Consider the following 54557-nt stretch of genomic DNA (forward strand, 5'->3'; position numbering starts at 1 on the left):
GGCCTCTGCCGAATGGCAGAGGCCCTTTTGTTCACCGCTGGGGCAGGTATTCGGCGGGGTCTACCACCACACCGTCCACCGCAGTCTCCAGATGGAGGTGGGAGCCCATGTTGCTCTCCGCGATGGCTGTGGCACCGACGGTGGCAATCGCGGTACCTGTTTCCACCGTATCTCCCTCCGCAACCAGGACCTGGTCTAGGTTACAGTAGGTTGAGGTCAGGTCGTTCCCATGGTCAATGACCACGGACGTACCCATCAGGCCATCTTCAAAGACCTGGACCACAGTGCCGTCGCCCATGGCTAGCACCTGGGTGCCCGCCTGGACAGAGAGATCCAACCCCCCATGGGTACGCCAGTCCCCAAGTGTGGGGTCCAGCAGCAGCGTCTCCACACTGAACTCCCGTAAGATCTCTCCCTTTACAGGCCAGGTGAAAACGGTGGCGGTAGGCTTGTCCTCTTGGGGCGTGGTTTCGGCGGGCTGCTTGACCGGCTCTGGGTCATCCGGCTGGGTCACCGGTTCCGGATTGCCGGTGGGCTGGTCATCCGGCTTTGATGAGACCGGCGGGGTAATGGTGCCCGCGGGATCGGGCCCGTTGGCCTCGGAGTCAGGCAGGACCACGGTGGGGTTCCCGGTCACCGGCGAGGTCCCACCCATATCACCGGCGATGGAGTTGAGGAGATAATAGCCCGAGATTCCTATGGTGGCGACGCACAGGAACAGGACTATGTAAAAGCCCTTTCCCAGCATGAAGTCGCCCAGACGTTGTATCAGGTTTCGATTCTTCACAAAATGCACCTCCGAAGCCTATTGTGGACAGCGGAAGGAGTGGTTATACATGGCAGGCAAAAATTTTCTGGCCGGGCCGGCCATGGACGAATCCCTCTTTTTATGGTATACTGCTTAAAAATCGACTACAGTTCTCGGGAGGTCCAGATGTATCAAGAACTAACACTGTCTAATGGAGCCCGGATTCTACTAGAGCGGGTGGCCGGCGCACGGTCGGCGGCCCTGGGCTTTTTTGTCGGCGCTGGCTCCCGACACGAATCGGCCGTGGAGAATGGGGCCGCCCACTTCATTGAGCATATGCTGTTCAAAGGGACAGCCCGCCGGTCCGCTGCCCAGCTGGCCCGAGACATGGACGCCATTGGCGGTCAGGTCAACGCCTATACCACCAAGGAGCACACCTGCTTCTACGCCCGGAGCCTTGACCGTCACCTAGACCAGGCCCTGGATATTTTGAGCGACATGCTCTTTCACTCCAGATTCGCCCAGAAAGATGTGGAGATGGAGCGGAGCGTCATCCTAGAGGAGATTGGAATGTATGAGGACGCCCCGGACGACCTGGTATCCGAGCGGCTGGCCGCCGCCGTGTACAAGGGATCCCCCCTGGCCCGTCCCATCCTAGGCACCCAATCCACCCTGGCCCCCATGACCGGAGCGTGGCTAGACCAGTGGCGGCGGGAGCACTACCGACCAGGAGTTCTGGTTTCCGCCTTGGCAGGCAGCTTTACGGACAGCCAAGTGGACAAGCTGAAGGACTGCCTGTCCGCTCTGGAGCCGGGGGTCGCTCCTGTCCAGAAGCCAGCCGCCTACCGCCCGGCGGTCACCGCCCGGAAGAAGGCCATTGAGCAAAACCACCTGATTCTGGCCTTTCCCTCCCCGACCTATCTGGACCCCAGGCGGCGGCAGCTCCAGCTGCTCAACGCCCTGCTGGGGGGAGGGTGCTCCTCGCGCCTGTTTCAAGAGGTCCGGGAGAAGCGCGGCCTGTGCTATACCGTCTACTCCTATGTGGCCGACCACCAGGATACAGGGCTTCTTGGCATCTATACCGCCGTTGGAAAAGAGCAGGAGCGCCAGGCCCTGGACACGGTCCGGGACGTAGTGGAGCGGCTGCTCCAGGAGGGGCCGTCCCAGGAGGAGCTTGACCGGGCCCGTGAGCAGGCCAAGGCCAATCTCCTGATGGGCGCTGAGTCTATTCAGGCCCGGATGAGCCACCTGGGGGCCTCCGCCCTCCTGTACGGCAGGGTGCAGGAGACCGAGGAGATCATCTCCCTCTATGACAGCGCCACCCGGGCGCAGTTGAGGGATCTGGCCCGTGAGATCTTCCACTGGGACCTGGCCTCCCTGTCCGCTTTAGGACGGGTGGAGGCCGGGGACCAGTACCGCCGCTGGCTGGAGGGGTGATTTTTCTCCCGCTTTTTGGAAAAGGGGCTTTTTCTCGCCCGGTCCATGTGTTATGATAGAAAAAAAGAACGTGCCTGGAGGAGAAGTCCATGCCCTATGCCATCCTTGCGGCTGTCCTGGTGGCCCTGGATCAGCTGGTGAAATATCTGGTCCTGCAAAACATTGAGCTGGGGGCCCATGTGCCCTTTATTCCCCATCTGCTGGAACTGACCTATGTAAAAAATACTGGGGCGGCCTTTTCTATTTTTTCCGAGCACACCTGGCTGCTCGCCCTGGTGTCCCTGGTCATGTCCGTGCTGCTGGCCCTGGCTATCTGGAAGAATTTTTTTCATCATCCACTGGGAAAGGTCATCCTGACCCTGCTGCTGGCCGGGGCGGTGGGCAACCTTATCGACCGGGTCTTCAGGGGCTTCGTGGTGGATATGTTCAACGTGCTGTTCATGAATTTTGCCGTCTTTAATGTGGCGGACATCTGTGTGGTGGTGGGGGGCATTGCCGCCGCCCTCTACTATCTCTTTCTGGCGGATAAATTGGAGCCCCATCCGGGCAGGGAGACTGACGATGATCCCGCTTGATCTGACGGCCGACCGGGAGGGGGAGCGGTTGGACGCCTTTTTGGCCCGCTCTGTCCCCGACCTGACCCGCTCCGCCGCCCAGCGGCTGCTGGAGCGGGGGGCGGTCACCCTCCGGGGCCGGGCCGCCAAAAAAAATGACAAGACCAGGCTTGGGGACACCCTCACAGTCTGCCTGCCCGAGCCACAGCCCGTGGACCTGGTCCCCCAGGACATCCCTTTGGATGTGATCTATGAGGATGACGATGTGATTGTGGTCAACAAGCCGGTGGGGCTGGTGGTCCATCCGGCACCCGGACACCCAGACGGGACCCTGGTCAACGCCCTGCTGTACCACTGTGGGACCTCTCTCTCTGGAATCAACGGGGAGCTTCGCCCCGGCATCGTCCACCGCATTGACCGGGACACCTCTGGCCTGATCGTCGCCGCTAAAAACGACCGTGCCCATCTGGCCCTGGCCGCCCAGCTCCAGGATCACTCCCTGGCCCGGGTGTACGAGGCGGTGGCGGTGGGAGGCTTTCGGGAAGACTGTGGCACTGTGGACGCTCCCATCGGCCGCCATCCGGTGGACCGGAAAAAGATGGCCGTTGACCGCAAAAACGGCCGGGAGGCGGTGACCCACTGGTCCGTTCTGGCCCGCTATCCTGGCTATACCCATGTGGAGTGCCGGCTGGAAACAGGCCGTACCCACCAGATTCGGGTCCATCTGGCCTCCATCGGCCATCCGCTGCTGGGGGATACGGTGTACGGCAGCAAAAAGCCATGGCCCGGACTGGCCGGCCAATGCCTGCACGCCCGCAGGCTCCGGTTCGTCCACCCTTCCACCGGGGAGCCGCTGGAACTGGAGTGTCCGCTGCCTGATTGGTTCCGGGATGTCTTGGAAAAGCTGGAACATTAAAAGCTCCTGTGCTGGCCTATGGCCGATACAGGAGCTTTTTCATGGGTATCTGGATTTCCATACCAGAATCACAGGAGCGGCGGGCTTTTTCCCTTGCTGAAAGCGGCGGGCAAATATGATTTGCTTGTCAGGGCAAACCGGTTCAGATATACTGAACCCAGAACACAAGAACAGGAGGGGACTTATGAAACAGATCTCTCAAAATATCCGCAGGCTTAGGAAAGAAAAAGGGATGTCCCAGGAACAGCTTGCCCAGGCCCTTCATGTGACGCGGCAGACGGTATCCGCCTGGGAGCGGGGAATAGCCCAACCAAGTCTGGACGTTCTGGGGCAGATCGCCCAATTACTGGGGGTGGAGCCGGAGCGGCTGCTTTACGGCGAGGACAGCGGCCGGGGGCGGGTCTACCGCGGCGTGTCTTTCTGGCCGGTATTGGGCGTGATCCCCATGTTTTATGTTATGGTATTCTGGGTTCTGCCCATCCCCATAAGCCTGGTAGCAGGCACTTTTACTGATACAGCTATTGTGCTGTGCGGTCAGCTCTTTTTAGCCATCGTCATGATGTTCTGCTACTGTGGGTTGAAGGATGAGATCCGAAACCGGGACTACTATGACCAGACAGAGGACCGGGAAAACGACGACCTGGAGTAGTGTGGGGAAGGAAATTGCATCAATACAAACGTGGGGAGCGCCTATCTGGGTGCTCCCCTTTCAACGGCAGTGTTGTCATGTCTTGGTCTCTTCGATGCTGGGCCGCTTTCGCTACGACTTGTAGGGCGGATAGCTCCGCTTTGCGGCTCACAGCGCGCCCCGCCTGTGGGGTGGCAGGTCACTCCATAGCAAACAATAAAGGAACGCTCCGAAGAGCGTTCCTTCCGCTTTGATTAAATCAGGCCAGGGCCGCGGTAATAATTGCCATGGAGTAGACCTCCTGGGCGTTACAGCCGCGGGACAGGTCGTTGATGGGGGCGTTCAGGCCCAGCAGAATGGGGCCGTATGCCTCAAAGGAGCCCAGGCGCTGGGCGATCTTATAGCCGATGTTGCCGGCATTGATGTCGGGGAAAATAAAGGTGTTGGCATAGCCGGCCACTTTGGAGCCCTTGCATTTGGTCTGGGCCACACGGGGGGACACGGCAGCATCAAACTGCAGCTCGCCCTCGATAGGCACGTTGGGCATAGCCAGCTTGGCCTTCTCGGCGGCGTTGCGCATCTTGTCTACATCCTCGCCCTTGCCGGAGCCAAAGGTGGAGTAGGACAGGAAGGCCACCTTGGGGTCGATGCCAAAGATCTTGGCGCAGTCCACAGTTTCAGAGGCAATCTCCACCAGCTCGTCCTCAGTGGGCTTGATGTTGATGGCGCAATCAGCCATGGCAAGCACATCGTTTTCGCCGGTGGCGGAAGGACGGACCAGGATGAAGCAGGAGGACACGATGGAATTGCCGGGCTTGGTCTTGACCAGCTGCAGGGCGGGACGGACGGTGTCGGCAGTGGAGTAGGTAGCGCCACCCAGCAGGGCGTCGGCCTCCCCCATAGCCACCAGCATAGTGCCAAAGTAGTTGCCCTTCTTCAACATAGCGCGGCACTCATCGGCGGTCATCTTGCCCTTGCGCAGCTCCACCATGCGGGCCACCATGGCCTCCATGTTCTCATAGTTCTCAGGGTCTACGATGATGGCACCCCGGATATTGAAGCCGGCGTCCTCGGCGGCAGCCAGAATCTCAGCCTCGTTGCCGATGAGAATGGGGGTCAGGAAGGTCCCGGAGAGCAGACGGGCAGATGCCTCCAGGATACGGGGATCGGTCCCCTCAGTGAATACAATCTTGCGAGGATGGGCCTTCAGGATCTCAATGAGCTTTCTAAACATAACGACTTCCTCCAAATCAAAAATCAGGCGCGGAAAAGCGCCAATTCCTGGTCCCTATGGTAGCATTTTCGGACCCGAAATGCAAGGGGCTTTCGCCTGTTTTTCCCGTGTATCCTGTGAAAAATCTTTGTTCGGCGGGAACAAAATTTTTCAGTTTTGCTCTTTACGACAAGTATAGGTTTCAGGTATACTATACCAAGTGTATTGTCGCTCCCCTGGAGCGCGTTGAGGTGAGAGATATGAATGAAGAATTTTCCCGCACCCTCTCCCTGCTGCGGCAGGAGAAAGGGGTGAGCCAGCGCACCGCCGCCACAGCCCTGGGCATCTCCCAGGCCCTGCTCAGTCACTATGAAAACGGTATTCGGGAGCCTGGCCTGCCCTTTGTGGTCCGGGCCTGTGACTATTACGGCGTGTCCGCTGATTTTCTCCTGGGGCGCACCCTTAGCCGGGACGGCACCACCATTGCCCCCGAGGAGCTGTACGACCTGAGCGACGAGAAGGACAACTCTCTGCGCGGGGGCGTCCTGGCCCTCCTGTCTAAAAAGCTGCTGGTCAACTCCATCGGCGTACTGTTCGACCTGTTGGCCAAGACGGGCAGCCGGGAGGCCATCCGCGCCTGCGCCAACTATCTGTCCGGGGCGGTCTATAAAATGTACCGCCGGCTGTATCAGGCCAATCCAGCCAACAACCCGGACTTTTTTTCCGTATCCCCCCACCTGTTTGAAGGCGGGCTGGCCGACGCGGACATGAGCTGCTCCGAGTCGGAGTTTTCTGCTGCCCTGGCGGCCCAGGTCAAAGAGAAGGCCCCCCTGCCTGAGCTGTCCAATGATATTTTGGCCCGTGATTACCCGGTGCTGTATCAATCCCTGCTCCAAATCGTCCATAACACCGGAGAGCGGGTCAATGGGCTGTTGGAAGGCCGGAAGAGCAAGTGAGGCGGGCGCGTTTTTCCCACTTGCTCATTTTCCCCTCCACCTCTCAAGCTTCAACCGCTCGCCCTCTCCATATCAGATCCATCTGCTCACAAGGGGGGCTCCACTCCGTAAGCGATAAATCGCTGACAGATGTGCAGTCGTTTGGCTTTGATTTGGTTTGATTTCCTACCGGAGGTTTATGCTTATGACCGATCAATCTAAAATCCGCAACTTTTCTATCATAGCCCACATTGACCACGGCAAATCGACGCTGTCTGACCGGCTCATCGAGCTGTGCGGAGCGGTAGAGCAGCGGCAGATGGAGTCCCAGCTGCTGGACAACATGGACTTGGAAAAGGAGCGTGGCATCACCATCAAGGCCCGGGCTGTCCGGCTGGACTACCGGGCGGAGGACGGGAACACTTACGCCCTCAACCTGATCGACACCCCTGGGCATGTGGACTTCAACTATGAGGTGTCCCGCTCTCTGGCCGCCTGCGAGGGGGCGGTGCTTATTGTAGACGCTTCCCAGGGCATCGAGGCCCAGACCCTGGCCAATACTTATCTGGCTATGGAGCATGATCTGGAGATCCTGCCTGTAATCAACAAGATCGACCTGCCCGCCGCCGACCCTAAGCGGGTGAAGGAGGAGATCGAGAACATCCTGGCTCTCCCCGCCGAGGACGCTCCAGAGATTTCCGCCAAGCAGGGAATCAATATTTCCGCCGTGTTGGAGGACATTGTTCAAAATATTCCCGCTCCCCAAGGAAATCCCTCAGCCCCGCTGAAGGCCCTGATCTTCGACAGCCAATATGACCCCTATGTGGGAGTGGTGGTCTATTTCCGGGTAATGGAGGGAACACTGAAAAAGGGGATGCAGGTCAGGATGATGGCCTCCGGAGCCTCCTATCAGGTGCTGGACTGCGGCTATCTGCGCCCCCTAGGCATGGATTCCTGCCAAGAGCTGACCGCCGGCGAGGTGGGCTGGTTCACCGCCTCCATTAAAAATGTGAAGGATACCCGCGTCGGCGATACCATCACAGGGGCGGAGGTCCCGGCGGCGGCCCCTCTGCCCGGCTACCGGCCCGCCCAGCCTATGGTCTACTGCGGCATATATACCGAGGACGGCTCCAAATACCCCGACCTGCGGGACGCCCTGGAAAAGCTCCAGCTCAACGACGCCTCCCTGTCCTTTGAACCGGAGTCCTCTATTGCCCTGGGCTTCGGCTTCCGCTGTGGATTTTTGGGAATGCTCCACATGGAGATCATACAGGAGCGGCTGGAGCGGGAGTTCGATCTGGACCTGGTAACCACCCTGCCCTCCGTTATCTATGAGGTAACAAAGACCGACGGCACAGTGGTCCGTGTGGACAACCCCCACAACTACCCCGACCCCGGCTCCATCAGTGAGGCGCGGGAGCCCTACGCCAAGGTATCCATCATCTCGCCCCCGGACTATGTGGGTAATATTATGCCTATGTGCCAGGACCGTAGAGGTGTTTTTAAGGACATGCAGTATCTGGACACCAATCTGGTGGAACTGCACTACTCCATGCCTATCGGGGAGATCATCTATGATTTCTTCGATGCGCTAAAGGCACGCACCAAGGGGTACGCCTCCCTGGACTATGAGCTAGAGGGCTATGAGAAGAGTGATTTGGTGAAGGTGGATCTGCTCCTCAATGGGGACCAGGTGGACACCCTGTCCTTTATTGTCCACCGGGAGAAGGCCTATGGCCGGGCCAGGCGCATCTGCGAGAAGCTAAAGGAGAATATCCCACGCCAGCTCTTTGAGGTGCCCGTTCAGGCGGCCATCGGCGGCAAGATCATCGCCAGGGAGACGGTGAAGGCCATGCGGAAGGACGTGCTGGCCAAGTGCTACGGCGGTGACATCACCCGAAAGAAAAAGCTGCTGGAGAAGCAGAAGGAAGGCAAAAAGAAAATGCGTACTCTGGGCACCGTCCAACTGCCCACTGAGGCATTTATGGCAGTCCTCAAGCTGGACGAGGAGTAAACGGGCATTTTCGTCTGCCTTCCTGGGCCCCCATCTTTGATGGGGCGGCGCTGTGCGCCGTAAATTCGCGGCGAAGCGGAAAATTGCGTTTATTCCCACCCAAGCATTGAAATCACCCTCAGGGCCCCCGGCAAACCGGGCCGATTCCGCCAAAACAGTGGTGAGGCCGGGCGGTACATGATTTTTTCATGTACCGCCCGTTTTTTTCTATCCTCGTTCTGATGACAACCTCTTGGAACTTCGGATCATGGAGGACAGCTCCTCCAGCTTCCTGGCCTTGGCATAAAAGGTACCGATGGGCATTTCACAGGCACAGGCTGCTTGGGGGAGGGTTATGCTCTTTTCCCGCCACGCCTTATGGATCAGGTAGAAATTATCCGGCAAAGCCTGGGACGGCCGGCCAAACCGCACTCCTCTGGCCTTGGCGGCGGCAATGCCCTCGGCCTGTCTCTTGCGGATATTTTCCCGCTCGTTCTGCGCGACAAAGGACAGGATCTGAAGCACCAGGTCGGCGATAAAGGTACCCATCAGGTCTTTGCCCCGTCGGGTGTCCAGAAGAGGCATATCCAGCACCACAATGTCCACTCCCTTTTCTTTGGTCAGCACCCGCCACTGCTCCAGCACTTCGGAGTAATTGCGGCCCAGGCGGTCGATGCTTAGGATATACAGCAGGTCCCCTGCCCGTAACCGTCTGAGCATCCGCTTATAAGCTGGCCGCTCAAAGTTTTTGCCGGACAGCTTATCCATATATTGACTGTCTGATGGTACCCCGGCAGCCAGCAGGGCCAACCGCTGCCGGTCCTCGTTCTGGTCCGTGCTGGACACACGAATATAGCCATAGATCAATTTGCTTTCCCCCTTCGTTTTCTACCATCATAAGGCAACGTGAGGAGAAAGCGCAGCCTAGATCAAGAGACCAGTCAAAAAAATCAGGAACTCATAGCCCCTCTCATCCTCTAATGGAAAGTGAACACCGAATCTTCAGGAATAGCGGCTCGAAAAATCAGGCACAACTAAAAGCCAGAGGGCTTTTAGGCCTGAGAAAGGAGAACAATCATGACTACAGATCCCAGAAAGGCGGCCATCATTGGCTGCGGTGCGGTGGGTGCCTCCATCGCCTTCCGATTTTTGCAGCAGGGCCTGTTTTCCAAGCTGGTGCTGGTAGATGTGAACCGGGCCAAGGCGGAGGGCGAGGCCATGGACCTGAGTGACGGCCTGCCTTACGGTTCCACCATGGAAATATCGGCCGGGGACTATGACGATCTGGCTGACTGTTTTCTTGTCGTTATCACCGCCGGGGCAAACCAGAAGCCCGGTGAGACCCGGCTGGACCTGATCGGCAAAAATACCGCCATCCTCAAAAGTATTCTCACTGAAATTAACGCCCGCGGCTTTCAGGGTATCCTGCTGATCGTTTCCAATCCGGTAGATGTACTGACCTATGCGGCCTGGAAGCTGTCCGGCTGTCCCAGAGGCCGGGTCATCGGCTCGGGTACCGTGCTGGACACCGCACGGCTGAAGCAGCTGCTGGGCGAGGAGCTGGCGGTGGACAGCCGAAATATTCACGCCTTTATCATTGGGGAACACGGGGACAGCGAGCTGGCGGTTTGGAGCGGGGCCAATGTGTCGGGCATCGATCTGGACCAGTTTTGTCAGCTTCGGGGCGGAGTGGACAACTGCCACCTGGACCAGTTGTACCGACGGGTGCGGGACAGCGCCTATGAGATCATCCGACGAAAAGGGGCTACCTACTACGGCATCGCCATGGCAGTAGGCCGCATCGCCCAGTGCCTGGTGCGGGACGAACACTCTGTTCTCCCGGTGTCCGTGGTGCTGGAGGGACAGTACGGCTTGGAGGGCCTGGCCCTCAGCATCCCTTCTGTCGTGGGGCGGAACGGCCTGGAGGAAGTGCTGGAAATCCCGCTGAACGGGGAGGAGCGTCAGGCGCTGGAGGACTCCGCCCGCCAGATGAAGGAGGCCATCGAGTCTTTGGACCTGTAACGGTAACAGGCATAAAAAAGCCCGCCGTCCCATAAGTTGTCCCAAAGGACAAGGAGGGGCGCGGGATGAGGATACAGCGGGCACGGGCAAAAATATGGCTGGGGCGGTCTCTGCGGCAGGTGGTGGCGGCCGCTCTCTTGAGCGTGGGCGTACTGTTCTGTCTGCCCGGAATTCTAATCCGGGGAGATCCCTTATATCAAGGATCCGAGGTGGTTGAATCACTTCCTCCGTCCGGGGACGCAGCCTCCGGTGGAGTACAGGCCGCCTCCCGGGACCGCGGGAGAGCTGTACGGCTGCAGATGGACGACGGAACGATCCGGGAGCTGTCTATGGCTGACTACCTGTGGGGGGTAGTGGCAGCTGAAATGCCGGCCTCCTTTGAACTAGAGGCCCTGAAAGCCCAAGCCTGCGCCGCGCGAACCTATACGGTAGTCAGGCAGAACTCCGGCTCTGACAAGCACCCAGGAGCGAATATCTGTGAAGACAGCACCTGCTGTCAGGCCTATATCGAGCGGGAGGCGGCCCTGGCCCGCTGGGGACTAAATGCCCAGGAGTATGAGGAAAAGATTTCCCAGGCGGTGGAGGGGACCGACGGGCTGGGTATTCTCTATGAGGGGCAGCCCATTCAGGCACTGTTCTTCTCCTCCGCCGCCGGCCGGACCGTGGACGCTGTGGCGGTGTGGGGCAACAGCGTGGACTATCTGAAAAGCGTGGACAGCCCAGAGGGGGATGAGGTCCCCAATTACCACAGCCAGGTCGTTCTCTCCTCTCAGCAGGTCCAAGAGGCGGCTTTGGCCGCCTACCCCGGAGCGGATCTGTCCGGGGAGCCCTCCAGTTGGTTCGGTCCGGCCGTCCGGGACGAGGGCGGCACCGTCACCTCCATCCCCTTTGGCGGCCTTACCCTCACCGGCGGCCAGGTCCGGTCCATGCTGTCCCTCCGGTCCGCCGCCTTTACCGTGACCTGGGACGGGGAAAATTTTACCTTCGACGTTACTGGCTACGGCCACGGGGTAGGCATGAGCCAGTATGGAGCCAACGCCATGGCCAAAGAGGGGAAAAATTTTACAGACATCCTGACCTGGTACTATACCGGCACCCAGGTAGACGATCTCTGGTGAGAAAGGCACAGCCCTCCCGGCCTGCCGGGAGGGCTGTGCCATCTCTCATGTAACGTCAAAACGCACGCCAAAATTTTAGCTGTTTTTATATTCTAGAGCTTATTTACATATCGAACAAATTTCAGTAATATAAAGCCAGTAATACATCTACAATGCCGGGTTAAATCCCAATATATTCCGGGCACTTATTTCACATTTGCTACCCAGAACAGCGAACTAGCTGGGGAAGCCTGCCACGCTATCTATTCGCCAAAGAAACCGGGGGACCCACCTCAAGACTGATACGACCGCTGCCGGCAGCGAGGGAGTGACTGGGGATGGATTCTATGAAATATGAGATCGCTGGCTTGGCGGTCATGACAGCAGCCGCATTTCTTTACGGCCCGGAGGTGGGAAGTTTTGTATTCTCCCTCTCAATCTTGATAGAAGGCATCGTCTGTTTAATCAAATTTCGGCGGAATCGCTGGCTCGCCCTGATGCTGCTCGTCATGGTGGTTTTGGGCAGCGTGTTCACCGTCCGGGAATTTGTTGGACTCTTATCCGAGTAATTGAAAAACTAGAACCTCCGGTGTTGCCAGGGGAGCAGTTCAAGATGGATACGGCCGCTGATGTCACAGGCGCTTGGGCATAGGCCGCACCAAAATACCAGCGCACCATTGGAGGACTGATAAAAATGGGGTCTGATTGGAACATAGATAAATATATTTTGATAACAGCCTTGTGTTCCTCCCTGATCGCCCTCTTATTTACAGATGTCACCTATGCTATCTGTATTTATTGTATTGGCGGCTTTCTTTATGGGGTCATTGGGTGTATCTGTACAATAAAAAAGAAGCATTATGTTCGGGCCCTGGTTTATCTCCCCCTTATCATTTTATCCTTTGTCGCTCTGCTTCGGGAGTTATCACCAGCCCTAAAAAAATAGAGGGAACCCCCAGCTTACGCCATGGAACCCATTTAAGGCGGATACGACTGCTGATGTCAGGAGGGCTCGGACATGGACCGTAAAAAGTACCGTTACCGCTACCGCGTCACTGTTCTCGTAATCATGATAGCAGCCGGGATTTTTTCCAGTATGAAGGCAGTAAGCCTCATATTCTACACATCACTTTTGATTGAATGTTTCGGCGCTTTGATCGTAGATCGGCCGAAGGGCTGGATCGTGCCGGTACTGCTCGTAGCGGGGATCTTGGACGGTATTTTGGTGGTCAAAAAGCTCCTTGAGCTCATGTCTTAACTAAGCAGGCCCCCCGGCTTATGCCGGGGGGCCTGAATTTTGATGCGGAGCAGTATTTAGTTGGAAGCAGTATCCAAATCGGTATCCCCGCCCCAGATCATATTCTTCCGCAGCTCGGCACCCACGGTTTCCATCTGGTGTTTGGCCAGATTGGCCCGCATGGAGTTGAAGAAGGTGCGGCCGTTCTTGTTCTCGGCGATCCACTTACCAGCAAAGGTGCCGTCCTGGATGTCCTTCAGAACTGCCTTCATGTTCTTCTTGGTCTCCTCATAGGGCAGGACACGGGGACCGGACACATACTCGCCATACTCTGCGGTGTCGGAGATAGAGTAGTTCATGGCCGCCACGCCGCCCTTGTTGATCAGGTCGATGATAAGCTTCATCTCGTGGATGCACTCAAAATAGGCGTTCTCGGGCTCGTAGCCGGCCTCGACAAGAGTTTCAAAGCCCAGCTTCATCAGCTCCACCACGCCGCCGCACAGAATGGCCTGCTCACCGAACAGGTCGGTCTCAGTCTCATCGTGGAAGGTGGTTTCCATCACGCCGCCCCGGGCGCCGCCGATGCCGGCGGCATAGGCCAGTCCCAGCTTATAGGCGTCGCCGGTGGCGTTCTGCTCTACGGCGATCAGGCAGGGCACGCCCTTGCCGTTGACATAGGTGGAGCGGACGGTGTGACCGGGGCCCTTGGGGGCGATCATAACCACGTCTACGTCGGCGGGGGGAACGATCTGCTGATAGCGGATATTGAAGCCGTGGGCAAACATCAGCATATTGCCGGAGGACAGGTTGGGGGCGATGGACTTTTTATAGACCTCGGCCTGGACCTCGTCATTGATCAGGATCATGACGATATCGCCCCACTGGGCGGCCTCCTCCACTGTCTTGACCTGCAGGCCGGCCTTCTCAGCGTTGGCCCAGTTCTTGGAGCCCTGGCGCAGGCCGACGCAGACATCACAGCCGGAGTCCTTCAGATTCATGGCGTGGGCGTGGCCCTGGGAACCGTATCCGATAATGGCAATCTTTTTCCCGTCCAGATAGCTCAGATCACAGTCCTTCTCATAGTACATTTTTGCCATAGTTGTATTCCTCCTTCAGTTTGTTGTCATCATATATAGTGCTACGCCCTCTTTCGATGGCGAGAGTACCCGTCTTTGCGATCTCCAGAATGCCGAAGTCGGCCAGCAGGTCTGTGAGTGCCCTGGTCTTGGACCGGTCACCGAAGATAGCTACCGTCAGGGTGTCCCGGCCCACATCGATGATGTTGGCCCGGAAGATGTTGGCCATTTGAATGACCTCATCCCTGGAATTGCGGTCCGTGGCCCGGACTTTGATGAGAGAAAATTCCCTCTGGATAGAGGTGGCCTCGTCCAAGATCTTTACCGCCAGCACAGGGATAAGCTTACGGCACTGGTCGGCAATCTGGTTTATCATCAGCTCGTCCGCCAGAATGCTGATCGCCAGGCGGGCGGTGTTGGGTCGGTCGGTTCCGCCGGTGACAATGGACTCGATGTTATACCCCTTACGGGCAAACAACCGGGCCACCTGGCTCAATACGCCGGGGATGTCCTGGACCAGGATGGCCAGGGTATACAGCTTTTTTTCTGGATCAAATTCCCGTTTCATATCCCCCTAGCCCCCTTATTTCAGTAAGAAGTCAGTGATATGGGCGCCGCCGGCTACCATGGGCCGGACCATCTCATCCATATCCAGGCGGCAGTCGATGACACAGCCGCAGCCAGCGGTCAGCGCTTCCTGGAAGGCCGCCTCCATCTCCGCCATACTGGTTACCCGGAAGCCCTTCAGGCCATAGGCCTCGGCCAACTTGACAAAGTCCGGGCCTCGGTCCAAGGTGGTCTCCGAGTACCGCTGATGGTAGATCAGATTCTGCCACTGGCGAACCATACCCAGGGTGCCGTTATTGAACACTACTGTAATGATAGGCAGGTGGTAATGTTCTACCGTAGCCAGCTCATGGCAGTTCATGCGGAAGCAGCCGTCTCCGGTGGTATGGACCACCACCTTGTCCGGGTTGCCCAGCTTGGCCCCGATGGCCGCTCCCAGGCCGAACCCCATGGTCCCGAAACCGCCGCTGGTCAGCAGCTGCCCAGGATAGTCAAAATGGAAGTGCTGAATGGACCACATCTGATGCTGGCCCACATCGGTGGCCACGATGGTATCCTGGGGCGCCAGACGCCGGATGGTCTCCAGCACCTGCTTGGGGGTAAGCTTATCTCCCGTTTCCGCCACCGAGGGGACCCGCAGAGGCAGGACCTGCTCCTTCCATTCCGGATGGCTGTACTGGGGCAGCTTGGCGTTGAGCATCTCCAACACCCGCCGGGCTGAACCGATGATGTGGTGGTCCGTGAGGACATTTTTGTCAATCTCAGACCGGTCAATGTCAATCTGGACGACCTTGGCCTGGCTGGCAAAGGTCTCCGGCTGGAGCGCCACCCGGTCTGAGAAGCGGCAGCCCACGGCGATGAGCAGGTCACACTCATTGCACGCCACATTGGATGCCTGAGAGCCGTGCATCCCAATCATCCCTGTCGTCAGCGGATGTCCGCCCGGGAAGCCGCCGCCCCCCATAACAGTGATGGCCACCGGAGCGTCCAGCTTCTCGGCAAACTCCCGGAACTGCCGGTGGGCTCGGCCCCGGACCACACCGCCGCCGCAGATGAGCAGCGGCCGCCTGGACTGGGCAATCATCTCCACCAGGGTTTCAATGTCCCCTTTGTTGGGCTCCGGAGCCTTCAGCTCGTGGCTGGTGGCCAGGGACTGGATGGAGCTGCAGGAGCGGTTCCTGCTCCAAGGGACAAACTCATAGTCGATCTCCACACTGGGAAACGTAACATTTTTCAGGAAATCGATGAGCACCGGGCCGGGCCGGCCGGTGGCCGCCACGGCAAATGCCTGACGCATCACGTCCGGGATGGTCTGGGCGTCCCGGACCAGATAGGTGGCTTTGGTAATAGGCATAGCGATGCCGGTAATGTCCACCTCCTGAAAGGCGTCCTTCCCCAGCGTCTGCTCCGTCACATTGCAGGTGATGAACACAATGGGAGAAGAGTCCATATAGGCGGTGGCAATCCCGGTGACCAGATTTGTGGCGCCAGGGCCGCTGGTAGCGAAACAGACCCCCACTTTCCCGGTGGAACGGGCATAGCCGTCGGCGGCGTGAGCAGCCCCCTGCTCATGGGCGGTCAAGATATGGTGGATCCTATCCTGATAGTTATACAGCTCATCATAGAGATTCAGGATCGTTCCACCTGGATATCCGAAAACAGTGTCCACCTCCTGCTCCAGCAGACACTCCATGATGGCCTGAGTGGCGCGTACTTTCAAAACGGCTGACCCCCTTTGGGTGAGATAGAAGTGTGATGTTACGCTGCGCTTTGCGCATGCGGTCTGGGCGCTCTCGCTGCGGCTCTGGACACAAACGGCCGGACTTCGCCTGCCCTGGTTTGTATTCGCCGCTCCGCTCCAAGCTCCGCGCTCAAATTTTCCCTCCGCCCTTCTGCACGGCGATGACGCCGGTACGGGCAACCTCCAAAATGGAGAAGGGCCGCATCATGGCCTGGAAGGTATCCAGACGATCCGGCGTGTCGGACAGTTCCAGAGTCATAGAGGTAGGAGAGATATCATCCACCTTAGCCCCGTAGATGGAACAGATGGTCATAATATCCTGCCGGGTTTTATTGTTGGCGTTTACCTTTAAGATCATCAGCTCCCGGCCAATCAAGTTGGTCTCCTCCAAAGTGCGGACCTTGATGACCTCGATGAGTTTGTTGAGCTGCTTTTCCACCTGCTCCACCACGCTGTTGCCGCTATCCACGATGATTGTGATACGGGAGATGGTAGGGTCGTCGGTGACACCCACGGCCAGGGATTCGATGTTGAAGGCTCGGCGGGCAAACAACCCAGTAATACGGTTTAGAGCGCCCGCCTGGTTCTCCACCAGCACGGAGATTGTCTGTTTCATCTGGTCCCCCTCCTTTAATCGTTGGTGCCCACGTCGGGGTGGACTTCACAGAGCATCAGGCAGGCGCCTTTGGTGGACAGAAAGCGCTCGATGGCCTCGTCCAGTTCTTCCTCCTCGCGGACCATAATGCTGGGGATCCCGTAAGCGGCGGCAATGGCGGCAAAGTCCGGGGAACCGTCCAAATCCACCCCAAAGGGGCCATGATAAGGAACTGATTTCTGGATCTGGTGGACCAAACCCAGGGTATGGTTCTGAAACACAAGAATCTTGATATCCAAATCAGCACACCGTATGGCGGCCAGTTCGTTCATGGCCATCTGGAAAGAGCCGTCTCCACAGACAACGACGGTCTGCCTGCCCGGCTTCGCCACCTTGACGCCAATCGCGGCGGGGAGGGCGTAGCCCATGGTCCCCAAGCCGCCGCTAGTCAGCAGTCGGCCGTGCTTTTGGGGAAAATACTTACAGGTAAAGATCTGATTCTGGCCTACATCCACGCACACCACGGCGTCCTCATCCAGCTTGGCCCCCAGCCTACGGATGGCAGTACCAGGGAACACAGAACCGGGGCGCTTAGGAAAGACCCGGCTCAACTCGGCCTTCCGGTAGTCCCGAAGCATGGCCAGCCAGTCGGCAGAATCGGTGCTGGAAACACCCATATCCAGGATCTGGCGAAGGATGACCTTCACGTTTCCTACCAGGGGGACGGCGGCCTGCATATTTTTCCCGATCTCCGCCGGATCCACGTCGATATGAATGGTGGCCATCCTGCGCTGTATCTCGTCGGGGGAGATGATGGCCCGGTCGGCAGCCCGAGTGCCCACCATGATGAGCAGGTCGGACTTTGCCAGGGCTTTGTTGGCGCAGTGGTTGCCGTGGGCTCCAATCATGCCCAGGTTGAGTGGGTGGTCCGTGGGCATCAGGCCAATGCCCATCATGGTCTTGACAACCGGGATATTGGCGGTCTCCGCCAGCTCCAGCAGCTCCTCCTGTGCGTCGGCCAGCCACACACCGCCGCCAGCGCAAATCAGAGGCTGGCGGGCCTTGGCGATGGTTTCCACTACACGCTTAATTTGGAGGTCATTTCCTTTGACGCTGGGCTTGTACCCCCGGATATTGACCTCCTCGGGCCAGTCAAACTTCTTTAACGTCTGCTCCTGGACATCGATAGGAATATCAATGAGGACCGGGCCCGGACGACCAGTGGAGGCGATATGGAAGGCCTCTCGGACCACCCGGGGAATGTCGTTGGCGTTTTTCACCAGATAGCTGTGCTTGGAGAAGGGCGCCACGGCACCGGTGATATCCACCTCCTGGAAGATATCTCGGCCCAGAAGATGGCTGGGCACCTGTCCGGTGATAGCCACCATGGGGATAGAATCCATGTAGGCTGTAGCGATACCAGTAATCAGGTTGGTGGCCCCGGGACCGGAGGTGACCATGCATACTCCTACCTTGCCGCTGACCCTGGCATAGCCGGAAGCCATATGGCCGGCGTTCTGCTCCGTCCGCACCAGGGTATAGCCGATCTCCGGATGTTCCTTTAGGGCGTCTACCACCGGGCAGATGGTGGCTCCGGCGTAGCCAAAAATATGGTCTACCTGCTCACGCAGCAGGCTTTCAATCAACGCGTGCGCTCCATTCATGGAACTTCACCTCCATTGGTGTGCTTTGGATCAAAAAAACAAAAACGGCTTCGTCCTATCCATACAGATAGGACGAAGCCGGATGCTCCGTGGTACCACCTAAATTCATAACCTTTGACTGGTTATGCGCTCATTTCCCCAATAACGGTGGGAGAACCGTTCCAACCTACTATGGCACGCCGCCAGTTCAGAAGGACTGCTCACGGGCGAGCTTCGGGGGAGGTCCTTCACGAGCGCTTACACCGACCGCGCCCTCTCTTCGCATCCAGACAAGCCTACTGTCCCGTTCATCGCGTTTATGATGATTGTTCACAATCATACTCTATTCTGTCAGATTTGTCAATTCCCTTTCCCCGGAAATTTCTCCGTTTTTTATTGCTTGACCATGTCTACCAAATGTCTACCAAAAAAAGCGGGAAAGCGCTGGGAAACAGGGCTTTCCCGCTTTTCCATTTTTTGGGTGTCTACCAGATGTCTACCAAGGGCACTTTTTCTTTGAAAAAGCCCCCTTTTTTATTTGCTCTTAGCGGGTTTTCCTCACCTTTTTTGCTTTGCAAGGGGCGTTATACAGGGCTGATGCCCTAAAAAGTCCTCAAAGCCTCGAAAAAATGGGGATTTTGTCAGAAAAGTCCCCGAAAAAATTTAAGGAGGAATCCCGAATGAGAAACCTGAAACGGGCTCTTAGCCTGGCTCTGGCTTCCGTCATGGTCATGGGCCTGATGGTAGTCGGCACCGGCGCGAGCTACGTCGATGTGTCTTCCGAGCAGAATCAGGAAGCCATCGAAGTTCTCCAGGCCGTCGGTGTTATGACCGGCGACGAGAACGGCAACTTCAACCCCGACGCCAAGGTCACCCGTAACGAGATGGCCGTCATCATGTCCAATATGCTGGACTACAAGGTGTCCAACTATGCCGGCACCGCTCCCTTTACCGATGTGCCCGCCTGGGCCGAGCCCTATGTGGCTGCCTGCTGGACCCACGGCATTATTTCCGGCTATGATACCAAGACCTTCGGCGGCAGCGACTCCGTCACCGCCGCTCAGGCCGCTCTGATGATGCTGAAGGCCCTGGGCTACTTCCAGTATCAGTCTGACTTCGGCGACAGCTGGGAGCTGTCCACCATCCGTAAGGCCAACCAGATCGACCTTTACAGCGATGTTAAGGCCGCTGCTCTGGAGGCTATGACCCGTAACGATGTGGCTCAGCTGGCTCTGAACACCCTGGAAGCCACTGTGGTCGATGCCTCCGGCGAGCCCAACAAGGTCATCACCCCCGACGGCACCACCGTTCTGGTCGGCGCGGTTGAGTACTTCGAGCTGGAGAAGTCCGGCAACCAGTACACCACCATCTTCGAGGGCAACAACGACAACGGCAAGTACACCGTCCAGCTGGGCGAGGAGCTGTACGACGGCAATCTGGAGAAGCGCGACAGCACCGACGAGTTCAATCGTCCTGCTTCCGTGTGGAGCTACCAGAGCCGCGAGATCGGCAAGTACGCCGACGCCGCCAAGTACACCTACACTGCCGCTGTGTCTAACAAGACTCTGGCCAACGACATTGGCAAGACCGCTCTGGACAACTACAGCTGGTCCGTTTCCGTGGACGGCAACTATCAGACCGCTGCCAAGCCCGACAAGAATGCCTCCGGCGACTGGTATCAGACCGGCAAGGGCGTTCTGACCCAGGTCTTTGTGGACAACAAGACCGAGTCCGTGGACGTGGTTCTGGTCAACTCCTACGTGGCCGAGATCACTAAGGTGGTCGAGGACGACGGCGAGTACACCCTGACCCTGAAGCCCTACGCTCCCAATGGCGGCAGCAACCCCGCCGCCGGTGACCGCACCTTCGAGACCGACGTTGTCGGCTTTGAGAAGGAGGACATCGTGGTCTACACCGCCGCTCAGAGCGAGATCCAGTCTGTTGCTAAGGCCGAGATCGTCAGCGGCGACGTGACCTCCGTCAAGATCGGCAAGAACGCCAGCCTGGACGGCACTCAGTACGACTACTCCAAGATGATCGCCAAGAATCTGGACGACAACACCGCCACCGATCCCTCTCTGAACGATGGCTATGAGTTCTATCTGGATACCTATGGCTACATGATCGCCTTCAAGGGCGTGGAAACCATCGACGACTATCTGTTCGTCACCAAGGCTCTGCCCAGCGTGACTGGCGTAGACGCCAAGGTCGTGCTGGCTGACGGCACTGAGAAGACCATTGCTGTCGACGAGGTCGAGGGCAACGGTGCCTCCGCCAAGGCCGAGGACGCTGTGATCGGCACTTACGGTGCTGACGGCGCTGTTGCTACTAACAACATCTACTCCTACACCGAGGACGACGGTGTCTATACTCTGACCGCTCTGAAGAGCGGCACCGGCGACGGCCAGTATAAAGCTATCCTGACCCTGGGCACCTCCAATAACGAGTACAACGACACCACCCCCGCAAACTCCAAGGTGTATTACACCATCGAGCGGGACATCGCCAAGATGGTCGGTAAGGCCGCCGTCGGCAGCACCGCTCCCGCCGACGTCCGTCTGACCACCGACACTGTGTTCGTGGACGTGAAGGACAACGTGATCTACAACGGCTACACCGAGGTTGTGGACTATGAGCACGCCAACGCCGCTGTGGTCTTTGACAAGAACGGCAAGGCTGAGATCATCTTTGTCACCAACTGCTCCGTCAGCGGTGTGGACGCCGACTACTTCTTTGTGAAGGACGGCAAGCCCGTCATCACCAAGGACGGCTCCACCAAGTACTACACCTATGACGCCTTCATCGACGGCGAGGCCGTGAAGGTCACCACTAAGGGTATGCTGTCCGAGGCTGACGCCAGCGGCGTGCTGCCCAAGAACTCCCTGTACAAGATCACCAAGCAGAACGCCGACAACGAGGTCACCGCTGTTGACCTGGTCGCCACCTGGGACGAGACCAGCATCTTCACCAGCAACTACGCCACCCTGGCCGACGGCTACACTCTGGGCCTGCACAACGCCTCCAGCGACTTGGCTGATGGTCAGACCAACGACACCTTCCGCTATGACGACGAGACTGTCTTCGTGGTGATCGAGCCCAAGAACAAGAAGGGCACCGTGGTCGACGCTGACAAGGTCTATCTGGGCACCGACGCCGACATCGAGACCGAGGACGACGTGACCGCCGTCTATGTCATCGATGCCGACGACAAGACCGACGCCACTCCTTACGCCACTCTGGTCTATGTGATCAAGCAGGCTAACATCGGCGGGACCACCACCCCCGAAACTCCCGATTACACCGGCGTGTTTGTGGACATCAGCGATCCCACTGATGTGACCGTCACCTACAACGGCGATGCTGCGCCCGAGCTGGAGACCATTCTGGCCGCTGTTGAGGCTGAGATCGTAAAGGCCGGCTACACCGTCAATGAGATCACCGAGAGCAGCACTCCTGGCAGTTATGTGTTCAGCGCCACTAAGGGGAAGATTACTCGGAATTATACCTATAATTCCACCGCTGCTCCCAGTCCGGTGTATGCTATCGGCAAGGTAGAGCTGACCAACAACAACTTTGGTAAGTCCTCCAAAGTTGTGGAATTCACCGAGTATGTTGCGAGCAGTGGAACCGTAACCATCGTTCTGGAAAAGAAGGACGGCTCTGCTTTCACCGACGATTTTAGCGGCACTACCACCACTCTCAGTGGATCTGTTTCTACCGCTCTGAGCAACAGCGACAAGACTCTGACTATCACTGTGTCCAGCGTTTCTATTTCCGGAGATGCTGAAACTGTCACTGTGACTATGGCGAAGTAAATCTGTCTAATAGGCACAGATCTAACTAAGGATACCCCCGGACTTCGGTCCGGGGGTGTTCTTTCCCCTTTATTTTATCCCAAAGAGCCGGAAAGAGGACCCGGACTTGATGGCGCTGCCCGGTCCGGAGCTGGTGCTGGAGGAGTACAGGTTGATGGCTTTCAGCTGTCCCAGTCCCAGCGCGGAACAGTGCCCGCCGCTCCGCTCGTACAGGTCCATGCTGATCGACAGGCCCTCCATCCCATAGCACAGCGCCCCGTTTGACTCCCAGAGGTCCAGAAAGCGTGTCGTCCAGCCGCTGCTGATCCCCAGGGAATACTCGGCATACCGGGTGGTGTTAGAGGACACGGTGTTTAGGGAGGAGTAGACCTTGTCGCTGATCCCGTTGAAGCGCATCCATATGGAATAACCGTTTGTGGCGGCCACAGCGGCCCGGACCACCAGAAACAGCTTGAGATAGGACCCCATGTCGAGCTGGCTCACATCCAGAGCCACCTTCTCCGTGTTCTGTGTCAGCGTCCTGTCCAGCAGCAATTCCAAGCGGTTGGCGGCCTGGACTGACTGGAGCGCTCCGCTCAGGGCGGTCAACTGCTCCACAGTTGCCGCTCCCTCCAGACCCGCCGAGAGCGCCGACAGCGCCCCGTCTATCTTCTGATTGTCCTCATTGAACTCTGTGCGGAGCACCGCATCCTCCGCCTCCCATTGGTTGAGCTGGTAATGCTGCGTCTTATTCGTTGACATAATGGTTCTTCCTTTAATGAGTAAGGTTAAGAGTGTGGCTTTTGCGGGGTACGCCTTTTTTACACACTTTGACAGGATTGTCTAAAGGGGGCCTGTAAACACGGCGCACCTAGTTGTCACGCCCTACACATAGGTCCCCCTCTGTCTAACACAAAAAACCGCCCCGGAGTAGGACGGTTTCATACATTTTTTGGAAATTATAAGCGAACTTTATTCCTTTTCAAAAAAGCTCCCCTGTCCAAGACAGGGGAGCTTTTTATTAGGCCGGTTCAGCCCACTTCAGCGGGGACAGGGGGCTCGGCCTCCTTCTTTTTCCGGCGGAAGGTATGGCTCAAGTCGTCGATGACTGAGTAATACACTGGAGTAAATACCAGGGTTATCACCGTAGATATGACCATGCCTGAGATCATCGTGACGCCCATATCGGTCATCATCTCGTTGGTCTCCCCAATACCAAGGGCCATGGGGATCATGGCAATCACCGTAGTCAGGGTGGTCATCAGAATGGGCCGGACGCGCAGAGGGCAGGCGTGGAGGATGGCCTCCTCCCGGCTTTCTCCCTTGGAGCGGCGGATCTTGATGTACTCCACGAGGATGATAGAGGAGTTGACCACCGTACCGGCCAGCATAATAATAGACACCAGCGCCAGGATGGACAGGTCCCGCCCAGTGAGGGGCAGGGCGAACAGAGCGCCAGTAAAGGCCACCGGGAGGATCAGCATGACCATGACCGGCATGGCAAAGGACTCGAACTGGACCGCCAGCACAAAGTAGACCAGCAGCAACGCAACCACCAGAGCAAAGCCCAAGTCAGCAAAGCTTTCCATCATATCCTCATAGGAGCCGGCGGTCTGGGCCTCATAGCCCTGGGGCATGGCATACCCGTCCAGGATCTCATTGATGGCGGCGGTCATCGCTGTCGTATCGCCGCTGATGGTATCACCGGTGATGGTGACCTGTCTGGTCTGGTTGCTGCGTGTGATGCTCTGGGGCGCCTGCTCCACAGTCACCTCCGCTACCGAGGACAGGGGGATGGTCCCCCCGTAGCTGGAAGGAACCGGCATGGACTTCAGGGCATCCAGACTGGCGGAGGCGGCCCCGTCGCCCTTGACCACTACATCATACTCCTTGTTGTCAATGGTAACTGTTGTGGCGGTGACGCCGGTTAGCTCCGACCGGACCGCGGAGCCAATAGACGCGGCGGTCAGGCCATATTGGGCGGCCGCCTCCCTCCGAATGGATACCTTGACCTGATCCACAGCCTCGGACAGAGAACTCTCCACATCCACGGCGTCAGGCAGGGCGGCAATTTGGTCCTTCAGATCGTTCGCGATCATCTCCAGCGTATCATAGTCATCGCCAGAGACCTCTACGTTGATATCGTTGCCGCTCATCATAGTCATGGAGCTGGAGGCGCTGACCGTGATCTCGCAGCCCGCGATATCCTGCAGGGCCAGACGCAGATCGTCCTCAATATCAAAGGCGCTGCGCTCCCGCTCACTCTTTCCCACAAGGTTGACACCCATGGTCACAGAGTTTCCGGAGGACATCATGGAGGAGCCGCCTCCCTGGGCGATGTAATACATATCTTCCATCTCCGGGACCTCCCGCTCCACAATGGCGGCGACACGATCGGAGATAGCGGTGGCCTCCTCCACAGAGGAGCCGATAGGCATTCCAATACTGATGGAAACGCTGTTCTGATCCATTTCCGGGATCATGACCATCTTGGTGTTGGCCAGGGTGAGAACAAATATTGCCACCAGACCAAGGGAGGCCAGCATCCCCATCTTCAGATGGCGGACAAAATAGCCCAGAAGGCCCATATAGCCGTGATAGATCCGCTGGAACAGGCGGGTGGAGAAGGTAGCCCCACCGCTCCTCTTCAGGGCCCGGGCGGCCTGCTTCTCCCTGCGGCGGCGGACCTTCTCCTCATCCAGGGTAAAGTAGCACAGAAGGGGCACCAGTGTGAGAGAGATAATCAAAGAAGCCGCGATCAGCGACGCAATGGTCAGACAGAAGTCGCGGAACATATCCCCCGCCATACCTTCCACCAGCCCCAAGGGGACGAACACGGCCAGAGTGGTGAGGGTGGAGGCTACCACAGAGGAGGTGACCTCCTGGGTTCCATCGACACAGGCACTCAACCGATCGTGTCCTTCGTCAGAAAAACGGTTGATGTTTTCCAGTACGACGATGGAGTTGTCCACAATCATACCTACGCCCATGGCGATGCCGCCCAGACTCATCATGTTTAAGGTCAGGTCCAGCACGCTCATCAGAACGAACACAGACAGGATGCACACGGGCATGGAGATACAAATAGTTAGGGTAGAGCCTCCCCGGCGCAGGAACAGCAGCACCACGACAGCGGCCAGCAGGACGCCCTGCCAGATGTTGCTGAAGGCAGAGTTCACCGACTGGTCAATGTAATCACTGGCGATATAGGGGACAGAGTAACGAATATTTGGGTTCTCCGCCGCCAGCTCCTGGAGCCGTGTTTCCACAGCCCGCGCCACGGCCATTTCATTTCCTCCCGCCTGCTTGGATACCTGAAGAATAACGCAGGAGGTTCCCCCTACTTTAGCGACCGCGTCCAGGTCCTCCGCCTCCATCCTGACATCGGCCACCTCGGACAGACGGACTGTCCCGCCGGCCGGCAGCGTAATCAGGGTGTTGGCAACATCCTCCAGTGAGGTGTATTTGGCGTCGGTGGACACCGTCAGCTTCTTCGAGCCGCTCTGTAGATCGCCGCCGGGGTACAGCAGGTTCTGTCCTGCCAAGAACTGACTGATATAGCTGTTAGACAGGCCAAAGCCCGCCGCCTTGGCCGGGTCAATCTCCACGGCGATCTGTTGCGCGTTTCCGCCGCCGACGGATACCTGTGCCACTCCGTCGATGCGCTCCAGGGCGGGAGCAATCTCATCCTCCGCCAGAGTCTGGAGCTGGGACAGGTCCTCGCCCATCAGGGCAATCATAGCTGTGGGCATCAGTTCACTGGCGTTGATGTTGATGATCATGGGGTCTGCGGCGTCCTCCGGCAGGGAAACCATGTCAAATTTCTCCCGCAGCTTGGTAGCCGCAATGTCTAGGTCGGTTCCTTCCTCGTAAGTAATTTGAATGGTGCTGACGCTCTCTGACGAAGTGGATTGGATCTCATCCACACCGGAAACCGACATAATAGCGGATTCCAATGGAGCGGTCACCAGATCCTCAATGTCGCTGGGGTTGGCGCCCACATAGGTAGTCATCACCACAGCCATGGGCATTTCCATATTAGGCATCAGAGCCATTTGCAGGCGGGCGCTGAAAAGGACACCGAAGATGACCACCATGATGACCGCCAACAATGTCGCTACTTTATGGCGGATACAGGCTTTTGCAGTATTCATCAGGGCTCAATCCTCCCCGGATACGATCCGCACCGCAGTGCCGTCAGCCAGATAGGACTGGCCCACAGTTACGAGCTGCTGCCCTTCGCTCAGGCCAGAGGTCACCTCGGTTACACCGTTTCCGGTCAGCCCAATCGTCACCTCGGTGTACTTGGCCACGCCATCCTCCACTACAAAGGCATATTGGGTCGAACCGCTGGTCAGGATGGCCTCAGTGGGAACTACCACAGCGTCCGCGGAGGTGTCCGTGTGGAAGGTCACATCGGCGAACATACCAGACAGCAGGCCCTCGATGTCCTCGTCCAAGGCTACAGTGACGGTATATAGCTTGGTCTGCGCATTGGCCGCCTTTTCGATGCCCCGGATGGTCCCCACCGTGGATACGCCCAGGGAACTGATGGTCACGTCGGCTTCATCTCCCTGGCCAAGCTTGGGTACCAGAGCCTCCGACACAGACACCTGGACCTTCATGGTGTCCACTCCCTCCACCACGGCTACCGGCATAGAGGCAGATACATAGCCACCCTCTGTGGCATTTAAAGTAACCACAGTCCCGGCAACGGGGGAAATCACATTTCCACCACTGTCTACATTCTCTAAAACAGTGGCCAGCTGCTCCACATTAGATTTATAGCTCTGCATCCCAGCCTCTAACTGGGAGAGCGTGGAGTTGCGGGTTGCAACGGCGCTCTCCAGCTGGAGTTCAGCCTGATCGATCTCCAGCTGAGAAGCCGCCCCAATCTCCTTCAGCGCCTTCAGGTCGCTGAGGTTTTTCTCATATAAGGCGATCTGGCTGTCAAAGACTGCCTTCTGATCCTGGTAGCTTTGAACAGCGGAACTGTAACTAATATTGGCGGCGTTGTAAGAGGAGAGGGTGCTGGCCATATCCAGTGTGCAGATTTTCTCCCCGGCAGATACGGTATCACCCGCCTCCACATAGACAGCGGTACACTGGGCATTGACAGCCACAAAAATGGACTCTTGTCCGTCAGCGACCACCTTGCCAGACACCTTGTTCTCTGTGGAGATGGTCTGGCGGGATACCTCCTCCACCTGAACCGCCACGCCGGCGGGGACATCTGTCTGGGAGCTGTCCTCCTCCCCAGACTGGCAGGCGGCAAGGGACAAGATCATGGCGGCCGCCAGGACAGTGGAAATCGTACGAGTGTGCTTCATGGTGCTCTCCTTCAATTCAAAATGCCGTAGTCCACGGCCCAGCGGTAATTGTGATAAGCGGTAAACAGGTCGACCTCAGCGCCCTCCACCGTTTCCTGGGCGCTCTTCACCTTGTCCTCTGCCTCCAACAGCCCGTTGTCGGACAAGCTGCCCTGGCTATGCTTCAGTTGGGCCACGGAGTAATTGTCCTGCTCCACCGCCAAGGCGGTCCTGGCGGCGTCCAGTACCTGCTTATAGTCCTTCACTTGGAGGTACAGGGAGCGGAAGCTGTTTTCAAAGCTCTGTAATGTCGCCTGATAAGTATATTGGGCAGATTTCCAGGTGTGCTGGGCGGAAACATACTGATACTTTTTCTCGTTGTAATTGTAATCCTTTCCAGCGTCCTTAAAGTCCTCTTGGGCGTCTTCCAAGGTGCGCTGGGCGGCAAACAGATCGTAGCTGACCTCCTTGGCGGCAGCCAAATCCGCCTCCAGGTCCATTTCCTCCAGCTGTTGGCTGGTGACCTGGGGCAGCCCCTGAAGCTGGATGTTCCCGGTCTGCTCCGCTCCGATCAGCATCTCAAGCTGTGCCTTGTAGTTGGAGATATTCATCTCCAGTGTTTGCTGACCGCTGACCAGGGCCGTGCGGCTGGCCTGTGTCTGACGCAGTGTCTGGGAAGAAATATGGCCCAGCTCATAGCGCAGCTCCATTTCCTGGATAGTGCGGTCCAGGGCAGTCAGCTGGCGGTCCAGGGCGCTGTCATTCAACTCCAAATCCACCAAAGCCACATATAGGGATTCAGCTGCCATTATAATCTGCTCCTGGGCGTTTTCCAGCTGGCGGATGACAGCGGCGTTGTCCTCCTGGATCTTTCCATCTTTCAAATCGTCAAAGGTATCCCGCAGGGAATCGTAGGCGGCATCCATAGAGGAGGCGGCGATAGAGCCCACAGCACCTCCTGTGACAATCATTCCCCACTGGGCCTGGGCAATCTGGTTGATTTGCTTGCGGATATCGTCGGTCATTTTTTCATAATCTATGGCCTCGATGGCCTGGATACTCTCCTCCAAGGCTAACAGATTCAGATTGTTCTCCCGCAGGCGGTGCTCCAAGTTGGTAAAACTGATAGAGCCCACCGGATCAGGTATGTATTCCTCCGCGGGCGGCTGTTCCTCCTGTTCCTCCTCCGCTTCCCCAGCGTCCGCTCCATAGACGGCGCTCTCCATCTCCTCGGCGCCTTCCGTATTTTCCGGGGAAACATCCGGTTCTCCAGAGGTTGGGGCCCCGTCAGTCTGGGTAGCGGTGCTCCCGGAGGACACGGCGTCGTCCTCCACAGCCAGAGCCGCCCCGCCAATCAGGGACAGCCCCAGCGCCGCCGCCAGCAGCAGCGCGATGGTCCTATGTTTCATGTGGTTTCCTCCTCATGTGTCCGGGCTGCGCAGCCATAGCGCAGCAAATCGATTCTTGCTTGCAGGATATCACGTTGTATCTCCCGCTGACTATATTCCTGTAGAGTTTCCACGACAGCACCGCCTAAAATAGCCATGCCCAGGAAAAAGATATGTTCCGCATACTCTCTATTCTGTTGCCGCAGCCCGGTCATATCCGTCTCATCCCATAAAGGTTCTGGCATCAATCCTGGTCGTTCTGTCAAAAAGCTCTGGGTCTCTATCCCCGGATTGAGGCGCAGGACCTGAATAAAACGTGCCAGCACTGGGTCAGCGACTCCTCTTTGTTGAACTAAACGGTCAAACGCCCCAAGAGGAAGGGATAATAAATCACCTTCATGGGTGTGCAAAATATCCCGCAGGCTTTGGATAAAATATTCCCGTACACCTTTTAGTAAGTAACGGATCATGTCCTCCTTATCGGTAAAGTATTGGTAGAAGCTACCCCTTGGAATGTGGGCAGCCGCAATGATACGGTTGATAGATACATCAGTGAATCTGACCCGGGTACATTCCTCCCAGCAGGCGTCCATCAGCCGCAGCCGTTTTTCTTCCGGCAGGCGAAAAAATGTACTGGTTGGCATATGCGTCCTCCCTTATGACGACCTGTCGCTTATGACAGCCTGTCGCATATTATACACACCATCTCCCCCTGTGTCAACTCAAAGACCTGTTACGATTTTGTGAATTTTTTGAGGCCCTATTTGGTAGACATTCCAAATTGTTTCTCTCTTCTATGTCTACCAAATGTCTACCAAAAAAAGCGGGAAAGCGCTGGGAAACAGGGCTTTCCCGCTTTTCCATTTTCTGGGTGTCTACCAGATGTCTACCAAGGGCACTTTTTCTTTGGAAAAGCGCCCTTTTTTATTTGCTCTTAGCGGGTTTTCCTCACCTTTTTTGCTGTGCAAGGGGCGTTATACAGGGCTAAGTGTCCCTAAAAGTCCTCAAAACCTCAAAAATGCGGGGGATTTTCAAGAAATCACCCCGAAAAAATTTAAGGAGGAATCCCGAATGAGAAACCTGAAGCGGGCTCTTAGCCTGGCTCTGGCTTCCGTCATGGTCATGGGCCTGATGGTAGTCGGTTCCGGCGCGAGCTACGTCGATGTGTCTTCCGAAAACAACGTGGAAGCCATCGAAGTTCTCCAGAAAGTCGGTGTCATGACCGGCGACGAGAACGGCAAGTTCAACCCCGACGCCAACGTCACCCGCAACGAGATGGCCGTCATCATGTCCAACATGCTGGACTACAAGGTGTCCAACTACGCTGGCACCGCTCCCTTTACCGACGTGCCTTCCTGGGCTGAACCCTATGTGGCCGCCTGCTACACCCACGGCATCATTTCCGGCTACGACGCCAAGACCTTTGGCGGCAGCGACTCCGTCACCGCCGCCCAGGCCGCTCTGATGATGATGAAGGCCCTGGGCTACTTCCAGTATCAGTCCGATTTCGGCGAGGACTGGCAGATGGCCACCATCCGCGAGGCCAACAAGATCGACCTGTACAAGGACGTGAACGCCACCGCTGTGGCCCCCATGACCCGCAACGATGTTGCCCAGCTGGCTCTGAACACCCTGAAGTCCTATCAGGTTGAGGCTGACAACGACACCATCAATGTCAATGGCAACGGCGTGTCCGTCAGCGGCGGCAGCGTCAAGTACTATCAGCTGGTCAGCAATGACAAGATGTACAAGGCCATTGACGACCGCACCGGCCTGAGCATGTCCAACGTTTCCGGCTACACCAAGGAGCTGGGCGAGGACCTGTATGACGGCGACCTGGAGTGCAAGGACGAGACCGACGATTTCGGCCGCCCCGCCACCACCTGGAGCTACAAGAGCTCTACCATCGGCACCTACTCCGACTCTGCCGACCAGACCTGGACTGGCAAGGTCAGCGAGAAGGACCTGTACACTGCCGCTGGTTCCGCCGCCTATGACAACTACAAGTGGACTGTGTACCGCAACGGCGAGATCGTTGAGGACATGGACCGCGTAAACGGCAAGGACGTTCTGGACTATGGCAAGACCAGCAGCGAGCGTTGGCAGGAGACTGGCAACGGCGTGCTGACCGAGCTGTATGTGGACTCCACTGAGGAAGATGTCGTTGTGACCATCATCGACACCTTCGTGGCTGAGGTCACCAAGGTGGAGGACAATGGCGACGACTACACCGTGACCATTTCCTACAAGAGCGATAAGCCCTCCAAGGCCGAGAACGAGTTTGACACCGATCAGAAGTTCTCCAAGGAGGACATCGTGGTCCTGACCATCGGCGGAACTGAGATTCAGTCCATGGCCAAGGCCGAGATCGTTGAGGGCACCGTCAGCTCCGTCAAGGACAACGACTATGTGAAGCTGGACGGCACCACCTACAACTACAACCGCGCTTACTGCACCACCGTGATCAATTCCGCTAAGGGCCTGGTCAACCTGGACGACGGTGACAACTTCACCAACCCTGACGTTGACAACGAGGTCGTTCTGTACCTGGATACCTACGGCAACGCCGTGGCCATCGAGGGCGCTGAGGACTCCGTGGACGACTACCTGTTCGTCACTGGCGTTGACTCCGCCTATGGCGACGTGTCCGCCAAGGTCGTCTTCGCTGACGGCACCGAGGAGAAGATCGACATCGACGAAATCGACGGTGTGGATGCTTACTGGAAGGGCACCGGTGACAAGCGCGTCCCCACTGAAGGCCACATCTACAAGTGGAACCAGAGCGGCAGCGAGTACGACCTGGAATCCGCCTCTTATGCTAACTTCGAGCAGATCCTGTTTGATGCCTCCAATGGTAAGGGCAAGGTGGAGCGCGACAACGCCTCCGTGTATCGTGGCAGCGACCGTATCGGCACCGCTGACAGCGACACCGTGTTCATCAACACCGACGACGACAAGGTGTGGACTGGCTATAAGAACGTCTCCAGCCAGGAGGACATCGTGGGCGCCGCTGTGAAGGATGACGGCGTGATCACCATCCTGTTCATGTCCAGCTCCAGCGGCTCCTCCGCCGAGGACGACGACTTCGTCTTCATCAGCGGCACTGATCCTGAGGTCGTCAACGACAACGGCGACAAGCTGTACCAGTACAACAGCGCCTACATCAACGGCGAGAAGGTCGAGGGCGGCTTCATTGTTTCCAGCAGCTCCGCTAAGGACGACATTGTCACCAAGGGCCTGTACCAGGTCACCAAGCGTGACAACGACGATCACGCCACCGAGGTAAAGCTGGTTGTGGACGCCACTGCCGACAAGAAGGGCAACTACGAGAGCGGCGCTCTGAAGGCCTTTGAGTCCTATGCCACCTACGCCAAGAAGGACATCCTGTCCCTGAATGACGGCGATGGCAACCTGACCGCTGGCAGCCAGTCTGACTTCAGCTATAACAACGACACCACCTTCGTGGTCGTGGAGCTGAAGAAGGACAACACCGACGTGGACTCCGTCTATGTGGGCGGTGTCAGCGACATCGAGACCGACGCGGAAGGCCGTACCGGCGTGTTCGTGGTCACCGTTGAGGATGACGGCGACGATACTCCTATGGCCGAGGTCGTTCTGGTCATCGTGCCCGACGAGGACACCGTGATTGAGGATGACAACAACAACGGCGATTACAAGGTCGTTTCTCTCTCTGGCAAGAAGATTGAGCTCACCGTTGATAAGAATGGCGAGTTCACTCTGAAGAATGTCAAGGTCCAGAAGGGCGACGAGAACTACGAGAATCTGGGCGACGTCACCCTGTCCGCCAAGATCGAGCTCTACAACAAGGGCTGGGATGAGCTGGAGACTGTGGAAGAGGACTTCACCGCTGAGAAGTCTGTTGTCGCTGACTCCAACGGCATCAAATTCAGCAGCGACCTGCTGTCCTCCGGCGATAAGATCCGTGTCACCCTGACTCTGAGCAACAAGACCATCGGTGATATCGAGTTCTTCACCGGCTCCATGACCGTTCCTGAGGCCTAAGAATTCTATTCTTTAGAACTCTAGAGCGATTGGACACCTAAACTGAAAGCACCCCCGGTATTTCCGGGGGTGCTTTTCCTCTTATCCCAAGGCCAAATAGTGAAATACAGTATTTTTTTCATTCGAGGCATAGTAATCGCCGTTCGAACTTTTGTGTACCACCCGGAAGCCCCCCGCCTCCAAGGTGACCAAAGCGGTCTCTCCAGCGGTTGCCGGATTCCCAGTTACCGCCAGCCCTCCGTAATAGTAAGTAGCCAGATTGGCGCCGCTGGCGTAGGTCCTGCCCTGCTTGTCACACAGATAGACCGCCTTAGGTGAGAATGGAAGGGAGATCAGCCGGCTGGCCGCTCCGTCCCCCGTATAGGCTCCCGCCGCGATCTGTACTAAATTGCTCCGTATCTCCTCCAGGTCGGTGCTGTCCGCCTTTTGAGCCACTAGGCCTTGAAGGGCGGTCAGCGCCTCCTGGTCCGCCTTTTTCTGGAGCGCCTGGTCTATTTTCTGATTGTCCTCATTGAACTCTGTGCGGAGCACCTTATCCTCCGCCTCCCATTGGTTGAGCTGGTATTGTTGGGTCTTGTTGGTTGACATGATGGTTCCTCCTTTAATGAGTAAGGTTAAGGGTTTGGCTTTTGCGGGGTGCGCCTGACAGGATTGTCTGAAGGGGCCTGTAAAATACGGCACGCCTAGTTGTGATGCCCTGCATGCGCCCCTCTGCCGGTCAGTCGGGCCGGAGCCGCAGCGTGACCCCTTCTATCTAACACAAAAAACCGCCCCGGAGTGGGACGGTTTCATACATTTTTTGGAAATTACAGGATTATTATCTTCAAAAGAGGGCGGACCCCCTTCCAGGGGGTTCCGCCCTCTCTTATACCTGGTCACAGACCAAGTCCATAGATCCGGTTTGCGTTGTGGAAAAACACCTTTTCCCAATGCTCCTCTGGTACAATCCCCTGAATGAAGCGAATATACTCCTCCAAATTGACGATAGGCCAATCCGTACCATACATAATATCATCCCACTGGAGGATAGCGGTGAGCCAGGTCCGGAGAAGGGATACATAGCCTGCCTGCTCCTGAAAATAGTGCGTCAGATTCACCCGCCCCTCCAACAGACCGGACAGGTCCGCGGATACGTTCCGGTTCTTCTCCACCACCGCTGCGGCCGCCTCTAAAAAAGGGTTCCCAAAGTGGCACATGACAAACCGGGTCTTTGGATGGTCGGCGGCGGCTTCATCCAGGGCGAGGGGGTGGCAGTATTTCAGATGGGCCCGGGAAAACGAGGTCAGCCCCATATGGACGGCCACAGGCTTGTCATAGCGGGCCGCCAGGGCGTAGACAGGCTCATAGACAGGGTCGGTGAGCCAGACCTTATTATAGCCCGGATAGAGCTTCACCCCGCAGCAGTTATCCCGCTTCAAGTTCTCCTCCACACGGTCAGCCAGATCCGGAATGAGCCGCTTTCCACCCTCCAGCAGGGAGCTGTCCAGCCCGATACAGTAGTGGAACAGATCGGCCGGATAGGCATGGTAGGCCGGGTCCAAGCTCCGGTTGCCCATGACCACTCCGTGTACCATCTCCAGTTCCCCATAGACCTCCCGCAGGTGGTCCACCGAGTTGATATGCCCCACTCCCTGGGCCATGGCGTTAGTTCGCTCATCGGGTGGAAAGAGATGGAGATGGGCATCAATGATCTTCATAGGAAGGCGCTCCTTTGGCACGTTTTTTTCTATTATAGCAGATAGCGCGGGCCAAAAAAAGGGGGCTGGCTGCTTTTCCCCGCCGGAGGCGCCCGCCTGGTTTTCCGCCGCCGTCGACGCAAAAGCCCCCTGGCATATTGCCAGAGGGCTTGCAAATGTCTATCACACCAGCTGGATGATCGCCATCTCGGCGGCGTCGCCGCGGCGGGGACCGATGCGGACGACACGGGTGTAACCGCCGTTGCGCTCGGCATACTTGGGGCCGATCTCCTTAAACAGTTTGTTGGCCACATCCTCCTTCGTGATGTAGGACAGGGCCTGGCGGTAGGAGGCCAGGGTGTTGTCCTTGGCCAGGGTGATCATCTTCTCGGCCACGGGAGCCACTTCCTTGGCACGGGTGACAGTGGTCTTGATCTGGCCGTTCTCCAGCAGGTAGGTGACCATGGCGCGCAGCATAGCGCGGCGCTGATCGCTGGTGCGGCCCAGCTTGCGGTTCTTCTGAGACATGAGAAACACTCCTCCGACCTCGCGTGGCGAGATCTCCATAAATTCGTTCATTCGGCCACTAGGGCCGGGACACCCCGCTGAGGGGACAGGAACCCCGCACCCGGACAGGAACGTTACTTACTTCCGGGCTGTCCTTTGAAGTATCGCGAAGTACGATACCCCTTCTTTTGTCTGATGATTCGGCGCTTCTTAGTTATTTTCCTCGCTGGCCAAGGACAGGCCCATCATCGCCAGCTTGTTGATAACCTCTTCCAGGGACTTACGGCCCAGGTTCCGAACCTTCATCATCTCTTCCTCTGTCTTGGAGATCAGGTCCTCCACCGTATTGATGTTGGCCCGCTTCAAGCAGTTATAGGAGCGGACAGACAGATCCATGTCATCGATGGTCATCTCCATCACCTTATCCCGCTGGGTCTCCGCCTTCTCCACCACCGTAGACTTGTTACCCATGGTCTCGGACAGGTCGGTGAACAGCGTGAAGTGGTCGCACAGGATGCGCGCCCCCAGGGAAACAGCGTCCCGAGCATCGATGGTGCCGTTGGTCCACACCTCCAGCGTCAGCTTGTCATAGTCCGTGGCGTCGCCCACACGGGTGTTCTCCACGGTGTAATTGACCTTACGGACGGGGGTATAGATGGAGTCTACGGGGATGGTCCCGATAATGGACTGGGCCGGCTTGTTCTTGTCGGCGGAAACATAGCCACGGCCGTGGGCCAGGGTCAGTTCCATCGACAGGGTGGCGTCAGGTCCCAGGGTTGCGATATGGAGATCAGGATTCAGGATCTCCACATCAGCGTCCGCTTTGATGTCACCGGCAGTGACCTTGCACTCCCCGGCGGCCTCGATGTGGACGGTTTTCACTCCCTCGCAGTACAGCTTGGCGATGATCCCCTTCACGTTCAGGACGATCTCGGTCACGTCCTCCTTGATGCCGGGGATAGTGGTAAACTCGTGCTGGACACCGGCGATCTTGATGGAGGTCACCGCGGTACCAGGCAGAGAGGACAGCAGGATCCGACGCAGGGAGTTGCCCAAGGTGGTGCCATAACCCCGCTCAAGGGGTTCCACAACGTACTTGCCGTAGGAGGCGTCGCCGGGATTCTCCACACATTCGATGCGGGGCTTTTCGATTTCTACCATATGCTAGGATACCCTCCTTTTCTCGGCGGTGTACTTGCCACCGCCTGATTCAGCTCACCAATATCTGAGGGTTGTCTAAGTCTGGTCTTTTGCCAGGTCTCTCCAGCTCGCCTGGAGAGACCCGCAAAAATAGATTACTTAGAATACAGCTCGACGATGAGGTGTTCTTCCACGGGGAAGTCGATGTCGTCCCGGGCGGGCATGGCAGCGACAGTACCCTGGAGGGTATTCTTGTCACGGGTCAGCCACTTGGGCAGAGTGACCATAGGGGCATCCTCACCCAGCAGGCCCTTAAACTTGACAGAGGAGCGGCTCTTCTCCCGAACCTCGATCACGTCGCCCACCTTCACCAGGTAGGAGGGGATGTCCACCCGCTGGCCGTTGACAGTGAAGTGGCCATGGGTAGTCAGCTGGCGGGCCTCGCGGCGGGTCTTAGCAAAGCCAAGACGGTACACCACGTTGTCCAGACGGCGCTCAATGAGGGTCAGCAGGTTCTCACCGGTCTTACCCTGCATACGAGAGGCCTTCTCATAGTACATATGGAACTGTTTTTCCATAATGCCGTAGACAAACTTGACCTTCTGCTTCTCGGTCAGCTGCAGGGCATACTCGGACTTCTTCTTCCGCATATTCCCGCCGGGATTGCGATTGGTAGTCTTTTTGGCATAGCCCATAGCGGCAGGGGACAGGTTCAGAGCCTTGCACCGTTTAGCGATGGGCTGCATATTTCTAGCCATGTGTCATAACCTCCTTCTCTGATCAGACGCGGCGGCGCTTGGGCGGGCGGCAGCCGTTATGGGGAACCGGGGTCACATCCTTGATCATGGTGACCTCCAGGCCCACGGCCTGCAGCGCGCGGATAGCGGCCTCACGGCCGGCGCCGGGACCCTTCACGAAGACCTCGACGGATTTCAGGCCGTATTCCATCGCAGCCTTTGCAGCCGTTTCGGCGGCAGTCTGAGCGGCGAAGGGGGTGGACTTACGGGATCCACGGAAACCCAGACCGCCGGAGGAGGCCCAGGACAGGGCGTTGCCCTGCGCGTCAGTGACGGTGACCATGGTATTGTTGAAGGAGGAGCGGATATGCACCTGGCCCTTCTCCACGATCTTGCGTTCGCGGCGCTTACGCACCACTTTCTTACCCTTGGTATTAGCAGCCATTGTATATCCCTCCCTTACTTCTTCTTATTGGCTACGGTACGCTTGGGACCCTTACGGGTACGGGCGTTGGTCTTGGAACGCTGGCCGCGGACAGGCAGCCCCTTGCGGTGGCGGATGCCCCGGTAGCAGCCGATTTCAGTCAGCCGCTTAATGTCCATCGCCACGTTGCGGCGCAGGTCGCCCTCGACCGTATACTCATGACCGATAACCTCGCGCAGCTTGGCCTCATCCTCCTCGGTGAGGTCCTTCACACGGGTATCGGGGTTAATCCCGGCCTGGGCCAGGATCTTGTTGGCGCTGGTGCGCCCAATGCCGTAGATATAAGTGAGGCCGATCTCGATTCTTTTCTCTCTCGGCAGGTCAATACCGGCAATACGAGCCATTTTTTACAGCACCTCCAATTAACCTTGTCTTTGCTTATGCTTGGGGTTTTCGCAAATAACCATGACTTTGCCCTTGCGCTTAATGACTTTGCACTTCTCGCACATGGGCTTCACGGACGGTCTGACTTTCATTGTTAAAACCTCCTATGAATGCCTTGATGGCCCCTCCTCGTCGAAACAAGCTCCGTATCCTTCGCCCCCACACGTGTGTGAGGGCTCAGTCACTCCGCTGTTTCTCCTCTCCAAATGCGACCCGCTTCGCTGGGCTCGCATTTGGGAGCGGCCTTGCGGCCGCTTGTCCCCGCGGGGGGACGGGAGTCTGGGCGGACCCCGGAAGGCAAGGCTTCCGGAGAAAGCCGGACGATTCGGTCGTTGATAGTTACTTAGATCTCCAGGTAATACGGCCTCGGGTGAGGTCGTAAGGCGACATCTGGACCGTCACCTTATCGCCGGGCAGGATACGGATGAAATTCATGCGCAGCTTGCCCGAAATATGTGCCAGGATGATGTGTCCGTTTCCAATATCCACATGGAAGGTGGTATTGGGCAGGGATTCGGTAACGACTCCCTCCAGCTCGATCATATCATCTTTCGCCAAGCGTGTTTCCCTCCTTGAAGGCGGCCAGCGCCCTTCTCAATGCTCTGTCGGACAGCGGTGTCCCGCGTTTCAGCCCTTGGATGGTCGGGTGGTCAAATGGATGCTCCATATCAGTGAGAGGGAGCACATGGCCCAGCTTTTTGACCTTGGGATTGGCGACCTTACGGCGCTTTCCATCGGCCAGCAGCAACATGGACCGCTCCTGGTCCACTCCCACCACACAGAACACTCCGCCCTTGTCCCGGCCAGCGGCGGCCTCTACGATCCAGCCCGTATAATCATACATAAGCTCCATCCTCTGTGACGGTCAGGATCTCAGGGCCCTCTTCTGTGATCAGGATACTGTTCTCATAGTGGGCTGTCAGGGACCCATCCAGAGAGACGGTGGTCCATTTGTCTGACAGCACCTTCACCCGCCAGTCTCCGGCGCATACCATAGGCTCTACCGCCAGGGTCATGCCAGGCTGAAGCCGGGGACCGTGGCCGGCAGGTCCGAAGTTGCGTACCTCCGGGGGCTCATGGAGTCTGGCGCCCACGCCATGTCCCACAAAATCCCGGACGACGGAAAAGCCGTTGGCCTCTACATACACCTGGACCGCGTGGCCGATGTCAGAGACCCGGCAACCCTGGCGGGCAAATTTCATGCCCTCCCAGAAGCTCTGCTGGGTGACCTGAATCAGGCGCTTGGCCTCGTCGCTCACCTGCCCGCATGGGTAGGTGGCGGCGCAGTCACCATGGAAGCCGCCGATAAAGGCGCCCACATCTACGCTGACGATGTCGCCCTCCTTCAGCTTTCGGGGCCCAGGGATGCCGTGGATAACCTCCTCGTTCACCGAGATACAAGCGGAGCCGGGAAAACCGCCGTATCCCAGGAAGGAGGGCTTGGCCCCATGGCTCTCGATAAAGCGGCGGACCGCTGTATCGATCTCATGGGTCGTGACTCCGGGTCTGATCATAGAGCCAGCCAGAGCCCGGGCCTGGGCGGTAAGGCGCCCAGCCCGGCGCATGGCCTCGATCTCTCGGGGAGATTTTAGTGAAATCATTTCCAAACCCATCAGATACTCAGGGCCTCCATGATCGCTTTGGTGGTATCCTCAATGGTAGACTGATTATCTACGGGGGTCAGGATACCCTTCTCCTCATAGTAGCCCTTCAGGGGCTCGGTCTCAGCGTGGTAGACCTCCAGCCGGTGGCGCACAGTCTCCGGCTTGTCGTCCTCCCGCTGTACCAGGGGTCCGCCACAGGTGTCGCACACACCTTCCACTTTAGGGGGCTTGGCCTTCACATGGTAGGGCGCGCCGCAGTTCTGGCAGACCCGGCGGCCGGTCATGCGTTCTTCGATCTCCCCATCGGAGATCTCGATGGACACCACATGGTCAAAGGTCACGCCTGCCTGGGCCAAAGCCTGGGCCTGGCCAATGGTGCGGGGCACTCCGTCCAGGATGAAGCCCCCGGAGCAGTCAGGCTGCTCCAACCGCTGGGCAACGATGCCGATGATAACGGAATCGGGGACCAGCTTGCCCGCATCCATATAGGACTTGGCCTCTAAGCCGATGGATGTGCCTTCCTTGATGGCGGCACGCAGAATATTGCCGGTGGAGATGGTCGGGATTCCCAGCTTGGCGCTGAGGATCTCAGCCTGAGTTCCTTTGCCGGCGCCCGGAGCGCCCAGCAGGATCAGCTTCATTCCCATATCTCCAACCTCCCGCTTATTCAAGGAAACCCTTGTAATGCCGCATCAGCATCTGGGCTTCCAGCTGCTTGACGGTCTCCAGGGCCACGCCCACCACGATGATGACTGAGGTGCCGCCGATCGCCAGAGAACTATAGCCCACGATATTTCCAGTGATAATGGGGGCGATGGCAATGACAGACAGATACAGAGCGCCAAACATAGTGATCTTGGACAACACCCGGGTGATGAAGTCGGCAGTTGGCTTACCGGGCCGGATGCCGGGGATGAAGCCTCCGTTCTTCTTCAGGTTATTGGACACCTCAATGGGGTTGAAGGTCATGCTGGCGTAGAAGTAGCTGAAGCCAACGATCAGGAAGAAATACAGCACGGAGTAGAAGGGTTTGCTGGTGTCAAACAGCCGCATCATGGCTCCGCCAAAGCCAGTGCTCTCCACGGTAGCCCCGGTAAAGGCGCCGATGGTGGCGGGCAGGGAGGCGATGGACTGGGCAAAGATGATAGGCATGACGCCGGACATATTCACCTTCATGGGGATATGGGTGGACTGGCCGCCATACATCTTCCGGCCAACTACCCGCTTGGCATACTGGACAGGCAGGCGGCGCTCGGCGTTGGAGATGAACACGATGAACACCACCAGAGCCAGCAGGCCGATAACGATGACCGGGATCATCCAAGGCGCCAGGGCCAGTTTCAGCTGGGCCTCAGCCTGCTGAGTGGTCATGCCGGCCGCGGTCAGCGTATCCATGGTCATAGTGCCGTCCTGGACGCTGTTCCAGATGGTTACACCCTTTATGCTGTCAGTCACCATGGTGGGGAAGCGGGACACGATGCCGGCGAACAGGATGATGGAGATACCATTTCCAATGCCGAACTCAGTGATCTGCTCACCCAGCCACATCAGGAAGGCGGAGCCGGCGGTAAAGGAGAGGACGATGACCGCTCCAACCCAGAAAGCGTTCAGGCTGCCGCCCTGGACCAGACCATAGCTGTTGATCAGGGAGTAATAACCAAAACCTTGCAACAGGGCGATGGCCACGGTGGTATAACGGGTGATAGAGGCGATCTTCTTCCGGCCCTCCTCGCCGCCCTCCTTAGCCAACCGCTCCAAAGCGGGAATGGCCACCGTCAGCAGCTGGATGATAATGGAGCTGTTGATATAGGGCTGGATGGACAGGGCAAAGACCGTCGCCATAGAGAAGGCGGAGCCGCTCATGGCGTTCATCAGGCCCAGAATCGTACCGCTCTGAGCCTCCAGATAGAATCCCAGCTGCTCGGAATTGATATAGGGAACAGGGATAGCCGAACCCAGACGGAAGATAAGCAGGGCAAAGATGGTGAACAGGATCTTCTTCCGCAGCTCAGGGACGGACCATGCGTTACGGATCGTCTGGATCATGTCAGATCACCTCCGCCTTACCACCCGCAGCTTCGATCTTTTCCTTAGCGGAGGCGGAGAAGGCGGAAGCCTGGACGGTCAGCTTCTTAGAAATCTGGCCGTTGCCCAGGATCTTGACGCCGTACTCGCACTTGGAGAGGATACCCTTCTCCAGCAGAGCCTTGGCATCGACCACAGCTCCGTCCTCAAACTTATCGAGGGCAGAGACATTGATGGCCTCCAGGGGTTTCGCAAAGATGTTGTTAAAACCGCGCTTGGGGATACGGCGGCTCAGAGGCATCTGGCCACCCTCAAATCCCACGCGGACGCCGCCGCCGGAGCGGGCCCACTGGCCCTTCTGGCCGCGGCCGCCGGTCTTACCATTGCCGGAGCCGGCGCCCCGGCCCTTGCGGTAGGCCTTGGTGTTGGAGCCGGCGGCGGGGGAAAGTTCATGCAGATTCATGTGTCGCGCCTCCTTTTAGTTTTCCTCGGTGACCTGGAGCAGGTACCCGATGTGGGCGATCTTGCCGCGGGTAGCCGCGTTGTCGGGCTGCACGGTGGTATCGCCGATCTTACGGAGGCCCAGGGCCTCGGCGGTCGCCTGATGCTTGGCGATGCGGCCGTTCAGGCTCTTGACCAGCTTGATGTTCAGATTAGCCATGGTGAACGCCCTCCTTAACCCACGATCTCTTCCACGCTCTTGCCGCGGATACGGGCCACTTCCTCGGGGCTCTTCAGGGACTTGAGGCCCTCGAAGGTCGCGGAGACCACATTCTGCGGGTTGTTGGAGCGCAGGCACTTAGTACGGATATCCTTAATTCCGACAGCCTCCATAACGGCACGGACCGGGCCGCCGGCGATAACGCCGGTACCGGGGGCAGCGGGCTTCATCAGCACGCGGCCGGCGCCGAACTCACCAATCACCTCGTGGGGGATAGTAGTGCCGGACAGGGACACGTTGACCATGTGCTTCTTGGCATCCTCGATGCCCTTGCGGATGGCCTCAGGGACCTCGGCGGCCTTACCGGTGCCGAAGCCTACGCGGCCCTTCTCATCGCCCACCACCATCAGGGCGGCGAACTTCATGACACGACCGCCCTTGACGGTCTTGGACACGCGGTTCAGGGAAACGAGCTTCTCCACGAACTCGCTGGGTTCTCTCTCAAATCTAGCCATTTATCGTTTCCTCCTCCCTTAGAACTGCAAGCCGCCCTCACGGGCGCCCTCGGCCAGAGCCTTCACGCGGCCGTGATAGACATAGCCGCCGCGGTCAAAGACCACGTTCTCGATGCCCTTGGCCTTGGCACGTTCAGCCACAGTGACGCCCACCTGCTTGGCGGCGTCGGTCTTGGTGCCCTCGCAGGCAAAGTCCTTCTCCAGGGAAGACGCAGAAACCAGGGTCTTTCCGCTCACATCGTCAATAATCTGGGCGTAGATATTGGTTTCGCTGCGAAATACGTTCAGCCGGGGACGCTCGGGCGTGCCGGAGATTTTAGCACGCACGCGCTTGTGGCGCTTGATACGCTGAGAACGAGTATCGGGTCTGTTGATCATAGTGGCACACCTCCTTCTTACTTCTTGGCGCCGGTCTTACCAGCCTTGCGGCGGATGACCTCGTCTGTATACTTGATGCCCTTGCCCTTGTAAGGCTCAGGGGGACGCTTCTCTCTCACTTCGGCGGCAAACTGGCCCACCTGCTGCTTGTCGCAGCCGTGGATAATGATCTTGTTGGGGCCGGGGACCTCGATCTCAATGCCGGGGATCTCCTCCACGACCACCTGGTGGGAGTAGCCCAGGTTCATGACCAGCTTGTTGCCCTCCTTGGCCACACGATAGCCGACGCCATTGACGTCCAGCTCCTTCTTGTAGCCCTCGGTGACGCCCACCACCATGTTGTGGATGAGGGTGCGGGTCAGGCCGTGCAGGGCACGGTTTTCCTTGGCGTCATTGGGACGGGTGACGTGCAGTGCGCCCTCTTCCATGGCGATAGCCATGTTGGGGTTAAACTGCTGGGTCAGGGTGCCCTTGGGACCCTTGACAGTGACAACGTTGTTGTCCTCTACCTTGATCTCCACTCCGGCGGGAATGGCGATAGGAGCTCTACCAATTCTAGACATTCCTATGACCCTCCTTACCAGACAAATGCCAGGACTTCGCCGCCGACATGGGCCGCACGAGCGGCCTTATCGGTCATGACGCCCTTGGACGTGGATACGATGGCGATGCCCAGGCCGTGCAGAACACGGGGCAGCTCATCGGCGCCGGCATAGACGCGCAGACCGGGCTTGGACACCCGGCGCAGACCGGAGATGACCTTTTCCTTGCCGGCATTGTACTTCAGAGTGACGCGGATCACGCCCTGAGTGCCGTCGTCGATCAGCTGGAAGTTCTTGATATAGCCCTCATCCAGCAGGATCTGCGCGATGGCCTTCTTCATGTTGGACGCGGGGACGTCCACGGTGTCATGCTTGGCGTTGTTCGCGTTGCGGATGCGGGTCAGCATATCCGCAATGGGATCGGTGATGTGCATGAAGTTTACCTCCTATATAAGTTTACCTTGTCGTGCATTGTTACCCTGGGAGCACACAGCTTTCCTCCATATCAGAACACAATCGTCTGAGCAGACCCTTCTGATTTGTGTCCCTCTCTTTGGTCTCACCGCGCTTTCCAAAGCGACGCAGCACTTCCCGGTACAGACGGCAAGGTATCGAGAATTAGGTGGTTCCCGACCTGTTGACCGTCTTTGCGCCTGGTTGGGGCAGGCGCAGTTATCAATACCACCTGAGGTGGGATCGACCTGGATACCCTGTCCCACTTCCGGACGGAGCGCTTTCGGCGCCGGTCTCCGGTCTTTGATAGGGGACAGGACAAATCCCCGCAGCCGCCAATCTTTTTCTGACTGGCGGTTCCGGGTGCGCACTCCCGACTACGTTGGGAGTTTATTGTGTCATTTCCAAGGGGCGACAACAATTTATTATACTCCATACAGCCTGATATAGCAAGGTTTTTTTGCCTCGCACACACGGGCAGGTGGAGAGATTTACGCCGGAACGGGGAAATTTCCCACGTTCCGGACTGTAAAAACCGCAGATTTTGTCGCGCTTCTCCTAAGAGGGAGGGCGGAGCGCCTTGAAAAAAGGCGCCTTCTTCCTGGCAACGATTTTGTTCGGTGATGGGGGCCGCCGCCGCACTTATTGTACGGCAGGCCGCCCCAACCAAAGCATAACAGAAAGATTACCAGGATGCCTTCTTCACGCCGGGGATTTCGCCCTTATAGGCCAGCTCACGGAAGCAGATACGGCAGATGCCGTAGTCCCGGAGATAGGCGTGGGGACGACCGCACAGCTTGCAGCGGTTGTACTGCCGACTAGAGAACTTGGGCGCACGCTGCTGCTTCAGGATCATAGATTTCTTAGCCATAACTCTTCCTCCTCCTTAGCGGCCGGCAAAGGGAGCGCCCACCAGCTTCAGCAGCTCACGGGCCTCCTCATCGGTCTTAGCGGTGGTACACACCACGATGTCCATGCCGCGGATCTTGTCGATCTTGTCGTACTCGATCTCGGGGAAGATCAGCTGCTCCTTCACGCCCAGGGCGTAGTTGCCGCGGCCGTCGAAGGCGTCGGCGGAGATGCCGCGGAAGTCACGGACACGGGGCAGGGCCACATTGAACAGGCGGTCCAGGAACTCCCACATCTTGTTGCCCCGCAGGGTAACTTTCGCTCCAATGGGCATACCTTCACGGAGCTTGAAGTTGGCCACAGACTTCTTGGCCTTGGTGATAACGGCCTTCTGGCCGGTGATGGTGGTCAGGTCATTGACCACGGCATCCAGCACCTTGGCGTTCTCACGGGCCTCGCTGCAGCCAACGTTGACCACGATCTTCTCCAGGCGGGGGATCTGCATCACGGACTTATAGCCGAACTTCTGCATCAGAGCAGGAGCGACCTCGTCCTGGTACAGCTTCTTCAGGTTAGGGGTATTAGCCATTTCGAATCGTTCCTCCTCTCTTAAATCTCGGCGCCGCACTTCTTGCAGACGCGGACCTTCTTGCCGTCAGCCAGCAGCTTGTGGGCCGGACGGGTGGGCTTGTTGCACTTGGGGCAGACACGCTGCACCTTGCAGGCGTAGAGGGGAGCCTCTTTCTGCAGGATACCGCCCTGATCGCCCTGCTTGCGGGGCTTGGTGTGGCGAGAGACCATGTTGATCTTCTCAACAATGACCTTGCCGTCCTTGGGCATGACCTCCAGGACCTTGCCCTGCTTGCCCTTGTCCTTGCCGGACAGGACGACAACCAGGTCGTCCTTCTTGATGCTCATCTTATTCATCTTCATTGCCCTCCCTTACAGCACTTCGGGAGCCAGGGACAAGATCTTCATATAGTCCTTGTCGCGCAGCTCACGGGCCACTGGGCCAAAGATACGGGTGCCGCGGGGATTCTTATCGTCCTTGATGAGGACGGCGGCGTTGTCGTCGAAACGGACATAGGAGCCGTCGGCGCGGCGGATGCCCTTGGCGGAACGGACGATGACGGCCTTGACCACTTCGCCCTTCTTAACAGTGCCGCCGGGAGCGGCCTTGCGGACGGAGGCGACCACCACATCACCGATGTTGCCGAACTTGCGCTTGGAGCCGCCCAGCACCCGGATGGTCTTGATCTCCTTGGCGCCGGTATTATCGGCCACCTTCAGATAGCTTTCTTCCTGAATCATACCGACACCTCCTTACTTCGCTTTCTCGATGATCTCAACCACGCGCCAGCGCTTGTCCTTGGACAAGGGGCGGGTCTCCATGACCTTGACGCGGTCACCCACGCCACACTGGTTGTTCTCATCATGGGCCTTCAGCTTATAGGTTCTCTTCACGATCTTCTTATACAGAGGATGGGCCACGCGGTCGGCGATGGCGACCACAACGGTCTTATCCATCTTGTCCGAAACCACCAGGCCGACTCTGGTCTTACGAGAAGAAGTTCTGTTTTCCATCTTCTATTCCTCCTCTTAGCGGCCGGCGAGCTGCTGCTCGCGAATGATGGTCTTGACCCGGGCGATATCCTTCTTGACCTCAGCGATCCGGATCGGATTATCGAGCTGGTTGGTGGCGTGCTGGAGGCGCAGGTTGAACAGATCTTTCTTCAGATCCTTCAGCTTGTTCTCAAGCTCCGCTGCAGACATCTTACGGACTTCATTGGCCTTCATTACGCTTCACCACCCTTCTCGGTCTCTTCACGCTTGACGATTTTGCACTTGACAGGCAGCTTGTGGCTGGCCAGGCGCAGGGCCTCACGGGCAGTTTCCTCAGAAACGCCGGCGATCTCGAACATCACACGGCCGGGTTTGACCACGGCCACCCAGTACTCAGGGGAACCCTTACCGGAGCCCATGCGGGTCTCGGCGGGCTTCTCAGTCACGGGCTTGTCGGGGAAGATCTTGATCCAGACCTTACCACCACGCTTGGTATAACGGGTCATGGCAATACGGGCAGCCTCGATCTGATTGCTGGTGATCCACGCGGGCTCAATAGCCTGCAGGCCAAACTCACCGTAGGCGATGGTGTTGCCGCGCATGGCCTTGCCCTTCATGCGTCCGCGGTGGACGCGGCGGTACTTTACGCGCTTAGGGAGCAGCATTACTGAGCGCCTCCTTCCTTAGGAGTGTTGGCCTGACCGGCGGGGCGGGGGCCACGGTTGAATCCGCCGTTCTGGCGGTCACGATTGAACCCGCCCTGGCGGTCACGGTTGAAGCCGCCCTGACGGCGGTCACCATCCCGGCGGTCACGGCGGGGACGGTCACGGCGCTCCTGGTAGGGCTTGCTGGTATCCAGAGTGCGGGGGGTGGTACGCAGGGCCTGAGTGAGCACCTCGCCCTTGTAGATCCACACCTTCACGCCGATGCGTCCGTAGGTAGTGGCAGCCTCAGCAAAGCCGTAGTCGATGTCGGCCCGGAGGGTCTGCAGGGGAATGGTGCCGTCGTGATAGTGCTCGGTGCGGGCGATCTCAGCGCCGCCCAGACGGCCGGAGCAGGAGGTCTTGATGCCCTTGGCGCCGGCGCGCATGGCGCGGCCCATAGCGTTCTTCATCGCCCGGCGGAAGCCGATCCGCTTCTCCAGCTGCTGGGCGATGTTCTCAGCCACCAGCTGGGCATTGGTATCGGCGTCCCGAACCTCTACGATCTTCAGATCCACAGGCTTGCCGGTCATCTTGACCAGCTGGGCCTCGATCTTCTTGATGTCCTCGCCGCCCTTGCCGATGACCACGCCGGGGCGGGCACAGTGCAGGTAAATGCGGGTCTTGGCGTTGTCCCGCTCGATCTCGATCTTGGGGATACCGGCGCCGTAGAGGGTCTTCTTCAGGTAGTCACGGATCTTCTTGTCCTCCACCAGCAGGTCGCCCACCTTCTCGTTGCGGGCATACCAGCGGGAGTCCCAATCCTTAATGACACCCACGCGCAGTCCGTGGGGATTAACTTTCTGTCCCATATTGTTCCTCCTCCCTTAGCGCTCGCTCACAACAATGGTGACGTGAGAAGTGCGCTTGTTGATCCGGTACGCGCGGCCCTGAGCCCTGGGCATGATGCGCTTGATAATGGGGCCGGGGTTGGCGTAGCAGGCGGACACATACAGCTTCTCAGGGTCCATCTGGTGGTTGTTCTCCGCGTTGGCGGCGGCGCTCTTCAGCAGCTTGAGCACAGGCTCAGAGGCGGCCTTGGGGGTCTGCAGCAGGATGGCGGTGGCGGTACCCACATCCTTGCCCCGGATCAGGTCCAGGACGATCTTCACCTTACGGGGAGAGATCCGCAGATATTTCAGATTTGCTTTCGCTTCCATGCTCTCTCCTCCTTACTTACCGGTCTTGCTGCCCGCGTGGCCCTTGAAGGTGCGGGTGGGCACAAACTCGCCCAGCTTGTGGCCGACCATGTCCTCGGTGACATAGACGGGCACGTGCTTGCGGCCGTCGTGTACAGCAAAGGTGTGTCCAACGAAAGAGGGGAAGATGGTGGAGGCGCGGCTCCAGGTCTTCAGGACCTTCTTTTCGTTCTTTTCATTCATCTCATCGACCCGCTTCAGCAGCTCGGGGGCGCAAAAGGGGCCTTTCTTAATGCTTCTGCTCATCTTTCACAGCCTCCTTACTTGGCATTGCGGCGCTTGACGATGAACTTATCAGTGCGGTTCTTCGTCTTGCGGGTCTTGTAGCCCAGGGCGGGCTTGCCCCAGGGGGTGACAGGGCCGGGACGGCCGACGGGGCTCTTGCCCTCACCACCGCCGTGGGGGTGGTCATTGGGGTTCATAACAGAGCCGCGGACGGTGGGCCGCCAACCCATGTGGCGCTTGCGGCCGGCCTTACCGATCTGGATGTTGGCCCAGTCGGTGTTGCCCACCTGGCCGATGGTGGCCTTGCAGTTCTCGCGGACATAACGCACCTCGCCGGAGGGCAGGCGGATCTGAGCCATGCCGTTCTCCTTGGCCATCAGCTGGGCGGCCACGCCGGCGGCGCGGACCAGCTGGGCGCCCTTGCCGGGGTACAGCTCGATGTTGTGGATCTCCTCGCCCACAGGGATGTTGGCGATGGGCAGACAGTTGCCGGGCAGGATGTCGGCGTCGGGGCCGGTCATGATGATGTGGCCGGCCTTCAGGCCGTTGGGGGCCAGGATATAGCGGCGCTCGCCGTCCTCATACTCGATCAGGGCGATGTTAGCGGAGCGGTTGGGGTCATACTGCAGATTGACCACAGTTGCCTTACCCTCTTTATCCCGCTTAAAATCGATCACACGATACTTCTGCTTGTTTCCGCCGCCGTGATGACGGACGGTGATGCGGCCGTAGCTGTTGCGGCCGGCGTGCTTCTTCAGCACTTCGGTCAGAGCGCGCTCGGGCTTGGCCTTCTTATCGATCCCCTCGAAGGCGGACACAGTCATGTGACGGCGGGAGGGGGTTGTGGGCTTAAAAGTCTTAATAGCCATTTGTCAATATCCTCCTTACACCATACCCTCGAAGAACTCGATGGACTTGGAGTCGGCGGTCAGGGTGACCATGGCCTTCTTCCAGCTGGGCCGGCGGCCGGCGGGGCGCATCCCCATCCGCTTCTCCTTACCCTGCATGTTCAGGGTGTTGACCTTGGCGACCTTGACGCCGAAGATCTCCTCAATCGCCTTGGCGATCTCGATCTTGTTGGCGGTCTTGGCAACCTCGAAGGTGTAGCGCTTCATCTCAGTCTGCTCCATGGACTGCTCGGTGATGATGGGGCGCTTGATGATGTCATAAGCAGTGGTAGCCATTACGCATACACCTCCTCGATGATAGCCAGGGCAGCCTTGTCAATGACCAGCTGCTTGGCGTTTACGATGTCATAGACGCTGAGGATCTTGGCGGTGGTGGTGACCACGCCGGGGATGTTCCGGGCGGACTTGACCACAATCTGATCCACCTCAGGGGTGATGACCACGGACTTGGAGGCGCCGATGCTGTTGAGCATCTCCTTCATGGCCTTGGTCTTGATCTCCTCCAGCTTCAGACCGTCTACCACCAGAACGGCGCCCTGGGCAGCCTTGGCGGACAGAGCGGACTTAAGAGCCAGACGCTTGACCTTCTTATTCAGAGTATAGCTGTAATCCCGGGGCTTGGGGGCAAACACGATGCCGCCGTGGGTCCACTGGGGAGCCCGGGTGGAGCCCTGACGGGCGTGACCGGTGCCCTTCTGACGCCAGGGCTTCTTGCCGCCGCCGGAAACCTCGGCGCGGGTCAAAGCGCTCTGGGTGCCCTGACGGCAGTTAGCCAGGTGGTTCTTGACCACCTCGTGGACCACAGCCTGGTTGGGCTCGATCCCGAACACGGCCTCGGAGAGCTCGATCTCGCCGACCTGCTGACCGGCCATGTTGAACACGTTAGCTTTAGGCATGACTCAATCTCTCCTTTCCTTACTTGTTGCGGGCGGAAGCCTTCTGCGGGTTGACACGGGCGGAAGCCTTCTGCGGGTTGACGCGGCCGATCTCGGCGGCCTTCTTCTCCACGTTGGTCTTGACGGTGCTCTTCACAAAGACCACGCCGCCCTTGGGGCCGGGGATGGCTCCGCGCACGGCAATGAGGCCCAGCTCCTCGTCCACCTGGACCACATCCAGATTCTGGACGGTGACCTGTACGTTGCCCATCTGTCCGGCGCCGTCGCGGCCCTTATAGATGTGGCCGGGGGTGGTGCCGGCGCCCAGAGAGCCCTGGTGACGGTGGACAGGGCCGCCGCCGTGGGTCATGCGCTTGATGGCGGCGCCGTGGCGCTTGACAACGCCCTGGAAGCCGTGGCCCTTGCTGATGCCGGTGACGTCAACAAAGTCGCCGGCGGCAAAGATGTTGGCGGTCAGCTGGTCGCCCACCTCGAACTTGGAGCAGTCGTTGAGGGCAAACTCCTTGAGGACCTTCTTCAGCTCCTCCAGGCCGGCCTTCTTCTGGTGGCCCAGCTCGGGCTTGGTGAGCTTGCGCTCAGGAACGGTCTGATAACCCAGCTGAATGGCCTCATAGCCATCCTTCTCGGCGGTCTTCTTCTGCACCACAGTGCAGGGGCCGGCCTGGATCAGGGTGACGGGAATCACCTTGCCAGCCTCATCGAAGATCTGGGTCATGCCGATCTTTTTGCCGATGATCGCTTTCTCCATGTTGGATTTCCTCCTATAAAGGTTATTGGTTGAAAAACTTGGGGCATTGGGCTCCTATTGGTTTTCCAACTTGACCCGCCTGTCTCAATAGGCGACAGGCAGCGGGTACACATCGTCAAAGCAAAGTTCGCTAAACTCCGTTTCCGCCTGCGGCGAAAACCTCGTTCGCTTCCTTGCTTTTCCTCTCCAAACCGAACCCGCTATCGCCGGGCTTCGGTTTGGTCGCGCGGCTGCGCCGCACATTTTTGAGACCAAGCCTTAATTACAGCTTAATTTCAATCTCCACACCAGCGGGCAGCTCCAGGCTCATCAGGGCCTCGACAGTTTTCTGGGAGGGCTTGATCACGTCGATCAGGCGCTTGTGGGTGCGGCGCTCAAACTGCTCGCGGCTGTCCTTATACTTGTGTACAGCCCGCAGGATGGTAACGACCTCTTTCTTGGTAGGCAGGGGAATGGGGCCGGAAACGGCGGCGCCGGTACGCTTGGCGGTTTCCACGATCTTCTCAGCGGACTGATCGATCAGCTGATGATCGTAGGCCTTCAGACGGATGCGGATCATTTCTTTCTGAGCCATTTTGGGTTTCCTCCTTAAATACATACGAAAGTTGACTTTGTCCAGCCTTCGTACGGTGAGAGCCCTTTCGTGTTACCACGCTTTCGTGCGTATCACTCCCGGCCACAAAAAAACCGGCATGATGACAGGCCGGTTCCTTCCCGCCAGACGATATACGCCGTGGCACGAAGCTCTCAGCCGCCCGATTATCGGACATACTCCGCGGAAGTTACCTCATTTCTGAGCAATCTCCCGCATCATCGCAGACTGCGCCCTAGCAGGCGCTTGGTTATCATACAACAACACCGCCGTGTGTGTCAAGCATTTTTTAAAAATTTTTTTGTCGTTTTCTTCCGGCCCCTTTTCCGGTCTTTTCATGCACTATATCTTGTATCTTTCTTCCATCTGTCACGCAACGCCAAAAGGAGAGAGGGGCGCTTCGGCCCCTCTCCTTTACATCGGCTCCGGCAGGACGCCTTCCCGCTCCAGCAGAAGTTCCCCACCCTCGCCGTACAGCCGCAGGGCATAAGATGCCCCCGCATACCAGTCTTGGGAATATGCCCCCTCCGGGGACTTCATGGAAAACAGCCACAGCCCCTCCTCCAGACAGATGCCTTCCTGGGCATAACGGGCGAATCTCTCGCCCCCCAAAAGCACCGTGTCTACATCCAGCTCCCCCCGGGTCGTTTCTCCGGGGATCTGATAAAACAGGAGGTTGCATCCGCTCATCCATGTCTTTCCGGGCTCCGGGACCCAGGCAATCACGCTGTTGATTGGAATTGGGGTCGGTCCCTCGCCCAGAGGGACGACATTCATCACATGATCCCCAGGCGCATACAGCGTGGCGGCGTATACCTGATCCTTTATCGTTCCCGCCACAAACGGCTGGAACACACTGAGGTAAGTTCCATCCCGGCTTTTAATCTCTTCAACATCCCCGATGTTCCAGAAGCCCGTCTGATACACAATCTCGCTCCGTGGCAGCAGATACTGCCGCTCCAGCCGCCGAAATTCCATCTCCGCCGTGGGCAGGGGACAGCCGTACTGTCCCCAGATCATCAGGGCCAGGGCCGCCGTCAAAAGGAGATTCCGGACCGTCCTTCCCCCGCGCCCCAGCCGGGGGCGGCTGAACCAGAGCTCTCTCCACTTTTTCTTCATGCCGCCCCCTCCTCAAGGTCCAAGGTAAAGGTAAATACCGGATCTCCGGGGCCGTAGCTCAGATAAATGGTTTCCGCCTCCGGGTCTACGCCCCAGACCCTCAGGGTATATCCCCGGTGGAAGGGGCCCTTGCCCGCCCCGCCGGACAGGGAACTGAGCAGCCCGCCACTTGGATTCCGGGGAGCATCCAGTCCCAGGCCGTATCTATTCCCCCGGTCGTCAGTGACCGTCATCCACTCCTCCTTCAGGATTCCCAGCGCCCAGAATTTCCAGGTGTCCACCCGGAGATAGAGGTAGAGTACCTGTGTCCCCTCCTCCTCCCAGAGCGCGCCCCGCAGGGCCGAGATCCTCTGCCCCGCCGCCTCCTGCTCCAAGCCGGGGGAGAAGGTAAGGAGCTGGCCGGAATCCTCGCCGGTCAGATAGGTGGTTTCATACCAGTCCATCCGCCCCCGGTCAAAGGGCATGGCGTCAAAGTCCCAAAACTCCGCATCTGAGTCGTCCCCCAGAAAGGCATCGTCCCCCAGGGCGAAATTTAGCCCCAGAAAGGCGATGAGGGCCAGGGCCAGCAGCACCCCGGAAGCCCGCCACAGCCAGCCCAGCCAGGGCTTATGGACCCTGGCCAGCTCCTTCCCGATCTCCGCCGGATCTCCCATCTCTGACAGGGCCCGTTCCTCCGCCTCCTCGCGGGAGATACCCGGGAAAATCCGCTGAAGGTCCGCCGCCTTGTCCTCCATGTGGGCCTCCAGCTCTTCCCGCACCGCCGCCCGGTCCGGTCCAAAACGGATGCCGCCCACCGCCGTGTCCAGCCAGCTGACGGCGGCCTCATTTTTTCTTTCCATCGCGCTCCCTCGCCTTATCCTCTCCGCGCCCAAGCCCACAGCAGGTCCCAAGCCACGGGCAGCACAATAGCCGCCTCCACTGCCAGCAGGAGCAGCGCGGCCAGGGCCAGAAACCTGGAGAACTGCCACAGCCAGCCCAGCCAGGGCTTGTGGATCCTGGCCAGCTTCTTCCCGATCTCCGCCGGATCTCCCATCTCTGACAGGGTCCGTTCCTCTGTCTCCTCGCGGGAGATATCCGGAAAAATCCGCTGAAGGTCCGCCGCCTTGTCCTCCATGTGGGCCTCCAGCTCCGCCCGAACTGCCGCCCGGTCCGGTCCAAAGCGGATGCCGGACACCGCTTGATCGAGCCACCGGTCTATCGGCACGTTTCCCCGCTCCACTCCCTCACCTCCATTGGTCGGTCAGACTGCCCCGGACTTGCCCCAACACAGCGCCCTCGCTGTCCAACAGCTCCAGGATATAGGGAAAATCGGAACCTCCGTTGACCTCCGTCACCTGACGGGGAATGGTGGTCAGAATCACCCGGTCGTCGGATTCCCGGTCGCTGGTGACATAGGAAAGGCCGCCTCCCCGGAAATCCAGAATGGACTTGACGGCAGCCGCCTCCTCAGGCAGATCCACCGCCGCCATCCACGCCCCGATGAGGGGATTTTCCGGAATGATCCCACCATTTCCCGGCTCTGCCAGGTAAACCAGGGCCGGTCCCTGGGGCTCCGGACAACTACTGACCCCGCCGAAATGGGCGTCCCCTTCATAGGTAGTCAGATAACCCCTCCACAGCCGGCCTCCGCCCCGAGCCAGCACCATTGGCAGGCTGTATTCATAGAGGGGAAAATGGCCGCCGTCGCCAGACTCACAGGCTATGGCTCCCGCCCACAGCACCTCGATCCGCTCCA

Annotated in this window: 63 protein-coding genes and 1 other annotated feature (1 of these 64 running past the window's edge); of the genes, 12 read left to right on the top strand and 51 right to left on the bottom strand. The window is 58.2% G+C overall.

Annotation, left to right across the window (positions count from 1 at the left end; all coding sequences use genetic code 11):
- Positions 1-31: 31 nt before the first annotated feature.
- Positions 32-787, bottom strand: coding sequence for a M23 family metallopeptidase (locus OCV64_RS05285; RefSeq protein ID WP_262669499.1), 756 nt, complete (start codon positions 785-787; stop codon positions 32-34).
- A 147-nt stretch (positions 788-934) separates the two neighbouring features.
- On the opposite strand from OCV64_RS05285, the gene OCV64_RS05290 reads away from it, so the two are divergent.
- The 4 genes from OCV64_RS05290 to OCV64_RS05305 all read left to right on the top strand — a co-directional run bounded on the left by OCV64_RS05290 (position 935) and on the right by OCV64_RS05305 (position 4304).
- Complete coding sequence (locus OCV64_RS05290; protein WP_262669500.1) at positions 935-2185, top strand: M16 family metallopeptidase; 1251 nt, start codon at positions 935-937, stop codon at positions 2183-2185.
- A gap of 89 nt (positions 2186-2274) precedes the next feature.
- Entirely contained in the window at positions 2275-2760 is a 486-nt protein-coding gene (gene lspA, locus OCV64_RS05295; RefSeq protein WP_147572314.1) for a signal peptidase II, read from the top strand.
- On the top strand, positions 2747-3655 hold the full coding sequence (locus OCV64_RS05300; RefSeq protein ID WP_262669501.1) for an RluA family pseudouridine synthase: 909 nt from the start codon (positions 2747-2749) through the stop codon (positions 3653-3655). The genes lspA and OCV64_RS05300 overlap by 14 nt, the downstream gene beginning before the upstream one ends.
- 184 nt (positions 3656-3839) lie before the next feature.
- Complete coding sequence (locus OCV64_RS05305) at positions 3840-4304, top strand: helix-turn-helix domain-containing protein (protein ID WP_262669502.1); 465 nt, start codon at positions 3840-3842, stop codon at positions 4302-4304.
- 238 nt (positions 4305-4542) lie between these two features.
- Here OCV64_RS05305 and pta read toward each other — a convergent pair whose 3' ends face one another.
- Complete coding sequence (gene pta, locus OCV64_RS05310; protein WP_147572317.1) at positions 4543-5517, bottom strand: phosphate acetyltransferase; 975 nt, start codon at positions 5515-5517, stop codon at positions 4543-4545.
- A gap of 239 nt (positions 5518-5756) precedes the next feature.
- Between pta and OCV64_RS05315 the strand changes: the two genes are divergently transcribed.
- A complete protein-coding gene (locus OCV64_RS05315) occupies positions 5757-6452 on the top strand; it encodes a helix-turn-helix domain-containing protein (protein WP_262669503.1) in 696 nt (231 codons plus the stop codon).
- Between the two features lie 184 nt (positions 6453-6636).
- Entirely contained in the window at positions 6637-8445 is a 1809-nt protein-coding gene (gene lepA, locus OCV64_RS05320) for a translation elongation factor 4 (protein WP_262669504.1), read from the top strand.
- A 207-nt stretch (positions 8446-8652) separates the two neighbouring features.
- On the opposite strand, the gene OCV64_RS05325 is transcribed toward lepA, so the two are convergent.
- Positions 8653-9291, bottom strand: a complete 639-nt coding sequence (locus tag OCV64_RS05325; RefSeq protein ID WP_262669505.1) for a recombinase family protein — start codon at positions 9289-9291, stop codon at positions 8653-8655.
- Positions 9292-9501: 210 nt separating this feature from the next.
- Between OCV64_RS05325 and OCV64_RS05330 the strand changes: the two genes are divergently transcribed.
- The 4 genes from OCV64_RS05330 (at position 9502) to OCV64_RS05345 (ending at position 12801) form a co-directional block, all read left to right on the top strand.
- Entirely contained in the window at positions 9502-10446 is a 945-nt protein-coding gene (locus tag OCV64_RS05330; RefSeq protein ID WP_262669506.1) for an L-lactate dehydrogenase, read from the top strand.
- 65 nt (positions 10447-10511) lie between these two features.
- The gene (spoIID, locus tag OCV64_RS05335) at positions 10512-11564 is read left to right on the top strand and encodes a stage II sporulation protein D (protein WP_262669507.1); all 1053 of its coding nucleotides are present in this window, start codon (positions 10512-10514) and stop codon (positions 11562-11564) included.
- Positions 11565-11890: 326 nt separating this feature from the next.
- Positions 11891-12112 (top strand): hypothetical protein, encoded by a 222-nt coding sequence (locus tag OCV64_RS05340; protein WP_262669508.1) that lies wholly within the window; start codon positions 11891-11893, stop codon positions 12110-12112.
- A gap of 449 nt (positions 12113-12561) precedes the next feature.
- Positions 12562-12801 carry a hypothetical protein gene (locus OCV64_RS05345; RefSeq protein ID WP_147572324.1) on the top strand — a complete coding sequence of 80 codons (240 nt, stop codon included), beginning with the start codon at positions 12562-12564 and terminating at the stop codon, positions 12799-12801.
- A gap of 56 nt (positions 12802-12857) precedes the next feature.
- Here the strand turns inward: OCV64_RS05345 and ilvC are convergent, their stop codons facing one another.
- The 5 genes from ilvC to ilvB (OCV64_RS05370) all read right to left on the bottom strand — a co-directional run bounded on the left by ilvC (position 12858) and on the right by ilvB (OCV64_RS05370) (position 18423).
- Positions 12858-13877 carry a ketol-acid reductoisomerase gene (gene ilvC, locus OCV64_RS05350; protein ID WP_147572325.1) on the bottom strand — a complete coding sequence of 340 codons (1020 nt, stop codon included), beginning with the start codon at positions 13875-13877 and terminating at the stop codon, positions 12858-12860.
- The gene (gene ilvN, locus OCV64_RS05355; RefSeq protein WP_147572326.1) at positions 13858-14424 is read right to left on the bottom strand and encodes an acetolactate synthase small subunit; all 567 of its coding nucleotides are present in this window, start codon (positions 14422-14424) and stop codon (positions 13858-13860) included. The genes ilvC and ilvN (OCV64_RS05355) overlap by 20 nt, the downstream gene beginning before the upstream one ends.
- Before the next feature lie 15 nt (positions 14425-14439).
- Positions 14440-16143 (bottom strand): biosynthetic-type acetolactate synthase large subunit, encoded by a 1704-nt coding sequence (gene ilvB, locus OCV64_RS05360; RefSeq protein ID WP_262669509.1) that lies wholly within the window; start codon positions 16141-16143, stop codon positions 14440-14442.
- A 151-nt stretch (positions 16144-16294) separates the two neighbouring features.
- The gene (ilvN, locus tag OCV64_RS05365; protein ID WP_147572328.1) at positions 16295-16780 is read right to left on the bottom strand and encodes an acetolactate synthase small subunit; all 486 of its coding nucleotides are present in this window, start codon (positions 16778-16780) and stop codon (positions 16295-16297) included.
- A 14-nt stretch (positions 16781-16794) separates the two neighbouring features.
- Positions 16795-18423, bottom strand: a complete 1629-nt coding sequence (ilvB, locus tag OCV64_RS05370; protein WP_186852852.1) for a biosynthetic-type acetolactate synthase large subunit — start codon at positions 18421-18423, stop codon at positions 16795-16797.
- A 65-nt stretch (positions 18424-18488) separates the two neighbouring features.
- Positions 18489-18723, bottom strand: a binding site (T-box leader).
- Positions 18724-19082: 359 nt separating this feature from the next.
- Here ilvB (OCV64_RS05370) and OCV64_RS05375 point away from each other — a divergent pair.
- Positions 19083-22217: an S-layer homology domain-containing protein gene (locus OCV64_RS05375; protein WP_262669510.1), complete on the top strand. Its 3135-nt coding sequence runs from the start codon at positions 19083-19085 to the stop codon at positions 22215-22217.
- Between the two features lie 69 nt (positions 22218-22286).
- Here OCV64_RS05375 and OCV64_RS05380 read toward each other — a convergent pair whose 3' ends face one another.
- The 5 genes from OCV64_RS05380 to OCV64_RS05400 all read right to left on the bottom strand — a co-directional run bounded on the left by OCV64_RS05380 (position 22287) and on the right by OCV64_RS05400 (position 29537).
- Positions 22287-22958, bottom strand: a complete 672-nt coding sequence (locus OCV64_RS05380) for a hypothetical protein (RefSeq protein ID WP_262669511.1) — start codon at positions 22956-22958, stop codon at positions 22287-22289.
- Between the two features lie 269 nt (positions 22959-23227).
- Positions 23228-26350 (bottom strand): efflux RND transporter permease subunit, encoded by a 3123-nt coding sequence (locus tag OCV64_RS05385; protein WP_186852893.1) that lies wholly within the window; start codon positions 26348-26350, stop codon positions 23228-23230.
- 6 nt (positions 26351-26356) lie between these two features.
- Positions 26357-27526, bottom strand: a complete 1170-nt coding sequence (locus OCV64_RS05390) for an efflux RND transporter periplasmic adaptor subunit (protein ID WP_147572333.1) — start codon at positions 27524-27526, stop codon at positions 26357-26359.
- An 11-nt stretch (positions 27527-27537) separates the two neighbouring features.
- Positions 27538-28914 carry a TolC family protein gene (locus OCV64_RS05395; RefSeq protein ID WP_262669512.1) on the bottom strand — a complete coding sequence of 459 codons (1377 nt, stop codon included), beginning with the start codon at positions 28912-28914 and terminating at the stop codon, positions 27538-27540.
- Entirely contained in the window at positions 28911-29537 is a 627-nt protein-coding gene (locus OCV64_RS05400; RefSeq protein WP_147572335.1) for a TetR/AcrR family transcriptional regulator, read from the bottom strand. The genes OCV64_RS05395 and OCV64_RS05400 overlap by 4 nt, the downstream gene beginning before the upstream one ends.
- A gap of 427 nt (positions 29538-29964) precedes the next feature.
- Between OCV64_RS05400 and OCV64_RS05405 the strand changes: the two genes are divergently transcribed.
- Positions 29965-32916 carry an S-layer homology domain-containing protein gene (locus OCV64_RS05405; RefSeq protein WP_262669513.1) on the top strand — a complete coding sequence of 984 codons (2952 nt, stop codon included), beginning with the start codon at positions 29965-29967 and terminating at the stop codon, positions 32914-32916.
- Positions 32917-32997: 81 nt separating this feature from the next.
- Here the strand turns inward: OCV64_RS05405 and OCV64_RS05410 are convergent, their stop codons facing one another.
- The 38 genes from OCV64_RS05410 to OCV64_RS05595 all read right to left on the bottom strand — a co-directional run.
- Complete coding sequence (locus OCV64_RS05410; RefSeq protein ID WP_262669514.1) at positions 32998-33504, bottom strand: hypothetical protein; 507 nt, start codon at positions 33502-33504, stop codon at positions 32998-33000.
- A gap of 287 nt (positions 33505-33791) precedes the next feature.
- Positions 33792-34613 (bottom strand): amidohydrolase family protein, encoded by an 822-nt coding sequence (locus OCV64_RS05415; protein WP_262669515.1) that lies wholly within the window; start codon positions 34611-34613, stop codon positions 33792-33794.
- Positions 34614-34775: 162 nt separating this feature from the next.
- Positions 34776-35120, bottom strand: coding sequence for a 50S ribosomal protein L17 (rplQ, locus tag OCV64_RS05420; protein WP_147572401.1), 345 nt, complete (start codon positions 35118-35120; stop codon positions 34776-34778).
- A 189-nt stretch (positions 35121-35309) separates the two neighbouring features.
- Complete coding sequence (locus OCV64_RS05425; protein WP_147572402.1) at positions 35310-36260, bottom strand: DNA-directed RNA polymerase subunit alpha; 951 nt, start codon at positions 36258-36260, stop codon at positions 35310-35312.
- 134 nt (positions 36261-36394) lie between these two features.
- Positions 36395-36997, bottom strand: a complete 603-nt coding sequence (gene rpsD / locus OCV64_RS05430) for a 30S ribosomal protein S4 (protein ID WP_147572403.1) — start codon at positions 36995-36997, stop codon at positions 36395-36397.
- A 22-nt stretch (positions 36998-37019) separates the two neighbouring features.
- Positions 37020-37421 carry a 30S ribosomal protein S11 gene (rpsK, locus tag OCV64_RS05435; protein WP_147572404.1) on the bottom strand — a complete coding sequence of 134 codons (402 nt, stop codon included), beginning with the start codon at positions 37419-37421 and terminating at the stop codon, positions 37020-37022.
- Positions 37422-37435: 14 nt separating this feature from the next.
- Positions 37436-37804: a 30S ribosomal protein S13 gene (rpsM, locus tag OCV64_RS05440; protein ID WP_147572405.1), complete on the bottom strand. Its 369-nt coding sequence runs from the start codon at positions 37802-37804 to the stop codon at positions 37436-37438.
- An 18-nt stretch (positions 37805-37822) separates the two neighbouring features.
- On the bottom strand, positions 37823-37936 hold the full coding sequence (rpmJ, locus tag OCV64_RS05445; RefSeq protein WP_008982609.1) for a 50S ribosomal protein L36: 114 nt from the start codon (positions 37934-37936) through the stop codon (positions 37823-37825).
- Positions 37937-38183: 247 nt separating this feature from the next.
- On the bottom strand, positions 38184-38402 hold the full coding sequence (gene infA, locus OCV64_RS05450) for a translation initiation factor IF-1 (RefSeq protein WP_020989775.1): 219 nt from the start codon (positions 38400-38402) through the stop codon (positions 38184-38186).
- Complete coding sequence (locus tag OCV64_RS05455; protein ID WP_147572406.1) at positions 38389-38688, bottom strand: KOW domain-containing RNA-binding protein; 300 nt, start codon at positions 38686-38688, stop codon at positions 38389-38391. The genes infA and OCV64_RS05455 overlap by 14 nt, the downstream gene beginning before the upstream one ends.
- Entirely contained in the window at positions 38681-39445 is a 765-nt protein-coding gene (map, locus tag OCV64_RS05460; protein ID WP_147572407.1) for a type I methionyl aminopeptidase, read from the bottom strand. Before map ends, OCV64_RS05455 begins: the two co-directional genes overlap by 8 nt.
- A gap of 11 nt (positions 39446-39456) precedes the next feature.
- A complete protein-coding gene (locus OCV64_RS05465; RefSeq protein ID WP_186852959.1) occupies positions 39457-40089 on the bottom strand; it encodes an adenylate kinase in 633 nt (210 codons plus the stop codon).
- Positions 40090-40111: 22 nt separating this feature from the next.
- On the bottom strand, positions 40112-41494 hold the full coding sequence (gene secY / locus OCV64_RS05470) for a preprotein translocase subunit SecY (RefSeq protein WP_147572408.1): 1383 nt from the start codon (positions 41492-41494) through the stop codon (positions 40112-40114).
- A gap of 1 nt (position 41495) precedes the next feature.
- Complete coding sequence (gene rplO, locus OCV64_RS05475) at positions 41496-41936, bottom strand: 50S ribosomal protein L15 (protein WP_147572409.1); 441 nt, start codon at positions 41934-41936, stop codon at positions 41496-41498.
- A gap of 15 nt (positions 41937-41951) precedes the next feature.
- Complete coding sequence (gene rpmD, locus OCV64_RS05480; protein ID WP_050623215.1) at positions 41952-42134, bottom strand: 50S ribosomal protein L30; 183 nt, start codon at positions 42132-42134, stop codon at positions 41952-41954.
- 14 nt (positions 42135-42148) lie between these two features.
- On the bottom strand, positions 42149-42649 hold the full coding sequence (rpsE, locus tag OCV64_RS05485; RefSeq protein WP_147572410.1) for a 30S ribosomal protein S5: 501 nt from the start codon (positions 42647-42649) through the stop codon (positions 42149-42151).
- Between the two features lie 18 nt (positions 42650-42667).
- Positions 42668-43027, bottom strand: coding sequence for a 50S ribosomal protein L18 (gene rplR / locus OCV64_RS05490; RefSeq protein ID WP_147572411.1), 360 nt, complete (start codon positions 43025-43027; stop codon positions 42668-42670).
- Positions 43028-43044: 17 nt separating this feature from the next.
- Entirely contained in the window at positions 43045-43590 is a 546-nt protein-coding gene (rplF, locus tag OCV64_RS05495; protein WP_147572412.1) for a 50S ribosomal protein L6, read from the bottom strand.
- Between the two features lie 14 nt (positions 43591-43604).
- Complete coding sequence (rpsH, locus tag OCV64_RS05500) at positions 43605-44003, bottom strand: 30S ribosomal protein S8 (protein ID WP_147572413.1); 399 nt, start codon at positions 44001-44003, stop codon at positions 43605-43607.
- 704 nt (positions 44004-44707) lie between these two features.
- Entirely contained in the window at positions 44708-44893 is a 186-nt protein-coding gene (locus OCV64_RS05505) for a type Z 30S ribosomal protein S14 (protein ID WP_147572414.1), read from the bottom strand.
- A gap of 15 nt (positions 44894-44908) precedes the next feature.
- Positions 44909-45460 (bottom strand): 50S ribosomal protein L5, encoded by a 552-nt coding sequence (gene rplE / locus OCV64_RS05510; RefSeq protein WP_147572415.1) that lies wholly within the window; start codon positions 45458-45460, stop codon positions 44909-44911.
- Between the two features lie 20 nt (positions 45461-45480).
- Positions 45481-45798, bottom strand: a complete 318-nt coding sequence (gene rplX / locus OCV64_RS05515; protein ID WP_147572416.1) for a 50S ribosomal protein L24 — start codon at positions 45796-45798, stop codon at positions 45481-45483.
- Between the two features lie 15 nt (positions 45799-45813).
- Complete coding sequence (gene rplN, locus OCV64_RS05520; RefSeq protein ID WP_262669516.1) at positions 45814-46182, bottom strand: 50S ribosomal protein L14; 369 nt, start codon at positions 46180-46182, stop codon at positions 45814-45816.
- A gap of 12 nt (positions 46183-46194) precedes the next feature.
- Positions 46195-46455 (bottom strand): 30S ribosomal protein S17, encoded by a 261-nt coding sequence (rpsQ, locus tag OCV64_RS05525; RefSeq protein WP_023346506.1) that lies wholly within the window; start codon positions 46453-46455, stop codon positions 46195-46197.
- A 15-nt stretch (positions 46456-46470) separates the two neighbouring features.
- Entirely contained in the window at positions 46471-46668 is a 198-nt protein-coding gene (rpmC, locus tag OCV64_RS05530) for a 50S ribosomal protein L29 (RefSeq protein ID WP_147572418.1), read from the bottom strand.
- A complete protein-coding gene (gene rplP, locus OCV64_RS05535) occupies positions 46668-47099 on the bottom strand; it encodes a 50S ribosomal protein L16 (protein WP_147572419.1) in 432 nt (143 codons plus the stop codon). Before rplP ends, rpmC begins: the two co-directional genes overlap by 1 nt.
- Positions 47099-47947 (bottom strand): 30S ribosomal protein S3, encoded by an 849-nt coding sequence (rpsC, locus tag OCV64_RS05540; protein WP_147572420.1) that lies wholly within the window; start codon positions 47945-47947, stop codon positions 47099-47101. The genes rplP and rpsC overlap by 1 nt, the downstream gene beginning before the upstream one ends.
- Positions 47948-47962: 15 nt before the next feature.
- Positions 47963-48295, bottom strand: a complete 333-nt coding sequence (gene rplV, locus OCV64_RS05545; RefSeq protein WP_147572421.1) for a 50S ribosomal protein L22 — start codon at positions 48293-48295, stop codon at positions 47963-47965.
- 12 nt (positions 48296-48307) lie between these two features.
- Positions 48308-48580 carry a 30S ribosomal protein S19 gene (rpsS, locus tag OCV64_RS05550; protein ID WP_147572422.1) on the bottom strand — a complete coding sequence of 91 codons (273 nt, stop codon included), beginning with the start codon at positions 48578-48580 and terminating at the stop codon, positions 48308-48310.
- Between the two features lie 14 nt (positions 48581-48594).
- Positions 48595-49428 (bottom strand): 50S ribosomal protein L2, encoded by an 834-nt coding sequence (rplB, locus tag OCV64_RS05555; protein WP_147572423.1) that lies wholly within the window; start codon positions 49426-49428, stop codon positions 48595-48597.
- A gap of 15 nt (positions 49429-49443) precedes the next feature.
- Positions 49444-49743 carry a 50S ribosomal protein L23 gene (gene rplW, locus OCV64_RS05560; RefSeq protein ID WP_147572424.1) on the bottom strand — a complete coding sequence of 100 codons (300 nt, stop codon included), beginning with the start codon at positions 49741-49743 and terminating at the stop codon, positions 49444-49446.
- Positions 49743-50363 carry a 50S ribosomal protein L4 gene (gene rplD, locus OCV64_RS05565; protein WP_186852898.1) on the bottom strand — a complete coding sequence of 207 codons (621 nt, stop codon included), beginning with the start codon at positions 50361-50363 and terminating at the stop codon, positions 49743-49745. Before rplD ends, rplW begins: the two co-directional genes overlap by 1 nt.
- 19 nt (positions 50364-50382) lie before the next feature.
- Positions 50383-51111: a 50S ribosomal protein L3 gene (rplC, locus tag OCV64_RS05570; RefSeq protein WP_186852899.1), complete on the bottom strand. Its 729-nt coding sequence runs from the start codon at positions 51109-51111 to the stop codon at positions 50383-50385.
- A 262-nt stretch (positions 51112-51373) separates the two neighbouring features.
- Positions 51374-51685, bottom strand: a complete 312-nt coding sequence (rpsJ, locus tag OCV64_RS05575) for a 30S ribosomal protein S10 (protein ID WP_147572427.1) — start codon at positions 51683-51685, stop codon at positions 51374-51376.
- Between the two features lie 432 nt (positions 51686-52117).
- A complete protein-coding gene (locus tag OCV64_RS05580) occupies positions 52118-52822 on the bottom strand; it encodes a hypothetical protein (protein WP_262669517.1) in 705 nt (234 codons plus the stop codon).
- The gene (locus OCV64_RS05585) at positions 52819-53661 is read right to left on the bottom strand and encodes a permease prefix domain 1-containing protein (RefSeq protein WP_262669518.1); all 843 of its coding nucleotides are present in this window, start codon (positions 53659-53661) and stop codon (positions 52819-52821) included. Before OCV64_RS05585 ends, OCV64_RS05580 begins: the two co-directional genes overlap by 4 nt.
- Before the next feature lie 14 nt (positions 53662-53675).
- The gene (locus OCV64_RS05590) at positions 53676-54041 is read right to left on the bottom strand and encodes a hypothetical protein (RefSeq protein WP_186852902.1); all 366 of its coding nucleotides are present in this window, start codon (positions 54039-54041) and stop codon (positions 53676-53678) included.
- A gap of 4 nt (positions 54042-54045) precedes the next feature.
- Positions 54046-54557: the 3' portion of a hypothetical protein gene (locus OCV64_RS05595; RefSeq protein WP_262669519.1), read on the bottom strand. The gene runs 154 nt beyond the window's last position; 512 of the gene's 666 nt are visible here — the last part of the coding sequence; its start codon lies beyond the right edge, outside the window; the stop codon is at positions 54046-54048.

This window comes from Muriventricola aceti (assembly GCF_025567565.1).
Classification (GTDB): domain Bacteria; phylum Bacillota; class Clostridia; order Oscillospirales; family Oscillospiraceae; genus Lawsonibacter; species Lawsonibacter aceti.

What these genes read in the sequence shown, in the direction of transcription:
- OCV64_RS05290 (WP_262669500.1), top strand. Translation starts at nt 935, where the DNA reads ATGTATCAAGAACTAACACTGTCTAATGGAGCCCGGATTCTACTAGAG.
- lspA (WP_147572314.1), top strand. Translation starts at nt 2,275, where the DNA reads ATGCCCTATGCCATCCTTGCGGCTGTCCTGGTGGCCCTGGATCAGCTG.
- OCV64_RS05300 (WP_262669501.1), top strand. Translation starts at nt 2,747, where the DNA reads ATGATCCCGCTTGATCTGACGGCCGACCGGGAGGGGGAGCGGTTGGAC.
- OCV64_RS05305 (WP_262669502.1), top strand. Translation starts at nt 3,840, where the DNA reads ATGAAACAGATCTCTCAAAATATCCGCAGGCTTAGGAAAGAAAAAGGG.
- pta (WP_147572317.1), bottom strand. Translation starts at nt 5,517, where the DNA reads ATGTTTAGAAAGCTCATTGAGATCCTGAAGGCCCATCCTCGCAAGATT.
- OCV64_RS05315 (WP_262669503.1), top strand. Translation starts at nt 5,757, where the DNA reads ATGAATGAAGAATTTTCCCGCACCCTCTCCCTGCTGCGGCAGGAGAAA.
- lepA (WP_262669504.1), top strand. Translation starts at nt 6,637, where the DNA reads ATGACCGATCAATCTAAAATCCGCAACTTTTCTATCATAGCCCACATT.
- OCV64_RS05330 (WP_262669506.1), top strand. Translation starts at nt 9,502, where the DNA reads ATGACTACAGATCCCAGAAAGGCGGCCATCATTGGCTGCGGTGCGGTG.
- spoIID (WP_262669507.1), top strand. Translation starts at nt 10,512, where the DNA reads ATGAGGATACAGCGGGCACGGGCAAAAATATGGCTGGGGCGGTCTCTG.
- OCV64_RS05340 (WP_262669508.1), top strand. Translation starts at nt 11,891, where the DNA reads ATGAAATATGAGATCGCTGGCTTGGCGGTCATGACAGCAGCCGCATTT.
- OCV64_RS05345 (WP_147572324.1), top strand. Translation starts at nt 12,562, where the DNA reads ATGGACCGTAAAAAGTACCGTTACCGCTACCGCGTCACTGTTCTCGTA.
- ilvC (WP_147572325.1), bottom strand. Translation starts at nt 13,877, where the DNA reads ATGGCAAAAATGTACTATGAGAAGGACTGTGATCTGAGCTATCTGGAC.
- ilvN (WP_147572326.1), bottom strand. Translation starts at nt 14,424, where the DNA reads ATGAAACGGGAATTTGATCCAGAAAAAAAGCTGTATACCCTGGCCATC.
- ilvN (WP_147572328.1), bottom strand. Translation starts at nt 16,780, where the DNA reads ATGAAACAGACAATCTCCGTGCTGGTGGAGAACCAGGCGGGCGCTCTA.
- ilvB (WP_186852852.1), bottom strand. Translation starts at nt 18,423, where the DNA reads ATGAATGGAGCGCACGCGTTGATTGAAAGCCTGCTGCGTGAGCAGGTA.
- OCV64_RS05375 (WP_262669510.1), top strand. Translation starts at nt 19,083, where the DNA reads ATGAGAAACCTGAAACGGGCTCTTAGCCTGGCTCTGGCTTCCGTCATG.
- OCV64_RS05380 (WP_262669511.1), bottom strand. Translation starts at nt 22,958, where the DNA reads ATGTCAACGAATAAGACGCAGCATTACCAGCTCAACCAATGGGAGGCG.
- OCV64_RS05385 (WP_186852893.1), bottom strand. Translation starts at nt 26,350, where the DNA reads ATGAATACTGCAAAAGCCTGTATCCGCCATAAAGTAGCGACATTGTTG.
- OCV64_RS05390 (WP_147572333.1), bottom strand. Translation starts at nt 27,526, where the DNA reads ATGAAGCACACTCGTACGATTTCCACTGTCCTGGCGGCCGCCATGATC.
- OCV64_RS05395 (WP_262669512.1), bottom strand. Translation starts at nt 28,914, where the DNA reads ATGAAACATAGGACCATCGCGCTGCTGCTGGCGGCGGCGCTGGGGCTG.
- OCV64_RS05400 (WP_147572335.1), bottom strand. Translation starts at nt 29,537, where the DNA reads ATGCCAACCAGTACATTTTTTCGCCTGCCGGAAGAAAAACGGCTGCGG.
- OCV64_RS05405 (WP_262669513.1), top strand. Translation starts at nt 29,965, where the DNA reads ATGAGAAACCTGAAGCGGGCTCTTAGCCTGGCTCTGGCTTCCGTCATG.
- OCV64_RS05410 (WP_262669514.1), bottom strand. Translation starts at nt 33,504, where the DNA reads ATGTCAACCAACAAGACCCAACAATACCAGCTCAACCAATGGGAGGCG.
- OCV64_RS05415 (WP_262669515.1), bottom strand. Translation starts at nt 34,613, where the DNA reads ATGAAGATCATTGATGCCCATCTCCATCTCTTTCCACCCGATGAGCGA.
- rplQ (WP_147572401.1), bottom strand. Translation starts at nt 35,120, where the DNA reads ATGTCTCAGAAGAACCGCAAGCTGGGCCGCACCAGCGATCAGCGCCGC.
- OCV64_RS05425 (WP_147572402.1), bottom strand. Translation starts at nt 36,260, where the DNA reads ATGGTAGAAATCGAAAAGCCCCGCATCGAATGTGTGGAGAATCCCGGC.
- rpsD (WP_147572403.1), bottom strand. Translation starts at nt 36,997, where the DNA reads ATGGCTAGAAATATGCAGCCCATCGCTAAACGGTGCAAGGCTCTGAAC.
- rpsK (WP_147572404.1), bottom strand. Translation starts at nt 37,421, where the DNA reads ATGGCTGCTAATACCAAGGGTAAGAAAGTGGTGCGTAAGCGCCGCGAA.
- rpsM (WP_147572405.1), bottom strand. Translation starts at nt 37,804, where the DNA reads ATGGCTCGTATTGCCGGTATTGACCTGCCGAGAGAGAAAAGAATCGAG.
- rpmJ (WP_008982609.1), bottom strand. Translation starts at nt 37,936, where the DNA reads ATGAAAGTCAGACCGTCCGTGAAGCCCATGTGCGAGAAGTGCAAAGTC.
- OCV64_RS05455 (WP_147572406.1), bottom strand. Translation starts at nt 38,688, where the DNA reads ATGTATGATTATACGGGCTGGATCGTAGAGGCCGCCGCTGGCCGGGAC.
- map (WP_147572407.1), bottom strand. Translation starts at nt 39,445, where the DNA reads ATGATTTCACTAAAATCTCCCCGAGAGATCGAGGCCATGCGCCGGGCT.
- OCV64_RS05465 (WP_186852959.1), bottom strand. Translation starts at nt 40,089, where the DNA reads ATGAAGCTGATCCTGCTGGGCGCTCCGGGCGCCGGCAAAGGAACTCAG.
- secY (WP_147572408.1), bottom strand. Translation starts at nt 41,494, where the DNA reads ATGATCCAGACGATCCGTAACGCATGGTCCGTCCCTGAGCTGCGGAAG.
- rplO (WP_147572409.1), bottom strand. Translation starts at nt 41,936, where the DNA reads ATGAATCTGCATGAACTTTCCCCCGCCGCCGGCTCCAACACCAAGGCC.
- rpmD (WP_050623215.1), bottom strand. Translation starts at nt 42,134, where the DNA reads ATGGCTAATCTGAACATCAAGCTGGTCAAGAGCCTGAACGGCCGCATC.
- rpsE (WP_147572410.1), bottom strand. Translation starts at nt 42,649, where the DNA reads ATGGCTAGATTTGAGAGAGAACCCAGCGAGTTCGTGGAGAAGCTCGTT.
- rplR (WP_147572411.1), bottom strand. Translation starts at nt 43,027, where the DNA reads ATGATCAACAGACCCGATACTCGTTCTCAGCGTATCAAGCGCCACAAG.
- rplF (WP_147572412.1), bottom strand. Translation starts at nt 43,590, where the DNA reads ATGTCTAGAATTGGTAGAGCTCCTATCGCCATTCCCGCCGGAGTGGAG.
- rpsH (WP_147572413.1), bottom strand. Translation starts at nt 44,003, where the DNA reads ATGCACATCACCGATCCCATTGCGGATATGCTGACCCGCATCCGCAAC.
- OCV64_RS05505 (WP_147572414.1), bottom strand. Translation starts at nt 44,893, where the DNA reads ATGGCTAAGAAATCTATGATCCTGAAGCAGCAGCGTGCGCCCAAGTTC.
- rplE (WP_147572415.1), bottom strand. Translation starts at nt 45,460, where the DNA reads ATGGCTAATACCCCTAACCTGAAGAAGCTGTACCAGGACGAGGTCGCT.
- rplX (WP_147572416.1), bottom strand. Translation starts at nt 45,798, where the DNA reads ATGAATAAGATGAGCATCAAGAAGGACGACCTGGTTGTCGTCCTGTCC.
- rplN (WP_262669516.1), bottom strand. Translation starts at nt 46,182, where the DNA reads ATGATTCAGGAAGAAAGCTATCTGAAGGTGGCCGATAATACCGGCGCC.
- rpsQ (WP_023346506.1), bottom strand. Translation starts at nt 46,455, where the DNA reads ATGGAAAACAGAACTTCTTCTCGTAAGACCAGAGTCGGCCTGGTGGTT.
- rpmC (WP_147572418.1), bottom strand. Translation starts at nt 46,668, where the DNA reads ATGAAGGCCAATGAAGTCCGTAAGATGTCTGCAGCGGAGCTTGAGAAC.
- rplP (WP_147572419.1), bottom strand. Translation starts at nt 47,099, where the DNA reads ATGCTGCTCCCTAAGCGCGTAAAGTACCGCCGCGTCCACCGCGGACGC.
- rpsC (WP_147572420.1), bottom strand. Translation starts at nt 47,947, where the DNA reads ATGGGACAGAAAGTTAATCCCCACGGACTGCGCGTGGGTGTCATTAAG.
- rplV (WP_147572421.1), bottom strand. Translation starts at nt 48,295, where the DNA reads ATGGAAGCGAAAGCAAATCTGAAATATCTGCGGATCTCTCCCCGTAAG.
- rpsS (WP_147572422.1), bottom strand. Translation starts at nt 48,580, where the DNA reads ATGAGCAGAAGCATTAAGAAAGGCCCCTTTTGCGCCCCCGAGCTGCTG.
- rplB (WP_147572423.1), bottom strand. Translation starts at nt 49,428, where the DNA reads ATGGCTATTAAGACTTTTAAGCCCACAACCCCCTCCCGCCGTCACATG.
- rplW (WP_147572424.1), bottom strand. Translation starts at nt 49,743, where the DNA reads ATGGCTACCACTGCTTATGACATCATCAAGCGCCCCATCATCACCGAG.
- rplD (WP_186852898.1), bottom strand. Translation starts at nt 50,363, where the DNA reads ATGCCTAAAGCTAACGTGTTCAACATGGCCGGTCAGCAGGTCGGCGAG.
- rplC (WP_186852899.1), bottom strand. Translation starts at nt 51,111, where the DNA reads ATGGAGAAAGCGATCATCGGCAAAAAGATCGGCATGACCCAGATCTTC.
- rpsJ (WP_147572427.1), bottom strand. Translation starts at nt 51,685, where the DNA reads ATGGCTCAGAAAGAAATGATCCGCATCCGTCTGAAGGCCTACGATCAT.
- OCV64_RS05580 (WP_262669517.1), bottom strand. Translation starts at nt 52,822, where the DNA reads ATGAAGAAAAAGTGGAGAGAGCTCTGGTTCAGCCGCCCCCGGCTGGGG.
- OCV64_RS05585 (WP_262669518.1), bottom strand. Translation starts at nt 53,661, where the DNA reads ATGGAAAGAAAAAATGAGGCCGCCGTCAGCTGGCTGGACACGGCGGTG.